This window comes from Dehalococcoidales bacterium (assembly GCA_028717385.1).
Taxonomy (GTDB): Bacteria; Chloroflexota; Dehalococcoidia; order Dehalococcoidales; family CSSed11-197; genus CSSed11-197.
Window position 1 is genome coordinate 1 of sequence record JAQUNW010000006.1, and the last position, 52596, is coordinate 52596.

Consider the following 52596-nt stretch of genomic DNA (forward strand, 5'->3'; position numbering starts at 1 on the left):
ATGGATTGTAAGGGTCCAGCACATATTGGACTTTTAAGGGTTAGCAATAAATTTATCCAGATAATAACGCAGGGGAGCCTTTTTGCCTGTTCCACCCGCATACCGCCGTATTCCTTGCGCCACCTGTAATATGTCTGTTCGACGATGCCTATCTTGCGACTGGCTTCGGCAACGCTTAGTCCCTGGCTGAGGAGAATCTCGGCTTCCCTGAGCTTGTTGATGATCTGTTCCGGAGTGTATCCCTTCTTTACCATGCTGCCCCCCCCAATGTATTTTTTGACCTGCTCCCCAAAAACTGGAGCAAAAGTAAGGAGATTTCTTCGGAATGCTAGAATACTGGGGAAGGGAGTATTAGCTTCATGAAAAGATCGAACTTTACCACGGAGCAGATCGTATTCGCTCTGAGACAAGCCGAAGCGGGGACACCGGTTGTTGAAGTCTGCCGCAAAATGGGTATTGTTGAGCAAACCTTCTACCGCTGGAAGAAAAAGTATATTGGCATGGGAGTTGCTGAAGTCAGACGATTGAAGATATTGGAGGAAGAAAACCGTAAGCTGAAGCAGCTTGTAGCCGATCTTTCCCTGGATAAACAGATGCTTCAGGATGTATTAAGAAAAAAAGCCTGAAGCCTGCTCAAACCCGGGAATGTGGTCAATGGCTACAGCTATGCTATGAAGTAAGTGGGCGGAGGGTCTGTAGAATCCTTAATCAGTCCGCTTCCTGTTCGATTATATTTTCTTGCTTGTTATTATATTTGTTATTACTCTTCGATGTTAATCATCCTTTCCAACAATTTATAATTTCTACAGACAGCGCCACTTGAAAAGTGCTATATTTATTGATCAGACACCTGAGTGCGTAGAGAAGGATGCAAAGCCATGGCTAATGACCCAGACCTGGTGGTAGAAACTAAAAGCCTCACCAAACGTTTTGGCAGGATTACTGCCGTTGACGAACTTAATATAGAAGTATACAGGGGTGAAGTTTTTGGCTTCCTCGGGCCTAACGGCTCGGGTAAAAGCACAACCATGGGCATGATACTCGGCCTGATTGCACCAACATCTGGTAAAGTATTTGTTTTTGGTATGGACGTTGCTCATAATCTCCCTAAAATCCTCCGCCAGACCGGAGCACTCACAGAAAGTACCAGTTTTTATCCCTATCTTTCCGGCTATGAAAACCTTCGTTACTTCGCCCGTATTACTGGAGGAATCAATAACAGCCGCATAGAGGAAGTGCTCGAGCTGGTAGACTTGACGAACCGCGCCTATGATCCATTTTCAAACTATTCCCTGGGAATGAAACAGCGCCTCGGCTTGGCATCCGCGCTACTTGGTAACCCAGAATTTATCATATTAGACGAACCCACCAATGGACTCGATCCAGCCGGCATGAAAGAAATCCGAGAGTTAATTATGCTATTGGGGAAGCAGGGAAAAACAGTTTTTCTTAATTCTCACCTTCTTCACGAAGTCCAACAGGTTTGTGACCGGGTGGCGATCATCAAGAAAGGCAGAGTAATCACCCAGGGTCCAGTAAAGGAACTGCTTAACCGAAAGCGTTTACTACAAATACAAGCAACCCAAACCGACAAGGCTTTCGACCTGCTATCCGGCCAGGAATGGTTAAAAAACATCTCCCGCAATGGCGAGAGAATATTGCTTGAGGTTGATCCTGAATCAGCATACAAGGTTAGTGCTTTCCTAGCAGACAAGGGGATTTACTTAATCGAAATGAAATACACAGAAAATACCCTTGAGGACCTGTTTTTAGAGCTAACCGGGGAGGCAGCAATATGACATCAATGATAGCAGGGGAAATAACCAAAACAGTTAAAAGGCGGATGACTTGGATTTTGGTAGCTGTAATGGTAGTTTATTTTACTATCATATTCTTTGCTATTTATGGTGTTGTTGACAGCCCTCCCCGCATGATGTCCCCAGATATTCTGGCTCAAATCAGCGCTTCGCTACAGTTTCCCGGCGCATTTGATACTATTTTTTCTACGGCACGCACTATCGGCACATTGCTGGTAATAGTGCTCACAGCTTCATCTATCGGCAGTGAATATAGCTGGGGTTCAATCCGCCAGGTGCTAACCAGGAAGGGCATCAGATACCAGTTTGTTGTATCCAAGCTGATTTCACTGGTGTTATTAACCCTGATTGGATTGTTAATAGCAGTATTGGTGGGATTTGTTCTTTCTTTTATTACAGATAGCCTGCTTGGTTCCGTTGAGTGGAGTTTTATTACACCAGGTTTTATTGGTGAGATTGCTGTTACGTTTGGCTGGACATTGTTAGGATTGCTACCGTATATTACCCTTGCTGCTTTCTTTTCTTTCCTGGGGCGCTCTGCCATTTCCGGGATAGCAGGTGCGCTGGGTATCTACGTTATCGAAACAGTACTGGTAACCATTTTTAACTCTTCTGGTGGCTGGCTAGCAAAGATCCCTCAATACCTGTTAGGCCCGAATATCGATGCTCTTGTGCCGTCAACGCTGTTTTCTCAAAGCCCCTTTTTTGTAAGCGGAGAATTACCGGGAACAACCCACGCAACCATAGCATTGGCAATATATTGCGTTGTTCTGGTTACCGCTTCCCTTGCGGTTTTCCAAAAACGAGATATTTTACTCGGGTAGCCGTAATGTAGCACGGTCATTAGCAAACATAAACACATCTTCTATGGTATTATGATGCCATGAGACACTGGATATATACACCAAAGCAATCAGGACCGCCGCCTGTAATTGCCTTTTTTATATCTGGCTCTGGAACTAATTACCAACAAATTGTAGCGGCAAATCCACACAACCGGTATGTGGTTTTTACTAACCGACCGGGTTGCGAAGGAGCTCGTAATGCCACCGCAGCTGGCCACACCGTGATCGAGCTTAGCCATCATGATTACCTTGAAGGCGCAAGGGAAAAATACGGTTTAAACAAAGTTCCTCGGAACTGCCCGGAAAGAACAGAGTACGAAAAACGGGTTTCCGGTTTACTAGAAGAGGCATGCGGGGGAGAGCCCGATTTGATTTGCCTTGCCGGATATGACCAATGGGTTACAGACTGGTTGGTAGAAAGGTACTACCCCAGAATTCTTAACGTTCACCCCGGTGATACAATCAAAGGTTATGACGGTTTACACTGGCTTCCGTCTGCCAAGGCAATTATTGCTGGAGATCCAGCTGTTAAGTCTACCCTATTTCTGGTGGATAAAGGCGAAGACACTGGACCAGTACTGCTCCAGTCCAAACCTCTGGGTATTAGAGCGACTCTCAAAAATCTTAAAAAAAGAGGCGAAGGCGGACTGGTAGACCAACTTGAAAGCCTGCAGGCTTTCATCCAGTCCAGTGGTATAACTTCTTACCGGGATTTTAGCGCCCTCGCCAGCGCAGAGCAAAAAAGCCAGATAAAACTTATTTGTCAGGCTGTCCAGAACGAACTCAAAGTACAAGGTGACTGGAAAATATATCCATTCGCTGTTCATGAACTGATTTCTAAAGGGCGGGTTGAAGTTGATGGCAGAGACATCTACGTTGATGGCATCAAACAACCTGAAACCGGATATAGTAACGACTGCTTTAAGCTGTAGACATCAGAAATCCTTGACGATTGATCTGGATTTAACCAGCCTTACCCAGCCGGAACAGATGAACTAATTTATTGTATAATTATACAAGTACTTTAGTAACGCTCAATTGATCTACTCCACTAATCGTTTGTATTATGAAAATAAAAGAATTTAAAGGTATAGCAATTTCTGCAGTGGCTCTGGCTATTGCTTTTGGAATAGCATTAGCGGGTGGTTTAGACGGATTAGGCAATCCCGTCTATGTTTTTCAGCTAATTGGAATCTCTCTTTTGGCGGTTTCTACAGGCTTTATTTTCCACGAGCTGGCACACCGGCTGGTTGCCAGAAAATTTGGTTATTATGCTGAATATGAAATGTGGCCAGCCGGGCTTTTTATTGCACTCGTTTCCTCATTGATGGGCTTTATTTTTGCCGCTCCCGGTGCAGTGGTCATACGACCGGGTAACATAATTATTGCTGACCATAAAACACAAATGGAAAACTTGGGGCTTATTTCGATTGCGGGGCCTGCAACTAACATAGCGATAGCAGTTTTGTTCTTAGTGCTGGATGCTATATACCCGACCCTTATTTTTTACCTGGGAGCATATATCAACACTTGGCTGGCCATTTTTAACCTGATTCCATTTGGACCGCTGGATGGCGCCAAGATTTTCAGGTGGAGTAAATTATACTGGGGAGTTGCTCTGGCAATTGCGGTATTGTTGTATATCCTGCAGAGGTTTGCTCTCTAGAACCCAAAAAAGCCTAAATACCAATTTAAAATATTCTGACCCCATAAAAGCGCAGCCATAGTTCCCAGGGAAAGAAAGGTCCAAAGTGAATTGCCTGCCTTCCTTTTTTTTCTTTTGGTAAGCAATGCGACGGAGGTGTTATGATTGACTTTTGTGCTGGCAACCGGTCCGAAAGCACATTAAAAAACTGCCAAACACCAGCCCCGTCAGGGTAAACACGACTGCCCAGTAAATAGCCATAATGGCCTAATTTACATAGTTTTACCCACCCCAAAATCAACTATAGGGTATAGGACTGGCTTATTTGCAATTATCTGTTGGTAACTTGCCACAACAAAAACATAAGTGCTTGTAACTGGCTGGTTATTAGCCCTTGTTGATGTACTTTTTGTAGACATTTCTTTCATTTTGTTCAAACCGGTGGGGTTTTTATTTGTCCCTCAATTTTACACACCCCCACCTATTAGTTTATAATGTATACTTTCTACTTGATAAACTATTAGAATCATATGCGAGTTCCAAAAAACAAACTGCTGGATAAGATCAGCGCTGATTTATTATCTGTTTCCCCCTTGATACACCGCGGACTCCGGAGAAAGCTTGTAATGACCACGCTTGCCAATGCTAATTTGCCAATTACTCCGCTGCATATAGAAATCATGCGCCTGCTCAGTGAAAGCGGCGAATTACCCATCACCAGAATAGGCGAGGCGCTGAACATCACCAAAGCACAGATGACCCACCTGATAAACCGGCTGAGTGAAATGGAGATAGTGGAACGGCGGGCGGGCGTGAGTGACAGAAGGATAGTAAACATCGCCCTTACACAAAAGGGCAAAGAGCTTATCCGCTCCCACGACTCAAAATTGCGAGCAGCCGCCAGGGAAACCCTCTCATGCCTGAGCCAGGAAGAGCTGGAAAACCTGGCCACAGCTCTTGAAAGCATACAAAAAATCCTTTCCAAAACACTCTAGAAAGAAGAAAAACGACTTATCTAAATGAACTCTACAAACGTATTTGATACCGATAAAATAGGCAGCCTGCTGCTAAAACTGACCGCACCGGCTTTTATGGGAATGGCAGTTACCACCCTTTATAATGTGGTAGATACTATATTTATAGGCCATTATGTCGGCCAACTGGCTATAGCCGGGCTCTCGATAGTATTCCCTATACAAATGTTTTCCATGGGAGTGGGGCAAATGATGGGTATGGGGGGTGCCTCTCTGATTTCCAGGCTTCTTGGCGGAGGAAAGGTCCAAGAGGCAGAAAAGGTACTGGGCAACGCCATCACCGCAACCATAGTATTTTCTGCCATCATCATGATTGTAGGACTAAGTAATATAGACTACTTTCTAACACTAATCGGTGCCTCGCCGGACGTGCTTCCATATGCCAGGGACTACCTCCAGATAATCCTGATAGGCATGTTCTTCCAGACATTTGCCATGACCATGAACTTCCTAATACGTTCGGAGGGGAATTCCCGTGTTCCCATGAAGGGAATGATGATCGGTGCAGTAGTAAACATAGCCCTGGATGCAGTATTTATCATTCCTCTGGATATGGGGGTGCAGGGAGCAGCTCTTGCAACTATTATTGCCCAATTTATTTCTGTGCTGTATTTTGGCTATTACTACCTAAGTGGCGCCAGTTATTTTAAAATCCTGGTTAAGAACCTGAAGATCAAATGGGGAGTTCTTTGGTCCATCATCACCATTGGCTTTGCCTCTCTTGCCCGCACGACCGCCAACAGTTTTACGGTTATTCTTATTAATATTGCATTGGGTACTTATGGTGGCGATTTAGCTATCTCTGCTTACGGTATTATAAACCGGATATCCATGTTTGCCCTTATGCCCGGCATAGTAATCGGTCAGGGAATGCAGCCAATTCTTGGCTACAATTATGGCGCAGGTCGCTATGACAGAGCTTTAAAAGTGATTAAGCTTTCTATAATTTCGGCAACTATTTTTGGAATAACTTCGTTTATGCTATTGTATTTTTTACCAGATTTGCTGATACGGATTTTCACCAGCGATGCCAGTGTGATTGACCTGGGAATCCACGCAGCTAAGAAGGTATTTTTTGTAATATATATTGTCGGGTTCATCATGGTGGGATCCACCAGCTTCCAGGCGCTGGGAAAAGTCTGGCAATCGATAGTCTCTTCCATGGCAAGATCGGTACTATTTTTAATACCGGCAATTCTTCTGCTGCCCCGGCTCTGGCAACTCGATGGTATATGGCTGGCCTTCCCAATAACCGATGTACTTACCTTTGTATTGACGATGGCTATGTTTATACCTCAGGTTATCAACCTGGTAAAAGCCAGGAAACTTGAAGTAACGGCGAATGTGCAATAGTAATGCAGCCACAAATGATTTTTGCCTTATTGACACTCCAAAACGCATAAAATAAAATAGGGCTGTCGGATTGATTTGGCAAACTACAGTGAAGGAAAAGCTGCAGAATATGAAAAAGCTTTTTACCAAGTTCTTCAAAGGTGAAAAACAGTTATCAATCAACGACCTTATTCTTGTTTTAGTAATTCTTGGTATAGTAGCAATTGTGGCTGTGCCAAATATGATAAGCCATATCAACAAGTCGGGAATCCAGGCGGAAGAAGCAGAACTGCATGAAGTTTTAGCCGCCGTTGCTGCCGCCCAATACGAAGGTAAGGGAATGGTAATAGAATATAAGGATCGGCAAATTATTGCTGATAGTGAAGCTGAGCTCAACGACCCTGCCAGATATATAACAAAAGACACGATATATAAATACTCAATTACCTGGGATTGTGAAGTAACACAAGGCGCCCTGGTCGAACCAGATTAATATCCTCTACGATACTGCAACGGTGTTATCCTTAGTTGACAGTCATTCAGAGCTGGCACCGCAAGTCAAAGCGTGTTCTCTTCAAACACTTTATGTTTTACACTCTTGACAGGTTTGTGTTATAATCCACCCGATTATAAATAAAAAAAGCGAGAAGTCTCAGGAGTAAAACTTGGATAGGAAAACCAAATCCACCATCATTGAAGAGTACAGGCTGCACGAAGGGGATACCGGCTCAGCCGAAGTCCAGGTAGCCATACTAACCGCACGCATCAAGCAACTTACCCGTCATATGACAGATAACAGGCATGATTTCCATACCAAGCGCAGGCTCTTCCAGCTTGTCGGTCAACGGCGCCGCTTACTCTCCTACCTCTACAAGGAAGATGCAGACCGTTACCAGCAGCTCATACAGCGTCTGGGACTGCGCAAATAAAAACCAGGAGAAATCATGACTCCCCAAACTTTTAAGACCACATTGAGTGGTAAAGAACTCATTGTTGAGATCGGGCGCGTCGCTGCGCAGGCAGAAGCTGCCGTAACTTTGCGTTGTGGCGATACAGTTGTACTCACCACCGTATGTGTGAGCCCGGAAGCACGCGAAGGGGTAGATTTTCTACCCCTTACTGTTAATTACGAGGAGCGCATGTATGCGGCTGGGAAAATTCCTGGCGGTTTCCTCAGGCGTGAGGGTCGCCCTACAGATGAAGCCACACTTGCCGGCCGTCTTACAGACCGGCCAATAAGGCCTCTTCTCCCCAAAGATTGGCGCCGGGAAATACAGATAATTTCCACAGTACTATCTACCGATCAGGAAAACGACCCAAAAATACTGTCCCTTATTGGCGCTTCAACAGTATTATCCCTCTCCCAGGTACCTTTTGATGGACCCGTTGGTGCAGTACATGTAGGTTATTTTAACGGAGAATATAAAATCAACCCTTCTTTACCCGAACTCCAGGAAGCAGAACTCGATCTTGTAATTGCCTCTACCAATAAAGCGGTTGCGATGATCGAAGCCGGGGCCAAGGAGGTTTCTGAAGATGTGTTTAACAAGGCTGTCAAACTGGGGCATGAAGCCAACCAGACGATAATTGCCCTGCAGGAAGAAATAACTGCCGTTTACGGTAAAACCAAGGTTAGCTCGCCAAAAATCGAGCCTTCACCAGAAGTTACTCAAGCAGTAGAAGCCATCCTTGGCAACAGGCTGTCATCTGCCCTGGAATTACCTCTCAAGGCTGACCGAATTGATGCCATCGAGGCACTAAAACAGGAAATCCTTGATAATCTGGGGGATGAATATCCAATTTCCAATATCATGACCGTCTTCGAAGCCAGTCTTAAGACAGTAGTACGATCATCCATACTGGATAAAGGCCAGCGGGTTTCCGGGCGCGGATTGAAAGAAATACGCCCCTTGAGTTGTGAGGTGAACCTGTTACCTCGTGTTCACGGTTCCGGGCTCTTTAATCGTGGTGAAACCCAGGTGTTGTCTATTGCCACTCTAGGCGCAATCCGCCAGGAACAAATGCTGGATGACATTGGCATAGTTGATACCAAACGCTTTATGCATCATTATAACTTCCCGCCATTTTCCACCGGTGAAGTCAAGCGAACCGGCTCACCTGGCCGTCGTGAAATAGGGCACGGAGCCCTGGTGGAAAGAGCTCTTACAGCTGTAATGCCACCGGATGCCGATTTCCCCTATACCATCAGAGTGGTATCTGAAGTTCTTAGTTCGAATGGTTCAACATCCATGGCCAGTACCTGCGCTTCTACCTTGGCTTTGATGGATGCCGGTGTCCCTATCAAAGCTCCAGTTGCCGGAATCAGCATTGGCCTGGTTACCGATGATAACGGCCGTTTTACTCTGCTTACCGATATCGAAGGCATGGAAGATCACCTTGGGGACATGGATTTTAAAGTTACCGGTACATCGCAGGGAATTACTGCCGTACAGATGGATATGAAAATCAAGGGTTTGAGCCTGGAAATTGTAGAAGGCGCCATGACTCAGGCAAAAGAAGCCCGCCTGGATATTTTGGAAGTTATGAAGCAAGCCCTCGCCGAATCAAGAAGCCAGGTTAGCCCTTATGCTCCCAGGATGCACAAAATAAAGATCAACCCCGAGAAGATCGGCACGGTCATCGGCCCTGGTGGAAAGATGATACGTAATATTATCGAGGTCAGCGGGGCTACTGTTGATATCGAAGATGATGGCTCAGTATTCGTTGGTGCAACCAGCGAAGAATCCGCCAACAAAGCTATCCAGATGATTACCGACCTGACTCGTGAAGTAGAAGTAGGCACAATCTACACCGGCAGAGTAACACGCCTGATGAACTTCGGTGCATTTGTTGAAGTACTCCCCGGTAAGGAAGGGCTGGTTCACATCAGCGAACTTGCCGATTACCGGGTCGATAAAGTTGAAGATATAGTCAAGCCGGGCGATGAGATTACGGTCAAAGTCACCGACATTGATTCTCAGGGCAGGATTAACCTTTCCCGCCGTATCCTTTTACCTGGTGCCCAGGACAAGCCGGATAGCCCGCCAAGACCCCAGGGCAACCGGTTTAAGAATCACCGCTCCTCCGATCGTCCCAACCGCCCCGGCGGATTCAAACGCTAGGGAGGAAAACCGTGAGGAAAATAAAAGTCATCGTCCATGGTGCTCGTGGCAGGATGGGGCAAACGGTCGTTGGCGCTGTACAGGCCGAGCAGGATATGGAGCTCGTATGCGGCATAGATACTTCACCGGGAAGTTTGAATGTTCCCACGGGTAACGGAGTTATTCCCGTATATGCCAACGCCACAGAAGCGATTGACAACCATCAGCCGGACGTAGTTGTAGATTTTTCCCTGGCTCACGCACTTCTTCCCCTTGCCAGGGAAGTATTATCTCACAAAGTACGCCTGGTTAGCGGAACCACTGGTATAGACAGCCAGGCTTTGGATGAAATAAAAACTCTGGCAAAAAAGTACAAAACCGGAGTCATTTATGCAGCCAATTTTGCCATTGCTTCGGTTATGATGATGCATCTTTCCCGAATCGCCTCTCCGTACTTCGACCATGCTGAAATTATCGAGTTGCACCATGAAAAAAAGGCCGATGCTCCCTCTGGCACTGCGCTGAGCACGGCAAAAGGCATGATTGATTCACGAGGCAAACCTTTTATAGCTCCAGACACCGCCCCGGGAGCACCCTCCCGCGGTCTTAACCAGAACGGAATTTCCATACACAGCGTGCGCCTTCCCGGCATTCTCGCCAGACAGGAAATAATCTTCGGTGCCCCAGGGCAAACCCTCACGATATCATCCGACACCGTAAGTAGAGATTGTTATATGCCTGGTGTTATAATGGCGATTCGCAGGGCTATGACCATTGAAGAAATGGTGACCGGCCTTGATATACTATTAGGTTTACAGGAGGCAGCGTGCAATACTCGGGAGATAAAAAATACAGGGTAGCAATCCTCGGTGCAACTGGCCTGGTAGGCCAACAATTTATCAATATTCTTCAGGAACGCAATTTCCCCGTTTCTGAATTGAAATTGCTTGCTTCAGACCGTTCCGCTGGTGGCAAAATAGACTTCAAGGGAGCGGATATTGTTGTCGAGGAAGCCAATGCTCATTCTTTTGAAAATATTGAAATAGCCTTTTTTTCCGCTGGCTCAGATGTCAGCCGCTACTATGCACCAATTGCTGCCAAGCAGGGGGCTGTGGTAATAGACAATAGTGCCGCTTTCCGCATGGATCCGCGTGTTCCTCTGGTGGTGCCTGAAATCAACCCAGAAGATATTGCAAAGCACAACGGCATAATTGCCAATCCAAACTGCTCCACCATTCAAATGGTAGTCGCCCTCTTTCCACTGCATAAAGTAAACCGGATCAAACGCATCATAGTATCCACCTATCAGTCTGTTTCCGGCACGGGCAAAGCAGCCTTAACCGAACTTGAAAACCAGTCCCGCCTGGTACTGGAGAATAAAGAGGTCATTCCTCATGTTTATCCGCACCAGATAGCATTTAGTATTTTGCCGGAAATCGATGTATTTCTGGATAACGACTATACCCGTGAAGAATGGAAAATGGTTGAAGAAACCCGAAAGATTATGCACGCTCCGGATATTGCAATTTCCGCTACTTGTGCCAGAGTTCCGGTTTTCTATAGCCATAGCGAATCTGTAAACGTTGAATTCAGTGAGCCCATTTCTCCAGATAGTGCACGCCGGATTCTTGCTGTGGCGCCGGGAGTAAAAATCCTGGACGAACCGACGGTCAGTCTTTACCCGCAACCGGTATCTGCAACCGGCACGGATGATGTATACGTCGGCCGGATTAGGCAAGATTTTTCTACCACTAACGGGCTCGTCATGTGGGTTGTGGCTGATAATATTCGTAAAGGCGCGGCTTTAAACGCCATACAAATTGCCGAAACCATGATAAAAAAAGAGTGGGTTCAGCGCGGTCAGGAGGATGAAGGAAGATGAAAGAAATGGGCAGACTTATTACTGCAATGATAACCCCAATGAAAGAAGATGGCTCGGTAGATTACGAGCAAGCTAAAGTTCTGGCTAACAAGCTGGTTGATTCCGGTTCAGATGGTGTAGTGGTCGTTGGCACAACCGGAGAATCCCCAACACTGGTCAGACCTGAAGAGTTAAGGCTTTTTGCCGAAGTTAAGGACGCAATCGGAGATCGCGCTTCGGTTATCGCTGGTACCGGCTCAAACGCCACCGCAGAAGCAATAGAAGCTACTATACAAGCTGAAGACATTGGAGTGGACGCGTGCCTCCTGGTAGTGCCCTATTATAATAAACCTTCCCAGGAAGGCCTTTATCAGCATTTCAAGGCAATTGCATCGGCAACAACATTACCCTGCATTCTTTATAATGTTCCTTCACGTACAGTGGCAAATCTTTCGGCGGAAACTACTATTCGACTAAGCCAGATTGATAACATCGTGGGAATCAAGGAAGCCAGCGGCAACTTCGAAGAAATTTCCAAAATCATAAGGTCAACAAAAGAAGATTTCAAGGTCTGGAGCGGCAACGACAGTGATACACTTCCCCTGCTTGCTATCGGGGCTTACGGTGTAATCAGCGTCGTCTCACACCTGGTGGGCAAACAAATCAAGGAAATGATCGAAAGCTTTTTAGAGCATGACATTAAAAAGGCAGCTGCTATCCACAATCGCCTGATGCCTCTCTTTAAGAATATGTTTATTACCGCCAACCCATGTCCGTTAAAATATGCATTGAACTATCTTGGATTTTATGTTGGCAAACCAAGACTCCCGCTAGTCGAGCCTGATGAAAAATCAGCCGCTATTATCCGCGAGGTATTAGCTAATTCGGTAGTTGATTTACCGATACCCTAAAATAGTGGGGAGACTTCTATAGTTTGCGCTCTTTCGGGGCCTATACATGCCAGATTCACCGGGCACCCTATCAGCTCGGATAGCCGGGTAATAAAGTTCCTGGCTTCCATGGGTAAATCCCCCCAGGTACGGACACCGGTGGTATCAACCTGCCAGCCAGGTAATTCTTCATAGACAGGCTTACATTTTTCCAATTCGCTGATGCTGGATGGGAAATAGTTGATTTCTTTATCTCCCAGGCGATAGGCAACACAGACTTTCAAGCTGGGAAAACCGTCAAATACATCCACCCTGGTAATTACAGCACCGGTAAAACCGTTTATGCGTGCACTGTAACGGGCGGCTACCCCATCGAACCATCCACACCTGCGAGGCCGCCCGGTGGTAGTACCGTATTCCTGAGCTTCTTCACGAATTCGTTCTCCCATTTCATCATGAAGCTCGGTAGGCAAAGGCCCGCTGCCTACACGAGTACAATACGCCTTATACACTCCCAGCACCCGGTCTATACGATTGGGTGCAACCCCACTGCCAAGACTGGCATTGCCAGAAAGAGGCGATGAAGAAGTCGCAAAGGGATACGTACCGAAGTCTGGATCAAGCATGGCACCCTGAGCCCCTTCCAGCAATACCGTTTCCTGTCTTTCAATACTTGCTGAAATCAGCTCAACTGTATCTTTAATAAATGGTTTCAGCTTATCAGCATAACCTGCATATTCCCGATACACTTCATCTGCATCCAGTGGGGGCGCGCCATAGATACGCTCCAGGATTACGTTCTTGTTTTCCAGCACGGTTTTTATACGGCGTTGCAAACTGCGTTTATCGAGCAGGTCGCCAACCCTGATACCCATCCTGGCAGTTTTGTCGGTAAAAGCAGGGCCAATCCCCCGCAATGTAGTACCTATGGCTTTCTTACCACGGGACTTCTCTTCAAGCTCATCCAGAAGCGTGTGGTAAGGCATTATGAGATGAGCTCTATCGCTAATAACCAAACGACTGGTATCAATGGCCTTTTCAGCAAGTTTTTCAAGTTCGGCAATCAGGGACCGTGGATTAACCACTACGCCATTACCAATAACACAGGTAACATTGGGGTAAAATATCCCGGAAGGAATGAGATGCAGCTTAAAATGCCCAAGTGGGTTAATTACGGTGTGTCCGGCATTATCCCCTCCGGCAAACCTTACAACCACGGACGATTTTTCCGCTAGCATATCCACGACTTTGCCTTTGCCTTCATCTCCCCATTGCGCTCCAATAATTGCTACTACTGGCATAACCTGCTCCTTGTAATTATAATCATTTTCATAAACACACACTCATCCCCGGGATTAGATGTGGCAGGGGATTTTATATAATCTTACCTGGTTTTTTGCCAGACCAAGATAAGCCGTTGTACCGTAGTTATTATACTAAAGAAGACTACTATTGCTAAAGCAATGATTATGTGATTTACGATTATACCCACACCGAGCACAATTACCCTTTCTGATCGGGTAAATACGCCATCCTTTAGCTCCAGACCAATTCCTTCTGCGCGGGAGCGTATATAACTGACCAGGAAAGAAAAAAGCATTGTCACTGCAACCAGGGTAACCCCCGGAACGCTGGCTTGCACGCCTAAATAATAAGCTAATGCAATTAATACCGCTCCCTCACTGGCGCGATCAAGGGTGGAATCAAGAACAGCTCCGAATTTGCTGACTTTGCCAGTATAACGCGCCAATGCCCCATCAAACATATCGCAAGCAGCTCCGGCAAGTATTACCAATCCACCGGCAATGTTGTAACCGGCACCGGTTAAACCGGCACCGGAGAGCACTACAATAAATCCAAACCAGGTCAGCATATCCGGGGTGATACCGGTTTTAGATGCCACCCTGACTACCGGCCCGGCGATAGCACCGGCCAGCTTTCTGCGGAAATTTTCCAGTCTGGGCTGGGCACTCAAAGACAACCAAGCCTCCTGTTAATTTTCGGTAGTAATATTACTGCTGTTCTATCATGACCGACAACGGGTAATAGTATCCTGATAAAACTGCAACACGCGGTTGGCGACTATTTTCCAGTCATAACGGGCAGCCGTAGCAATTCCGTGCTGTCCCATTTCCTGCCTTGTTGCTTCTTCGTCAATAAGCTTTTCCAGAGCTTCGGAAAGTATTCGTGCATTTTTAGGCGGCACCAGGATGCCTTCCTGGCCATCGGTCACTACGTGCCGGTATCCTTCGATATTAGTGGCTACCATAGGTTTTCCCAAGGCCATTGCTTCCAGCAATACAATACCAAAACTCTCCCTGCCGGTAGCCGGACTGCAATAGATATCGGCAGTCTGATAATACCTGGGCAATTCATCATAGGTTACACGCCCAACAAAAGCGACATCTTCGATGCCGCGCTTCCTTACCGTTCTTTCGTAACTGCGCCTGAGCACTTTCCCGGGACCAACCACGATCAGGCGAACGTTATCGTTCTTCTTCCGGATTATCTCAAATGCTTTTAACAGGTAATCCAGCCCCTTGCGTCTCTCCATGCGGCCTACAAACAAGATGTTTATCTTGCCATCTTTGAAACGCTCAATAGGGGGAACCTGAGGATTGAAATGTTCCAAGTCAATACCATTGGGAATGATAGTGTATTTACCGGGCACGTGTTTACGCGCGTATTCATATGCTGGTTTTGAAACAGCAATGTGTCCACTCAGCTTGCGGTTACGGCGACGCATTAAATAATAAAAAAGCGGCCAGCTGATATAGTATCCCGGTCTGCCGCCAAATGCGTGAAAAGTCCCTACGGTTATTGTATCAGAAAATCGAAGGGTCGCCGTACAAAGCATTGGAATAAATGGCTCATGCAAATGAATTATATCGAATTTTTCCCGAGCTAGCGCAGCCTTGATATCTTTGGAAAGCCGCAAAGAAAGACTGATACGAGCAATGGAACCACTCATTGGGACTGAACGTGGTTTGCCAATCTGTATAAAGCGGCCATCGACCTGCGGCGACACAGATGCCTCCGAGGCAGGTGCGATAATCCTTACATCATGCCCCATCTGGCAAAATTGCTTGTCCAGTGCAAGGATATGATTAACTACACCCCCCGGATGGGCAAAGTCATAAGGCGATACCAGAGCGATTTTCATTTGCCTGCTGACAGCCTTAACACCCTCTTTGGGGTGCAGTGTTAAGGCTTCTTTTCTTCAGCAACCGCTTTCTTTGCCGGTTCAGGGCAGGACTTTGTATCGGCAATATAGTCTTCTACCATATGGCGAGCAACGTCATCGGTGTATTGAACCGGAGGTGATTTCATAAAGTAGGCAGATGGGGCTTCAACTGCACCCTTTATACCACGGTCAAGCGCCAGCTTGGCACAACGTACGGCATCGATTACCACACCAGCAGAGTTGGGGCTATCCCAGACTTCCAGCTTGGTTTCAAGATTCAGCGGTACATCACCAAAAGTACGTCCCTCCATGCGAATGTGGCAGAATTTACGGTCTTCAAGCCACGGAACATAATCACTGGGGCCGACATGAACACAACTGGGATCCAGCTTGTAATCCAGCTGTGATGTTACTGCTCCAGTTTTGGAGATTTTTTTAGATTCAAGCCTTTCTCTTTCCAACATATTCATAAAATCGGTATTTCCACCGAAGTTAAGCTGATAGGTTCTTTCCAGGCGAACTCCGCGGTCAGCAAATAAACGGGTAAGAACACGATGGACTATCGTGGCACCAACCTGGGATTTGATGTCATCTCCAATGACTGGCAACCCTTTACTAGCAAAACGCTGCTGCCAGTATTTTTCCCTGGCTATAAAAACCGGAATACAATTGACTAAACCACAACCAGCTTCCAGTATTTGCTCTACATACCACTTGGTAGCCATTTCACTGCCAACCGGAAGATAGTTGATAACTACATCGGTTTTAGTATCTTTGAGGATTTTTACAATGTCTGCGGTAGGGCCAGGAGCCTTTTCGATTATTTGAGAAAGGTATTTACCCAAACCGTCATGGGTCATACCCCGTTCTACCTTGACGCCCAGTTGAGGGACATCACAGAATTTAATGGTGTTGTTGGGAGGTGCGATAATCGCCTTACTGAGATCTTTGCCGACTTTGTTTTTATCGACATCGAAAGCAGCTACAAAATTGATATCGCTAATATGATACCCGCCCAAGTTGACATGCATCAGACCTGGAACAAATTCAAATTCCTTGGCTTTCTTATAGAATTGAACCCCCTGTACCAGCGAGGATGCGCAGTTCCCTACACCGATAATCGCAACATTGATACTACCCACGTTTGACCCCTTTCTTTTTTATGTAAAGCTTAATTATTTACCTTGATCAACCTATGAAATATAGCTATTTAAAGGCCGAATGTCAAGGTTGACTTGCCCCGACAAATACTTTCCGGGGCTTATACCAGTCTGGCGCTTGTCCTGATACTAACAGCGCAGCCAGACTTCCGTTTTCGTCATATGCTCGCCATGTATTGCCAGTACCAGGCATGTCTTGCCGATAAATACTACCACCATTGGCAACAAGCCCAGCTTCTTCCTGCGTTAAATTGATAGCAGATAAATGACCCAGAACAGTATCCAGCGGCAGGAGATTTGACTTGATAAGATCTTCCCCATTCTGCTCATCAATATCGTCCAGGCATACAGAACTGGCGATGTCTAATGGACCATATTCGGTGCGCTCCAGCTTACTCAAATATCCTCGGCTTTTTAAAGCCAATCCGATATCGCGGGCAAGAGAACGTATATAAGTACCGCGACTGCAAGTAACATCAATTGTAAGAATGGGTAATTGAAAAGATATTATCTGCAATTTATAGATTGAAACGCTGCGGCTGGCAGGCTCGGGATTCAAGCCTTCTCTTGCCATTTGATACATTCTTCTCCCATCCAGTTTGAGAGCGGAAAAGACAGGGGGTATTTGCTGAATGACTCCAGTAAACATCCCAATTACTGATTCTGCTAGTTGCAACGTTATGTGGGTGGTTTCAGCGGTAGCGATAATATTGCCAGTAATATCAAGCGTATCGGTTTCGTTCCCCAGCGTAATTTGCGCACGATAGGTCTTGGCATGATCCAGGCAATATTCCGCAACTCGGGTGGCTTTTCCCAACATCACTGGCAGCACTCCGGTCGCAAAAGGATCAAGCGTGCCTGCGTGCCCAACTTTATCAACTCCGGCAATACGCCGAACTTTAGAAACCGCTTTAAAGGAAGTTATACCCGCTGGTTTATTAAGATTAAGGATGCCATCCACTAGCTAGAGCGATTCCTCGTGTTTGATTTCTTCAATCAATTCGAGCACTTGAGCACCCCTGGCTATTGAGTTATCCTCCTGGAACAGGATATCGGGAATGGTACGTATTCGTATGCGCTTCATAAGCTCGTTACGAATAAACCTCGAGGCAGATTCCAGCGCAGCCATGGTTTCCTTTTTGCTCTGTTCAGATCCATAAAAACTGACGTAAACTTTAGCAAAGCTCAGATCAGGAGCAGTATCTACCCGCAAGACAGATACAAAGTTATCCAACCTGGGATCCTTGAGTTCTCGCAGCAATAAATCTGAAATTTCCTGACGGATAAGACTGTTTATCCGTTCAATTCGCCGTGACACAGCTATACCTGCCTGGTTTTTTGCTTGCGGAATATCTCAATAATATCACCAACCTGGAAAGCGTCAAAATCCTTTAGGTTAACTCCACATTCATAACCTGCAGGAATACTGCGCACGTCATCTTTAAAGCGTTTTAAACCGGTAACCGCTGATTGGGCAACAACACTCCCACCGCGTTTGACTCTCGCCAGTGCGTCCCGGGTTACTGTTCCTTCCGTAACATAGACGCCAGCAACTTTACCCTTTTTTCCGCTAGGGAATACCGCTCTTACCTCACATACGCCTTCCACAACTTCCACAATTTGCGGTGCCAGCAAGCCCTTGAGGGCTTTTTCCACGTCTTCAATAAGTTCATAAATTATTCGATAAGCACGAATGTCAATACTTTCAGAGTCAGCTAGTTTTTGTGCCCCGGATTCTATTCCTGTGTTAAAAGCGATAATCAAACCTTTGCTGGCAACTGCCAGCATAACATCACTTTCAGTCACGTTTCCAATCCCTGCCCTGATAATAGTTACCCGGACTTTCTCGGTACTAAGTTTTTCAAGTGAATCTCGAACTGGTTCCAGACTACCTTGAACATCAACTTTAAGAACCACGGTCAGCTCTTTAACTTCGCCTTCCTCAATCTGATCGAAAACGTTGGACAGGTTAACTGTCTGGACTTCCTTCTCTTCCGTCTTGCGCTGAACAAATGCGCGAGCTTCCTGTTCAGAGTTGAAAGCTACTACCGGATCACCCACTTCAGGGATATCGTGCAGACCAAGCACGGCGACAGGGGTAGAAGGATTAGCCCGACGCATGCGCCGGCCACTACTGTCAAACATCGCCCTTACCCTACCCCAGGTAGCACCGGCAGCAATGTTATCTTCAAGCCTCAAAGAACCATCGTGCACCAGTACAGTTGCCATCGGTCCTCGATTTTTATCAAGACGTGCCTCTACGACTACGCCGCGTGCCAATAAATTAGCATCAGCCTTTAATTCTTCCATTTCTGAAACCAGCAAGATATTATCCAATAAATCGGAGATACCTTCACCGCTCATCGCAGAAGTATGCACACAGATAGTATCGCCACCCCATTCTTCACAGAGCAAACCAGCTTCGGCAAGCTGTTGCTTTACGTGGTCCGGATTAGAGCTGGGTTTATCTATCTTGTTGACCGCAACGATTATAGGAACACCTGCCGCCCGGGCGTGATCAATTGCTTCAAGCGTTTGCGGCATCACCCCATCATCAGCAGCCACCACCAGAACAGTGATGTCGGTGACCCTGGCGCCTCGAGCCCTCATAGCAGTAAAGGCTTCATGACCGGGAGTATCCAAAAAAGTAATTTTTTGCTCACCAACCTTGACCTGGTATGCACCAATATGCTGGGTTATCCCTCCGGCTTCGGTGCTCATAACATTAGCTTTACGTATTGCATCAAGCAGGCGTGTCTTGCCGTGATCAACATGCCCCATAATGGTCACTACAGGAGGTCTGGGTTTTAGATTGCCTGGCTCTCCGATAGTCTTCTGTTGGCGTTTAATCTCACTGATAATACTAGCCGCCTGGGTAGCAATCGGCTGCGGCTTGGTTTCAAAACCCAGTTCAGCACTTACCGCTGACGCGGTTTCATAATCTATCACCTGGTTTATATTAGCCATGATACCCCGGCGCATCAGTTCTTTTATAATGTCTACTGGGGTCAAACGCAGTAATTCCGCCAGATGGCGCACACTTAAAGCTCGAGGAAGTTCTAGCGGCGCACTCTGCTTCTTTGATTTACCATTTTCTGTCTCTTTAGCTAGTGCCAATTCTCAAATACTCCTCTCAAGCTTTTCTAAATACTCGCAGATGCCAGCTTTCTCTTCAGTCGTAATACTCCGATGCAGCGAATGAGGGAGTTTATCTTTTTTCAAAGCAGTTTCCCAGCATTCCAACACCGGGCATATATAAGCTCCGCGGCCTTTTTTCTTCCCGGTTTCATCAACCATAACCCCTTCCGGACTGGCGACAATTCGCACAAGCTCCCGTTTGGGAGCTACCCGCCGGCAAGCAACACAACAGCGCTGGGGAACATGTTTAGAAGTACTCATCCTCATCATCTGCATACAGTATATCCCGCTTTTGCTTATTCAAGCGTATACCGTCTTCCGCCTGTTCCTTTTTGGTGGTCTTTTTTTTCTTTTTCTTGGGCTCCGGTTTAGCCGGTGGCGGTATAAGAACATCTTCGGCAAATCTGAGAGCAGGCCCGGAATCTTTACGCGGCAGCGACCGGTCACCTGCTTCGATTGTTACCGGTATCAAATCAGGCTCGATTTCTTCAGATACCTCTTCGACGGGCGATTGTTCTGTAATTGTCTCAAGTTCCTGTTCGGTAGCAGCCAGAGCTGCCTCAGCTTCTTCTTCAGCTCGTCTGGCTTCGTATTCAGCCCTTTCCTCTTCAGCCTGGGAAAGGCTTTTGATATCTATTCTCCACCCGGTTAATTTTACTGCCAATCTAACATTCTGACCTTCTTTACCAATAGCAAGTGAAAGTTGTTTATCGGGGATGATTACTTCAGCAGCTTTTTCATTTCGGTTGATCCTGACTTCCGAAACATGAGCCGGACTCAACGCATTGGTAATAAATACAGCAGAATCGGGATTCCAGGCAATTACATCTATTTTTTCGCCATTTAGTTCGTTGACGATATTTTGTATACGAATTCCGCGCAAACCAACACAACAACCAACAGGATCCACGCCCTGCTGACGGGCAGCAACTGCAACTTTACTACGGTAACCTGCCTCGCGCGCAATTTCTTTAATTTCCACAGTACCATTGAATATCTCGGGTACTTCAAGCTCGAAAAGCCGCTTTAATAAACCGGGATGAGCACGAGAGGCTACCAGTTGAGGGCCGCGAGATGTTTCTGCGACTTCAACCAGGTATACTTTCAATCTTTGCCCTACCCGATAGCGTTCGTTTGGGGACTGATCCTGGGTAGAGAGCAGTGCTTCAGCCCTGCCCAAATCTACATAGGTATTGCGGGTGTCAACCCGGCGGACAGTACCAGTAATAATATCACCGACTTTATCTGCATACTCGGCATAAATAGCGCTGTGTTCAGCATCGTGAAGACGCTGCAGGATAACCTGCTTGGCGGTTTGAGCTGCTATTCGCCCCGCATTATTGGGGGTAGATTCTACCATGATTTCATCATCAAGAGCAGCCTTTTTATCCAGGCGCTTTGCATCAGTCAGGCTGATTTCCTGACGGGAATCAGTAACGTGGCTTACTACCTTTTTTTGCGCCCATACGGCAACCTCCCCGGAAGAGGGGTTGATCTTGACGACAATATTCTGGTTGGGAACGAAATTATTCTTGCGATAAGCTGATACAAGCGCGGATTCCACCGCTCCCAGTACCACCTCTTTTGAAAGATTTTTTTCTGCCGATAGCTGAGTTATGGCGAGCATGAAGTCACTCTTCATACCGTTCTATCCTTCCTCCAGATATAAAACTCCCTGACAACAAAAAAGTGGGCTTTTGGCGTCCCACTTGATAGAAGTATTCTCTTGTACCCTAAATATAGCACAGATGTCATAAAAAATGCAAGCTTCCAAGCTTTCCGCGTTGCTGGAACTGTATCTAGAAGTACGATGTCATACCCTAAAAAACCTGAAAACCTCTATCAGCCAAGCATAGCGCTCCATATGAGAACAAGCATATCATACCATATCACCATCTTCTGTGTTCCGTATTCACCAATTATTACTGCATCACTCACTACAAATATGACAACCTGTATTGGTTATTATTGATAATTTTACAGTGTAATTGACATGTTGCTGTTACAATGGTTACCATTTACCCAGACTTATCATGCTTGCCAGAGTATTTAGTTGTGCCCTGATCGGACTCGAAGGGGCGATTGTAGAAGTTGAAGCAGATATTTCCCCTGGTCTACCATCTTTCACGATTGTAGGCCTCCCCGACACTGCTGTACAGGAAGCCCGTGAAAGAGTCAGGGCGGCAATCCGTAATTCCGGTTTTTCCTTTCCTCCGCGTCGGATTACGGTTAACCTTGCTCCAGCCGACCTTAAGAAAGTCGGGCCTTCTTATGATCTGCCAATCGCAATTGCTATCTTGATTGGCTCCGGGCAATGCCAGGGTGACCTTTCAAATATGCTTCTCCTCGGCGAGCTTTCTCTTGACGGGAGTTTGCGCCACACTAACGGAATCCTGCCTATGGTTGCTTTTGCCAGAGAAAAGAAAATGGCTGCCGTAATCGTTCCTGAAAGCGATGTGGCTGAAGCCGCACTGGTAGAAGACATTAATATAGCCTGTTTTAAAAACCTGCGCCAACTCTCAGACGCAATATCTTCTCCTGAGCCGCTCTTTTTTTACCAACCGGAAAGTTCTGATTATATAGCCTCAAAGCCTGCAGACTGGGTGGATATGTCCACTATCAAAGGCCAGGAGCACGTTAAGAGAGCACTCGAAGTGGCAGCCGCTGGGTCACATAATATTGTGATGTCTGGCCCACCGGGAAGCGGAAAAACAATGCTTGCAAGAGCATTATCTTCTATCCTTCCTCCGATGACCCAAAACGAAGCTATCGAGGTAACCAAGATTTATTCTATTAGCGGATTACTCCCTCCAGACACCCCGCTAGTACTCAACCGGCCATTCCGGGCACCCCATTATACTATCTCCAGCGCTGGCATGGTTGGCGGAGGCTCATGGCCAAAACCCGGTGAAATCAGCTTAAGCCACCGCGGTGTACTGTTTCTGGACGAACTACCCGAATTCGGGTCTTCCAAATTGGAAATGCTCAGGCAACCTCTGGAAGACCGGACTGTAACTATCAGTCGTGTAAAAGGCAGTGTTTCCTTCCCGGCAAATTTCATGCTCGTAGGGGCGATGAATCCATGTCCGTGCGGTTATTATAATGATCCAATAAAAACCTGTTCTTGTTCGCCCTCTGCAATCGCCAGATATCAGCAAAGGCTCAGTGGCCCTTTTAATGACCGCGTTGATATTTTTGTAAATGCGCCATTTGTTGATTACGAGAAGCTAACCTCGGAAAGATGCGGTGAGAAGTCTGGAAGCATCGCAAACAGAGTGGCAGCCGCAAGAAACAGGCAGCTGGAACGATTTCAGGGGAATCTTGTGCTTTCCAACTCTGATATGCGCGCTGAAAACATCGCCGATTATTGCGTAACCGACGATACTGCGTGCAGCTTGTTAAGAGAAGGCATGCGTCAACTGCATCTGTCAGCTCGCGGATATCACCGCATATTAAAGCTTGCCAGAACTATTGCAGATTTGGAAGAAAGTCATTTAATCAAGGCTCATCACATAGCTGAAGCCATGCAGTATCGCCCCAGATGATAATCTGGGTCATATTCAAATGTTATAAAACACCACATCACAGTAAAAACAAACTGGGGAGTCTGACAATAGACTCCCCAGTTATTGAATTCTGTTGGTTCTTTTCAGAACACTAGCCAAAGGAGCAGCGCGATAATAAACATCGCAACGCCAACCGCCAGGGCTATGAATCCGCCGGCTTTCAGACCCCCGGCTTCGAACTGTGGCGGAAACCGGTTAATAAATTCCTTGGCATCCGGCCGCCGGGTAATATAATCAACGTATCGTTTTTCTTCCCGGTATCCCCAGATAACCAGGCCTAACCCAAAAAGGGTAAAAAAGGCTCCCAATACCGCCACTATTACCGGTGCTTCCATGGCTCACCCCTTATTTTCGAGCTGGTAGGTACCGTTTCAATATAACGTTTGCTGTCTATATAATCAACAATTACTTGATTTCTACGGTAGCACCAGCGGCTTCAAGTTTGGTTTTAGCAGCCTGGGCTTCATCCTTGCTGATGCCTTCTTTTACTGGCTTGGGTGCGCCTTCTACCAAGTCTTTGGACTCCTTCAGGCCAAGACTGGTAATTTCACGTACTGCACGAATGACGTTAATTTTGTTATCGCCGACGGCTTTAAGAATAACATCGAATTCTGTTTTCTCTTCCTCAGCAGGCGCTGCTTCACCAGCTCCACCAGCTGCGGGTGCAGCAACCGCTACCGGAGCAGCAGCACTAACACCGAATTCTGTTTCGAGGGCTTTCACCAAATCAGCCAGCTCAACAACAGTCATACCTTTGATGATTTCCATTACTTCTGTTTTTTTGTCAGACATTTATGCCTCCTCAAGTTGATTTATTCTTGCCTGTAATATATAAGCCAGACCCCTGATAGGCCCGGCAAGACAACTGACAAGCCCAGTAAGCGGCCACTGTATGCCGCCGACTACCTTAGCCAGTAGTATTTCGCGCGAAGGTAATTGCGCCAGTTCTTTAACATCATCTGCGCTAAGAAGGGAATCTCCAATGATTCCACCGACAATTGAAATGGGAATATCGCCGTTCTTGGCAAAATCTACAACCAATTTTGCTGCCACTACCGGATCGTCAAACCCAAAAGCAGCTGCAACTGGACCGTTGAAGATACTACGGTCAAAACTTTGGCCTGATTCATCCGCGGCGAAACGTGCAAGTGTGTTTTTTACAACCCTGTATTCGACTCCACCAGCTTTCAGTTTACGCCTGAGCGCAGTGATATCTGCAGTGGTCATACCAGAATAGTTGGTTAGCACTACAACCTGGCTCTTTTTAAAAGATTCGGCTACTTCTTTGACAACCTTTACTTTGTGTTCTCGTATTTTGGCCTTTCTTTGCATTAGCCCCTCCTTTTCCCTAAATTAAAAAAATCCCTGCGCTTTCCACAGGGATATTGCCTCGCAAGAGGTTACTCTTCAAGGCTTTCCTGGGCAGGCATATAATTAAGCCGTATGGCACCCGCTGTCTTGGGAAAGCAAATGTTTCTATTTGTTTCTTAACTGACCGAAATAGCCATTACCTCTTTAAGATCCAGCTTTATACCAGGCCCCATTGTAGTTGTCAAAAAAGCACTCTTTATGTATTGCCCTTTTGCGCCCGTGGGCTTGGCTTTCAATATAGCATCCATGATGCTGTAAAGATTCTCCTTAAGCCTTTCGGCCTCGAAACTAGCTTTACCCACCGGAACATGGATAATAGCAGTGCGGTCAAGCTTGAACTCAACTCGACCCTTACGAGCATCTTCGATAACCCTCGGGAGATCTTCGGCAGGTACAACTGTACCAGCCTTGGGATTTGGCATCAAGCCTCTCCTTCCCAGGATTTTACCCAACTTACCAACCTTGCCCATCATTTCCGGCGTGGCAATGGCTGTATCAAAATCAAGCCATCCTTCTTCAATCTTTTTAGCGAGATCTTCCCCGCCAACAAAATCAGCTCCGGCGTTCTCAGCGATTTTTACTGCTTCGCCTTGGGCAAATACCAACACCCGTACTGTTTTACCAAGTCCATGCGGTAACAACGCTACTCCTCTGACCTGCTGGGAACTATTACGTGGATCAAGCCCCATTCTAAGGTGAAGTTCAACAGTTTCGTCAAACTTAGCCTTGGGCATTTCCTTGATAAGTGCTATCGCGTCCACCAGGATATAACTTTCCTGGCGGTCTACGGATTGAAGCGCTTCCTGATATCTCTTGCTATGCTGTGTCATATTCTAATCTTCCACCTTGATACCCATATTACGGGCGGTACCGGCTATAATACGCTCGGCTCCTTCAACATCGTATGCATTCAAATCGGGGAGCTTGGTATTTGCAATCTCCCGCAGTTTTTCACGAGAAATCTTTATAGGGGCATCTCTGCCAGGAGCTCCAGCTCCCTTGTCCCTTCCAACAGCCTTTTTCAAAAGATCTGAGGCTGGCGGAGTTTTGGTGACAAAACTGAATGTTCGGTCAACATATACTGTTATCTCTACGGGTATTACAGAACCGGCGTATTTGGCGGTTCTCTCGTTGTACTCCTTGCAGAAACCCATAATGTTGACTCCATGTTGACCCAAGGCTGGGCCAATAGGAGGAGCCGGGTTGGCCTTACCGGCTTCAATCTGTAATTTAATTTTTGCTTTTACCTTCTTAGCCAATTGATTTTACCTCAATCTAAATTAAAGCTTTTCTACTTGCAATAAGTCCAACTGCACAGGAGTTTCGCGCCCGAAAAGTGATAGTAAGACTTTAACCTTACCCTTATCAGAGTCTACTTCATCAACCGTGCCGATAAAATCGATAAAGGGTCCATCCACCACACGCACGCTTTGTCCCTGCCGAAGACCCACTTTTACTCGCGGTGCTTCAGCCTCAACCTGTCGTTTAATCCACCCAACCTCAGACTCTGCTAGCGGGGTCGGCTTGTTTCCACTAGATACAAAACCGGTTACTGCCGGAGTATTGCGCACGATAGCCCAACTCAAGTCATTAAGCCGCATACGCACTAATATATACCCGGGCAGAATCTTCTTATTCACTGTACAACGTTGCCCGTTTTTGATCTCGACTTCTTCTTCTTTGGGAATAAGAACTTCTTCAATATCCCCATCGAGGTCCATGCTCCGCCTACGTTGCTCCAGGTTCTTGACCACTCGCTCTTCGTAACCGGAATAGGTATGCACAACATACCACTTCATATCATCGTTGGCGGTTTTTGGTTGTACTGCTCCTGCCATATTATCCACCAAGAAACAACTTATCAATCATAGCGCTAAAACCCCAGTCAATCAGGCCAAGAACAACTCCCATGAAAACCGCTACAATAAGCACCAGCCCGGTGAGATACAGAGTCTCTCGGCGGGTGAGCCAGGTGACTTTCTTGAGCTCGCCGATTATTTCACCGAATTTACGGAACCTTGAAGGTTTTTTTTCTACGGGTTTATTAGCCATAACGCTTTCCCGAAATGGGGCTATTTAACCTCACGATGCGGCCGACTTACCCGGCATCGCGGGCAGTATTTATTTAACTCAAGCCGTTGAGTGTCGTTACGCTTGTTTTTTTCAGTCGTGTAGTTGCGCTCTCTACACTCATTACAGGCAAGAGTGATTACCGTTCTTGCTTCGCCTTTTTTTGCCATATTATTCTATTATCTCGGTGATCGAGCCGGCACCAACAGTGCGGCCACCTTCCCGGATTGCAAACCTTAAACCTTTCTCCATCGCTACCGGATAGATTAGTTTAACTCTCATCTTGGTGTTATCACCAGGCATCACCATTTCGACGCCTTTTTCAAGCTCAATTTCGCCAGTCACGTCAGTAGTGCGGATATAGAACTGTGGTTTGTAACCATTAAAGAATGGAGTATGCCGCCCTCCCTCATCTTTGCCAAGAACATATACCTCTGCGTTAGCATAGGAACGCGGTTTAATGCTACCCGGAGCTGCGAGAACCTGCCCTCTTTCGATATCCTCACGATCTACGCCCCGAAGAAGGACACCAACTGCATCACCAGGCTCAGCTCGATCAAGCATTTTGTGGAACATTTCAACGCCGGTTACAACAACCTTGCGCGGCTCGTGATGAAGACCAACCAACTCGACTTCATCTCCAACTTTGACAACGCCGCGTTCTACACGACCGGTAGCTACTGTTCCGCGACCTTTGATGGAGAAAACATCTTCAACCGAAAGCAGGAAAGGCTGGTCGGTGGGCCGAGGAGGTACCTGAATATAGTTATCTACGGCATCCATCAGTTTAATGATGGAACCACACCAACGACATTCTTCTTTGCCGCAACCGCATTCAAGGGCTTTAAGAGCACTTACGCGAACAACAGGCAAATCATCACCAGTGTAATTGTATTTTGCCAGAAGATCTCTTACTTCCATTTCTACCAGTTCAAGAAGCTCTTCGTCTTCCATAAGATCGCATTTGTTTAAAGCAACAACGATAGCTGGTACTTCGACCTGACGAGCAAGCAACACATGTTCCCTGGTCTGAGGCATGGGGCCATCTGGAGCACTGACTACCAGGATAGCGCCATCCATCTGAGCAGCGCCGGTGATCATGTTTTTAACGAAGTCTGCGTGTCCGGGGCAGTCAATATGAGCATAGTGGCGATTTTTTGTTTCATACTCAATATGGGAAATAGCAATAGTAACGCCCCTGGCCTTTTCCTCAGGCGCATTATCGATAGTGAAAAAATCCCGGTAAATATTCTGGCCACCTATATGCTTGGCCAGTACCATAGTGATAGCCGAGGTTAACGTTGTTTTGCCATGGTCTACATGACCAATGGTTCCTACATTACAGTGTGGTTTAGTCCTGTCAAACTTCTGTTTTGCCATTTAAGCCCCCTTTATTCCTTTATACCTTCTTTAATTGTTTTATAATTAAAAGCCCACAATCAGATTCGAACTGATGACCCCGTTCTTACCAAGAACGTGCTCTACCTGCTGAGCTATGTGGGCAACCTGCTTATTATACACGCGCATATTGTTCTGTGTCCAGTAAAAAAATGGTGGAGGGAACAGGATTCGAACCTGTGTAGCCCTTCCAGGCGGCAGATTTACAGTCTGCTCCGATTGGCCGCTCCGGCATCCCTCCATTTGAACACTATAAAGTTGACAAAAAAAATAGGCCCAAGCCCGAGAGGGGACTCGAACCCGCTAACCTACCGATTACAAGTCGGTTGCGCTACCGTTGCGCCACTCGGGCACCATTTTGGCAGATTTGCCTACCAATGTCAACCAAACGCCCATTATAGAAAAATACGCTGCCTGAGTCAATTTATCAAGCTGCGCGCCCGGAAACGATACGTTTTATTTGAACTTCGAGTTTGTCTCTGTTATTATGAAAACAGATATTACTATTTATATATAGACTATGTTTACAGGAGAGAAAGCAGGATGTTAAAAGTAACCGAAAGGGCCGCGCTCGAACTCGAAAAGATGCTCCAGGAAAAAGCCGAAAGTAAAGACGATTGCCTCAGGCTGGTAACCGAAGATGGCGAGAGCTTCGCAATAGGAGTTGGCAAGGCAAAAGAAGGTGACCATTTTGTGAATTACAACGATAAACGCTTGCTAGTTGTGAGCGGTATTTTAGCTGCGCACCTTAACGATGCAACAGTAGGCGTAAAAGATACTCCCGGTGGACCTGAAATAGTGGTATTCAGGACCGCCGCCTAGCTTATCTACCAAATCGGTATTTGACCTTACAGTTGATGCTTACCTAAAAAAACAAGTAAAAAACCCGCTTAAAAAAGCGGGTTTTTTAATTCCAAAAGTTTCCATAGTACCAAAAAGCATTCATCATTCTAAGCCAAGCCCTTCTTTTAAACTGATAAAATTGAGGAGGTTATCCCTGGCTAGCATTCCCTGCAACTTACCTTCTGCAATTACTGGCAACTGGTTTACATTTTTTTCTGTTAATAGTTTAAATGCTTCTCCAAGGTCTTCCTCAGGACCGATAATATGTAGATCTTTCAGCGGTGTCATAACCTGCTCAACGCTGGTTTCGCTCCAGTTGTTACGTGAAAGGTTTTTAATATCCTTTAGAGTAATCACACCTTGTACGATTCCCGAACCGCCAATAGCAAAGCAGCGTCTCCCACTGGAGATGACATGTTCATTAACAAGCTGCTCTATGCTCATCTCCGGATCGATAAGCAAGCAATCATCAGCCATTACTTCCTTTACCTTATGGCCCTTCATCAATTGCCGGAGAGTCAGTTGTCGATAACTGGAAGCTGCAGCGCTCCGGATAAACCAGCCTATGATACTAATCCACAAACCGTTTAACAGCATTCCATAAAAAACCAGGGAAACGCCTCCAATAATAAACAGAAGTCCAACACCCTGGCCAATGTTCGAAGCAATGCGGGTAGACTTGTCAAGATTTCCAGTTTTCCACCAGATTAAAGCCCTTAAAACCCTCCCTCCATCCATTGGAAATCCGGGCGTCAAGTTAAACAACCCCAGCATTAAATTAATCCAGGCCAGCCAGAAAGAAACTGCAATAAAGACTTCGGCTTTCAGCGGAAGGGCAAGCCATAATACAGCAAATATCAATCCTATAATCACACTGGAAAGAGGGCCAGCCAGAGCAACCATAAATTCTTCTTTTGGTTTTCGTGGCTCCTCAGCTATTTCAGCAACACCACCAAGAATAAATAGTGTTATTGAAGATACCGGAATACCATACTTTTTAGCCATCAGGCTATGTGATAATTCGTGAAAGAGCACTGAGCTAAAAAATAACAGACTAGTGGCAAAACTAACCCCAATAGCAAGCCCGGTAGACCAGTTTGGATAATTGGCTGGAAAGTAGTTTGAGGCTAAAGCCCAGGTAACCAGGCCAAATATTATAAACCATGAAAGATGTAAACGAATTGATATTCCGAATACTTTTCCAATCAATATTCCCTGGCCCAATTCTACCCCTCCAATTTTGGTTTTTCGATAACCATAATACGCTGAGCAACACCTCTACCCAAAGCCAACCGGCAGCTCTTAACCTCAATAATAACTGGTCCGGTTGTTGCCGGACTCACCAGTTTTATTTCAGCCCCTGGTATTATGCCCATGTCGCCGAGGCGAGTTTTTAAACCATGCCCGGCTACGACTTCTACTATTTCCAGATTACTGTAAGCCGGAGCCAGAGCAAGCGGAAAACAATTACTTTTCAAATAATTGCCTTATCAATATTACTACAAGCCATCCTGAGATGCCTTGCATCTGTCTGAACATACAGCCAAATGTTCAGGATTTCTTTCTCCATGGTTTAAATAATAATTAAAACCTTCCAACCAATAAGGCCGTCCTTGAGGGCAGCTCGTAACATATTCAATAAATTTGTCTAGTCTTTCCATGCTAACAGAACTGAGATAATGCTCCATACGGCAAGCATCTTCAGAGGCAACGTCCTCTTTTATATCCAGGATGTCAATCAGAAAACGCTTCAAGGCTTGATGCCTCTTGTAGACATCACACGCGGTCTTCAAGCCTTTCCCGGTTAAATGGATCTCTCCATACTTTTCATGTGTCGCAAGACCGTTTTCGACAAGCCTGGTAATCGCCGAGGTCACACTCGGTTTCTTAACTCCCATTGCATGGCTAATTCTGGTAACGGTTACTTTTTCTCCATTCTCGGAAAGGAGCATAATTGCTTCAAGGTAGTCTTCAATACTGGCTGAATGGCGAATGCCCAAATTATCACCTCTTAGTTAGCCATATCTAACAATTATGGTTCAAACTCATAAATGTGTCAAGAGTTTTTCAACTACGAACCATTACAAGGTAAGGAGTAAATTAGCAATAAAGAAATATAGAACCACTCCAAATATATCCATCACTGTAGTGATAAATGGAGCAGAAACCAGCGCTGGATCAACCTTGAAAAAGCGGAAAATAAAAGGCAGGGATCCTCCTGTTAGTGTAGCCATAGTCGCGATCCCGATTAATGTAATGCTTACAACAACCGCCACCTCAATATTTCTCCCAAGTAAATATGCCCAGCCTAACACCAAAATTGCCAGCACCGCCCCCAGCATCAAACCAATTCCTATTTCTCTTAGAATGATAGAAGTTGCGCGGCGAGGGGTAATTTCTCCAGTAGCAAGTCCTCTTATGACAACGGTTGCCGATTGAGAACCAATATTGCCTCCAGTCCCGATAAGTAAAGGGATAAAAGCAGCCAATATCACAATTTCTCCCAGCAAACCTTCCTGCCCCGCAATGATAGAACCAGTAATAGTATTCACAATGAGAAGTAAAATTAGCCACACTACCCGGCTTTTTACTACGCTAAACAACCTGGATGCAAAGTAACCTTTTTCTGTACCGGTTACGGCTCCAAAGCGGTAAATATCTTCAGTTGCTTCTTCCTCCAGAATATCAACAACATCATCCCATGTTACAATGCCAACCAGGCGGTATTCAGTATCGACCACGGGCATAGCCAGCAAGTCGTAATCTTTAAGTTTTCGTGCAACTTCTTCCTGATCCGTATAAGTACAGACGGTTTTTGGATTTTCAGTCATGATTTTTGATAACGGTATTTCCGGATCTGTCAGTACCAGATCTTTTAAACTCACCGTACCGAGCAATTTTCTACCGCTGTCCATAACATAAGCTACATAGATAGTCTCTTTTGTTACCGCCAGTTTTCGAACACGCTCTAATGCATCGGCAACGCTCATGCGGAAATCCAGATCAATAAAATCAGGAGTCATTACCCTTCCGGCAGTATTTTCCTGATAACCAAGCAAGGTCAGCGTTGTTTGCCTTTCAGAATCAGATAAAAGTTTTAATAACCTTCTGGCAACCTTGGCAGGAACCTCATCAAGAAGCTCAGCTCTATCATCAGGCGGCATCGATTCAAAGAAATATCTTGCCCGGCTATCGGCAAATGCTTCCAGCAGTTTCAGTTGCTGGTTGGAATCCAGATGGTCAAACACCTGCATGGCAAGATCTTTTGGCAATAGGCGAAAACTCATCAAGGCACTACTGTCGTCGACCTCTTTCAGCAGGTCCGCAATATCAACGCTGTCAAGCTTGATCAGCTCTCCTCTGAGTATTTTAAAATTCTTACTCTCGAAAAGCTCTTTCAATAATGTGGAATTTAAGATTGGTTCTGACATAAACAATATAATCTTACCATAACAGCAATAGCCTTGATAGCAATGATAACCTTGTCTGTAACTGGTAAAAATCTTGACAACTACCTTACAGGCGCTTGCTCTGGCGCTTGATAATGTATGATAGAATTAACCAATAAATTTAGCTATAGGAGGAGTTTAAATGTATAAAAGTATCCTTATACCGCTTGATGGTTCTGCTCTTTCTGAAACCAGCCTGGCCCATGTATTGAACATGACAGAGTGCAACAATCCTCCTGCTGTTGTGTTATTACGCGCAAGAGAACCGATGGATAGCGGGGTCCGGCAACGCCTCAGCAACGATCTTGCCCGTCAACTGGACGAAGCCTACCAGGAGGAAATGAAGGAATACCTGGAAAAAGTTGCCGCTTTTCTCAAAGAAAAGGGAATAACCGCTAAAACTGTCGCGGCGACTGGTCCGGCGGCAGAAAGCATTCTCGATTATTCCCGAGAAAACGACATTGATATTATTGTCATGAGCAGCCATGGGCGCACCGGTATTGCCCGCTGGGCTTTTGGGAGTGTTACTGAGAAAGTGCTCAAGGAGTCTGCCATTCCAGTGCTGGTTATCCCTCACAAGGCAAAGTAAAGCTATTGTTTGTTGAGGCTACCAGTCTGGCTGGCTGCTTTTTCTTAAGGTCTGTACCAGACTCTCCAAAGGAATGGCAGCCAGGGTTGTTGGATTAACTGTGCCAGTAGCCGAAAGCTTGATCGCGATCTTTGCCGCTACCTCATCTGACGGGGCTTCAATAATATTTATAAAGTCATACTGGCCCAAAAGTGCATACTGAGTGACGATCTTGCCACCCAATAGCTCAATTTCTCTATCCAGCTCTTCTTTTATCCAGTCTGGGTTTTCATTGAAATTTTTTCGTCCTTTATCGGTAAGCACTACCAGTTGAAGATAACGTGCCATTGTAACCTCCTTGCCAAAATCTTCAAGCTAATTAAATCATATCAGGTTCTACAAAACAAGCAGCATGATTGTAAAATCAGGTATAATGATGCTAGGATATTTTAATCTTCGCTGAGGGGTTTATATGACCGACTGGCAACTTACCGCTACCACCATATATTGTAATGCCGTTCAAGATGAAGTTACCATCTTCGTTCACAGAGACGGCTCCCTCGGGTGTACTGGCTTTAACCAAAACCATCAAGAATCGAACCAAAAAATAGGTGTTAAACCCACCGATTCAGCCAACACCGTTATAAAAAAAGGGTGCATCGGTCTGGAATGTGAAAATACCACCGGTTACCGGGACAGAATTTTTTCAGAAGAGAATGGGCAGAATGGATAATTCAGCTATCTTGAACATAGATGATATTCATCTTACTTTCGGCGGCGTACAAGCACTTAAGGGAATAAGCGCCCAGATTAAGGAGAATGAAATTCTAGCTGTAATTGGCCCAAACGGCGCTGGTAAAACCTGTTTGCTTAACTGCATTAATGGTTTCTACAAACCCCAGAAAGGCCGAATTACCTTTAAAGGCCAAGACATTACCGGAATACGTCCTGACCTGGCAGCCAGAATGGGGCTGGCACGAACCTTCCAGAATATTGAGCTGTATGCTGGTCTTACCGCACTGGAAAATATAATGGCAGCCAGGCATGTGCACATGAAACAAAACATGCTTTCCTCCGCCATGTATTTTGGACCAGCTCACTCGGAAGAAATTGAACATCGCCGTATTGCCGAAGACATTATAGATTTCCTCGAAATTGAACCGATTCGCAAGAGTGTTGTTGGTTCTTTACCTTATGGTATGAGAAAAAGAGTCGAGCTGGGCAGAGCCCTGGCGCTCGAACCCAGCGTACTTCTGCTCGATGAACCTATGGCTGGCATGAACCTTGAAGAAAAAGAAGACATCGCGCGTTTCATTATTGATATTTTCGAAGGCCAGGGGCAAACTTACCCGAACACTCCGGTACTCAGAGACGGGGTAAAAAGCATTATACTCATCGAGCATGATATGGGAGTGGTGATGGATATTGCTGATCGTATAATCGTGCTTGATTTTGGTAAAAAAATTGCCGAGGGAATTCCTGAAGAAATTCGAGTTAATCCTGAAGTTGTTGCAGCTTATCTGGGCAAAGAAGCTTAAGCCTCAGTATATTATTGCCAGGTGCGGTTATCTTCTATTTTTTTATACCCCGGCTTAAAAACTGCATCCGCTACAATGCTGATTCCATCCAGCTTCAAGCGACATCTAGACTGGAAATTCCTGGCAATCTCATCACGAATATCCTTTTCATTTGTGCCCGGTTTTAAACTGACAATTATTTCCACCGAATCCCGTTGACCGCTGCGTCCTATTTTCATCTGGTAGTGAGTTACTTCTTCAAACGCTTTCATCACCCCATCAACTTCATAACCCACAACGAACATTCCTCGAATTTTTACCGCTTCCCCGATTCTACCTAGAATCCCGGTTAATTTAGGGGAACTCCGCCCGCAAGGACAGGGGTTAATGTCAATACTCGAAAGGTCTCCAGTCCCGAACCTGATCAGCCCCCATGCCTTATTATGCACCGGAGTAATTACTATCTCTCCGATCTCACCAGCCTTAACTGGCAAGCCATCAGCGGAGTTAATAATTTCAATCGCGTAATCATCCATCAGGTGATAACCTTCCTTGTGGCTGCACTCATAAGCTATCACTCCACCTGGTTCAGTCACCGCATAGCCCTGATAGGTATCAATACCATAGTCTTGTTCAAATACTTTCCGCACAGATGCAGCCAGGGGCTCGCCGGTAAACCACGCTTTTTGCAGGTTGTAGTCCTTTTTGAAATCATCCCCGTTTTCTTCAGCTTTCTTAATCAATACCATCAGAAATGACGGCGTTCCTAAAAAACCATTGACTTTAAGATGTTTCATGGCACGAAGTTGTATTTCTGTGTTGCCCGCCCCGGTAACCACTACTGTAGCTCCGCATTGTCTCAAACCTTCATGCATAAGCATACCTGCCGGCGAAAGGTGATACGTGAAGCTATTCAGAACTATATCACCCCGCCTGAATCCGGCAGCCCATAATGCCCGGCTAAACCACTGGATATCAGTAGTTTGTATTTCGTATACCGGACCCGGAGAAATGAATATACGTTCAATATCCTCCTCCGGAACAGCAATAAGACCGCCGTATGGAGGATTTTCTTCTTGCGCTCTGATAATATCCTCTTTACGGGTCACGGGTAAACGAGGCAGATCGGCAATAGTGTTAATATCACCAGCTTTAATTCCGGCTTTCTCAAACAATTCACGCGCAGCTGTAGAATAGTCATAAAGATGGCGCATCTGAAGCCTTAGTCGGCTATTCAGATAATTCTCCCTGGCTTCAGTTGACATGGTTTCCCATTCATCGTAATGCTCGTCTTGTCTTACAGCCATCTTTTCCGCCTTTTGTAGTGCTTTAATTCACGATAATTTTTTTTAGTACCGGTAGCCGAAAGCCCCATATAAAATTCTTTAACATCCTCGTTATTTTTAAGAAAATCGGCAGTGCCGTCAAGGACAATTCTGCCGTTTTCCAAAACATATCCATAATCGGCAATATTGAGGGCTACCCGTACGTTTTGCTCAACAATCAAAACAGAGGTTTTTTGCTCTTGGTTAAAACGCTTTATTATCTCGTAAATTTCTTCAACTAGCATCGGCGCCAAACCAAGTGAAGGTTCATCCAGCATCATCATCTGCGGAGCGGCCATCATCGCCCTGCCAATCACCACCATCTGCTGTTCGCCCCCTGAAAGATACCCCGCAGTATTTTTCCTCAGGTCTTTAAGGCGTGGAAAGTAATAGTAAACCATATCCAGATCTTTCCTGACTTCCCCCCGGTTACTGCGGTTGAAAGCACCAACCAACAAGTTTTCTTCAGCAGTAAGATGGCCGAATATACGGCGCCCTTCCAGAGCCTGCACAATACCAAGTCTACCAATATCTTCGGCGCTTTTTTCATCTATCCGGATATCATCCCAGTATATTGATCCGTCAGTTACCCGGCCTTCTTCTATATGCAAAAGCCCTGATACTGCCTTAAGGGTAGTACTTTTTCCAGCGCCATTACCCCCCAACAAAGTAACAATAGCTCCATCGGGCACGGTTAAGGAAATGCCGTGAATAACCCGAATAACGTTTAGATACGTGACTTCTATATTGTTAATCTTAAGCATGATATCGTTAACGAGAACTTATTTCTTCCCAAACCAATCGTATTTTTCATATTCAATTACTGGCGCCTCGATCCAATCCGTCACCGGATTGATGCTTCCTCCCTGGACCTGAAAAACCCTGAGAGACTTGGACATGCGATTATCCCCGGGAGTATAGCTAACAGGACCCTGAAGCCCCTCTACATCATAGTTATTTAACGCTTTAATTCCATAATCTTCATAGGCTTTCCACGCATTCGAATCACCTTTTGACAGTGTTTCATATCCAACCGATTCCACAGCAAGCTCGGCGGCTTTGGCCATAATCAGACTCTGGCACCAAGAGGCTATGTAGTCCATATTACCAAAATCGGCAGGATGATACTTCTGGCAATACTCCTTTACCTTTGCCATTCCAGACGCACCATCATCCCAGTTCACTGTAGGAAACAAGCCATAAACCCCCTCACAAACATTTGTACCCGCCAGGTCTACCAGAGCCTTGGTCATCCCGGCGTGACCGCAAGCAATTATCATATTTCCACCAGTCATACCCAATTCGTAAGCATTTTTAATAATCACCGAACTGGGCTTTGGAGTACTGGCAATGTAGAGTATGTCCGGATCGAGCGCCCTGATGGAATTCAGGCTGGTTGTTTCTGAAGTTGTGCTAGCAGTGTGTTCGAAAACCGGTTCCAGTAACTCGAACCTTAACTCTGCTGCCTTTGCTTTTGCTCCATCATAAGCACCATATCCGGTAGAGTTGTTTAGCAAATGCATTACAACCGTTGGTTTCCCCCGCCCGTCCCACAGGTTATCTTTATAATACTGCGCAAATACCACGAAATCATCACCGTAATCAGGCATCTGGCCATATATGTGTTGAGGTGGCCTATATATCACAGGGGCGCCATATACTGCCAATCCAGTAAAACCGCTCTGGTTGGCAACAGTCATTCCAGCCGTCATCATAGCGGACGAAGAACAACCGAAAGTGATGCACCGGCTATCCATAAACTTGTTAACGTTGTTTACCATGGTAGCCGCATTGTAACCATTGTCCATCCATACCAGTTCCACTTCGTAACCGCTCACTCCGCCCCATTCCTGGTTAATATACCGAATTGCATCTTTGTTTCCATGCTCCAAAACCTGCCCCTTCTCAGCAGCAGCTCCAGTGCTGGGAGTGGATAATCCAATTCTTATAGTTTCCTTCTGGCTCCCGCAGGCTGAAATGAGCAACGGTACACCTCCAATAAACAAAACAAGTGATGCCATGCTTGTTCCTTTGATGAACCCGCGTCTTGAAATATTAGCACTATGATATTTTCCCATTTCGTTTTCCTCCCCGTGTCTTACCAATTTTTACATTTTTGCCCTTTTACACTAATACGAAAAAGGCCAAAGACGATAGGAATTTTTAAATATCTGCCAGCGATGAGCCAGTCCTCTGGGTTCAATAATTAAAAACAACACAATAACTAACCCAAATAACATGGGGGTGATACCCGAAGCCCACCCGGAGGGGAACACGGTGATAGTCGACTCCAGGAACGGTACGAGTTCCAGTGACAGTAACCGTTCCAGCAAGCGGATGAAAACCACCCCAAATATTGGGCCTGCGGTGGTGCCCAGCCCGCCAATTATAATCATACCTACATATAATATAGATTCTTTAAAGCTAAAAAATTCCGGATTAAGGAATCCGTAATAGCAGTGCGCCAATAACGCTCCGCTAATTCCGGCGAAAAAACACCCGGTGAAAAAAGCAATAAGTTTGTAGCGAAACAGGTTTATACCCATCACCTGAGCTGCCAGGTCGTTATCCCTGATGGCTACAAAAGCCCTGCCCTGCCGGGTCCTTGCCAGGTTTTTTGCCACAAATATCGCAATGACACAAATTGCCATGATTAAGTAGTATTTGCTTAGTTGGCCGGTGAACTGGTATCCGAATATTTCTGCAGCCGGTACGTTGAGACCAATAAATCCCCCGGTTAAGCTTCCCCACTGGCTAATCACCCACATTATGATAAATTGAGCAGCGATGGTACTAATCGCCAGGTAAAATCCTTTCACACGTAAAGATGGAAGCCCAAAAAGCACACCGGTTAAGCCCGCCATTAATCCGCCTCCAAGCATACCAAAGAGAAACGGGACTTCGTATTGACCGGTAAGAATTGCTGAAGTATAAGCACCAACTGCTATAAATCCTGCGTGCCCAATTGAAAGTTGCCCGCAATAACCAGTAAGCAGGTTTAAACCCAGAGCAGCGATAATCGTAATGGCAATGATATTGAATATACTCAACCAGTAATTTGCCATAAAAAGGGGCACTACTATTAAAGCAACCAATAGCAATCCAAGCATAGCCCACTGCGTTTTAGTGCGGAATATTGCCATATCTTGAGCATATGTATAGTTTCTTATTCCTGCCGGTAAATGCACTTTAAATCCTCTCTATACGTGTTTCGCCAAATAGTCCATACGGTTTAATAAACATTACGATAATTATGATGATAAACGGAATAATTTCTTTTACTCCCGGCCAAGTTATAGCCGTGAGATATCCACCCGCCAGATTTTCCGCAAGTCCTATGATAGGTCCAGCGATTATTGCCCCAAGAAAGGAATCGAGTCCCCCTAATATCACTACCGAAAATGATTTCATGCCGGTTTCAACCAATCCGTAACTTATCCCCCCAATACTGGACATCAGTACTCCGCCAATAGCCGCCATGACGCAGGCAAACATCCACGAGCGGGAGAATATTTTGGTTACCGGTATTCCGCATGCCTGCACTGCCATCTGATCATCAGCAGTAGCTCTCATGGCAATACCCATACGACTATACTTAAAATATAACGATAAGGCTACAAATAACAGCAACGAGATGCCAGCCGCCCAAAGGTATTCCTGAGACACCACTGCAGTAACAATGCGTACCGGATCCTGAGGAAACAGCCTGGGCAGCACATCAACACCCCAAGGCCAGACAAAGGTACAAAGCCCCTCAATGAAATAAGCCATACCAAGCGTAACCGCAATCAGTGATAGGATTGGCTGAGCGATCAACGGTCTTAATATAAACCTTTCGATTATCCATCCGAGCAGAAGAGCGAAGCCTACAACAATGAACAAACCAAGCCATATTGGTAAGCCAGTTTGAGCCAGCATTCCGTAGGTAAACCAGGAAAACAACAGCACCAGTTGGCCTAACGCAAGATTGGCTACGCCGCTGGATTTCCATATAAGCACAAAACCCATTGCTATCAGAGAATACACCATGCCTACAGTTATGCCAGTGATTGTGTACTGAAGTAAATCAGCCATTAATCCCTCCTGGTTCATCTGCGGATCTTACCTTTATACTAGTTGTCACAACTCCCCGCCTGCCATCCCGATAAGTCACCGGGGCTTCAACTTTAACCTCACTGCCACCTTGATACATGGCTTCAATCAATTCCCGATAGCGCTCTTCCATATATTCCCTTCGCAGTTTACGTGTCCTGGTGAGCTCAGCTTCATCGGCATCGAATTCCTTGTGCATAAGAACGAATCTTTTTACGCGCGCTGGTGCTGGCAGATAGCTGTTGACTCGATTAAGATCGCGGCGGATGAGATCGGCTACTTCTTCACGCTGGGAAAGATCTACAAAAGTAGTGTATGCGATGTGGTGGTCTTCCGCCCATTTGCCTACCATCGCAAAATCCATGTTGATAATTGCCGTTACGTAGTCTCTTTCAACATCACCAACCACCATGGCATCTTTTATGTAAGGGCTGAAACGTAATCTTCCTTCTATATACTGTGGAGCGTATTTTGCGCCGGTTCTGAGCTCGCCCATATGTTCCAGGCGATCCAGAAACAGAATATGACCATTATCATTAATGTTTACTGCATCACCTGTACGACACCAGCCTTTGTAAAGTGCTTGCCGGGTTTTCTCCGGATTAGCATGGTAGCCACTAAACATACAGTCACTTCTCACCCAGAGCTCTCCGGAATCCATCAACCTGACTTCTACTCCCCTGGCTGGCCTTCCTACACTTTCAAAACGTATATCTCCCTCACTATGGGAAGAAATATATCCCGATTCGGTACTAGCATAATTCTGCCTGAGCGATACACCTATTGCATGAATAAACCGAAAAGTATCCAGACTTAAAACAGAACTGCCAGTCACAGCGAACCTCACCCGGGATAATCCTAGTTTATCTTTAAGGGGATGAAATAATAATAAATTGGCAATAGCGTATAGTACTTTCCATCTTGTCGGAGGCTTTTTACCTTCTAATGTGAAATCAGCCATCCGATACCCAACTGGCATACACAATTTATATACAAACCGCTTAAGCCAATGGGCATCCATCATTTTAATCTGGATTTCGCTAACCAGTCCTTCCCATTGGCGTGGTCCATATATAACAAAATGCGGACCAACCTCGCGTGTATCTTGTGCAATTGTATCCGGCTCCTCGGCAAAGTTCAGCCGCGCACCGGTTAAAAGATGCGGTATCGTTGAAAAATAACTATCGCCGACCCAAGCGGCAGGGAAGTTTGAAATAAGGTCATCTTTATCAGTAAGCGGATAACGACTGATGAAACTCTGAGCTGTACGGATCAAAGCCCGGTGGGTAAGAATAGCCCCTTTGGGAAGGCCGGTAGTACCTGAAGTATAGTAAATAAAAGCGGTGTCATCAGGTTGAAGCCTGACAACAAGATTATCAAATTCGTCTGGATTATTACGGTCTCGCTCTTTACCCAGGTCTAATACATCATTGAAATTAACAAGGGTAGGATCATCGTAGTTTTTTAAACCTTTTGGATCCCAATAAACGACTTTTCTGAGGGATGGTAATTCATGTTTAATCTGGAGAAACTTGTCAACCTGTTCTTGATCGTTGGCAATGGCAAAGCTTGCACCAGAATGTTCCATGATATACTTTAATTCAGAGGGAATCGAATCAACAAAAGTCCCTGTTGCAATCGCTCCTGCTGCCTGGACAGCAAATTCCCCCCAGAACCACTCAGGCTCATTATCCCCAATAATGCAAACTACGTCGCCAGGATTTAATCCCATTTGAATCAGTCCTAGCGAAAAATACTTTACACGCTTGTAATACTCCTGCCAACTGTACCGCTTCCAGATTCCAAACTGCTTCATGCACATGGCCGTACGGTCTGCCCGTTTCAAGCTGTTAGCTACTACAAGCCCTGGTATTGTTTCTGCTGTCAACTGTGACACTTTTCCTCCCGGATATAAAGAAACCTCCCTTGCCGGGGAGGTTAAATCTCTACCATATTCAGGTTAAGTTCTATAATACCTGCATAAAAGAAATACCCCCGGCGCACCTGGTGCGCCCGGTAAACGCGAAATTAAACTTAACCTGGTTTAAATAATTGTTATTTTCCATAACTGACTCATACAGAGAACGTGGAGAGATTACCACAAGAAGAATAATCCGTCAAATTATTTTATACTACTAATCCCTTTATCGCTTGCGATCCTCGATTTTTGTTACAGGCACCGTAGTACCAGTGGCCAGAGCTACCAATTCTCCCTGCGAGTTGGTAATCCTGATTTCAGAAACGCTTATGCGTTTGCCGCTCTTGATCACCCGGGATTCTGCAATCAGAACTTCACCTTCAGTGGCGGCTCGTAGAAAATGCATGTTAAACTGACTGGCTACGCTCGGATATTCTAGAGAGTTAGCCGCGTAACCAAATGCATGGTCAGCCAAAGCCATAATAATTCCCCCAAATGCATTGCCATGGAAGTTTTTATGCTCGGATTTTATCATCATAGATACCCTGGCATAGCCTGGCTCGAGCGTTTCAAGCCGCATCCCAAGATAGTCAACCGCCGGTTCCACACGGCTGGTTAGCAAGCGAATATTTTGTTCAGCATTATCACACTCACCCATTATCATCCTTCCTGAATAGCCTTTGTCAATCCCTTAACCGCGCCTTCCAATGTAACCTGATTGACACAAAAGGAAAGGCGCATGTATCCCTCACGTCCGAAACCACTACCCGGAACAGCCAGGACTCCATATTCCATCAATCGTTGAACAAAATTGATATCTTCTCCTCCGGGTACTCCTGGAAATAAATAAAAGGCTCCCTGAGGTTTGATTACATTATATCCAGCCTTTATCAATCCTTTATAGAGGTAGTCTCGCCTGTGCTGGTATTCAGCCACAGATACAGTCGCATTCATCAAGTTGGTTACCACATTTTGCATCAGTGCCGGGGCATTTACAAAGCCTAATACCCGGTTCGCATAAATAAAACCGGCAACAAGTTCGTCTTTGTCGTCAATCTCAGGATTGACAGCGATATAGCCAATTCGTTCACCGGGCAGGGAGAGATCTTTGGAAAATGAAGTTGCTATAATCGCTTGACGATAGTGATTAAGCGGAGAAGAAAACTGTATGCCATCGTAGATCAACCGTCGATAAGGTTCATCACTGATAAGGTAAATTGAGTGCCCCAACCGGTGGCTTTGTCGTTCAAGCACTGAGGCTAAACCACCCAGCAACTCTTCGTTATAAACAACACCCGTTGGATTATTGGGGGTATTAAGGATAATCGCCCTGGTCTTTCCAGAGATTGCCTGTTCTATCTTTTCCGGGATTGGTAAAAAATCATCCCCGGCTTCCACAATGCGGACTATTCCCCCATGATTATCGATATAGCTCAAATATTCCGGAAAGTACGGGCTGACAACTATTACTTCATCACCAGCATTGAGCATTGTCTTCAAGACAACGTTAAGACCAGCAGCAGCTCCACATGTCATCACAATATCGCTGCCTTTAAAACTTAATCCGAGTTCTTTTGAAATTGCTGTCGCCACCGCTGCCCGTGTAGCCGGATATCCGGCATTGGCCATATAACGATGCATACCAGGACGCGGATTATGAGTCTGGCGCATTAATTCCCGGAGGAATTCAACCGGTGGTTCATCTATCGGATTACCCAAGGATAAATCGAATACATTTTCTGGTCCCAGCCTGGCTTTTAGTTCTTCACCGGCTTCAAACATCCGGCGGATCCACGAACTGTGCCTCATCCCCTCCGCAGTTTTAGCCGATACGGCCATTTTTAACCTCCTCCCGCCCCAGTGAAAACGCTTTCAGGTTTATATTGAGGATTTTTGACGGAAGTTTTGCTTCGAGGGAAGCCCTCCAGATATCCACACTAAATGGTAAAAACACAGAAAGAGCCCCGAGGAGAAACACATTCAATGTCCTGGTATTGCCCAACTCCTCAACTTTTTTTATTCCGTCGATTAACAAAACCTCTCTGGTCTTTTGCTTGATGGCATTTAGAATTATGTCATCTTCAGGATACTTGGTTTCACCGCTGGTTACAGATAGAGGAGGAGAACCATACTGGTTTACCAATGCCCAGCCACCAGGTTTTAAGAAATGACAAGAGCGAGCTGCTTCTAATTTTTCCATGCCAAAAAGCACATCTGCTCCTCCCGCCGATATCAACGGGGAATTCACCACTTCGCCCATTCGTACATGACTGGTAACACTTCCGCCTCGCTGAGCCATTCCAATCGAATCCGTCTTTTTAACATCCCAATCCATACGTAATGCAGTTTCGGCTAATATATCGCTTGCCAGAATAATCCCCTGGCCTCCTATGCCGGTCATAAGAACACTAATATTTTGCATTTATTCTTTTACCGCCTTACCGAAAACGCCTATGGCGCCTACTGGACAAACTTGCTCACACAAACCGCAATTATCACCAGCACAGAGGTTCGGATCTATATACACCATATCGTTTTGATACTGAATCGCCGGACAGGCCAATTTAAAACAGGTGTTGCATCGGGTACACTTTTCTATATCTACAATGCGGCTTGCATCCGAATGTCGCCTTAGCGGAGCACACTCCCCGCGTACAATTAATACATATAGTTTTTCGCTTTCTATTGCTGTTTTAACTGCGTCGCGAAGTGCAGGGATATCAAAAGCATTTATTACAGCAACCTCTTCAACTCCCATCCCCTTTACCACGTTCTCCAGACTTACCGCCTGTACTTTTTCTCCGCTGGCAGCAATTCCAGTCGCCGGATGCCCCTGGTGCCCGGTCATTGCAGTTGTCATATTATCCAATATCACTATGGTGATGCTGCTGTGGTTGTATACCGCATCTGCCAGTGCAGTTAATCCGGAATGCATAAATGTAGAATCTCCGATAACCGCTACCAGCTTATCAGTTAAACCAGCTTTTTCCATTCCAAGAGCATGACCAATGCTAGCCCCCATACAGGCGCAAGTATCAAGGCCATTGAGTGGTGGATAGGCACCCAGGGTATAACAACCGATATCACCTGATATAACCAATCCGCCCTGTGCTTGGGAATTTGCTCCGGTGGCCATTTTTTTAATGCGTCTTGGATTTCTGGCAAGAGCATAAAACAAACCGCGATGAGGGCAACCGGGGCACAGAGATGGGGGGCGCGCTGGCAATTCGGTCTGGCAAGAAGTGGTGTCTTCACTCTGGATTTCGGTCAAAATTCCAGCCTTCTTTGCAGACGAAGCCACAATCTCTGGCGACAATTCGCCAATTATCGGGATGAAAGACTTCCCGCTTGCCGCTATCCCCATGGACTTAACAATGTCTTCAACAAACGGATCCAACTCTTCTATTACGATCAGTTTGTTCACTCCGGCAGAAAACCTGGTAATCAATTCTTTCGGAAGAGGATATGTCATACCCAATCTGAGTATGGGGGCAGCGGGGAATACTTCTCTTGCATATTGATAAGCGATACCGCATGTAATGATACCCAACGGTCCTTTGCCTTCGATTATCTTATTTAGCGGACTGGTTTCTACATACTCTTTGAGCTGTTGTATTCTCTTTTCAATGGCTACATGCCGTTTCCGTGCATATGCCGGCAGCATCACATATTTCTCGGGATTAGTAGCAAATTGAGCCGTTTCAATATTTTCCCGGCATGATCCCCTAATCTGTACCACGGATTTTGAATGCGAAACACGCGTGGTTGTTCTAAAAAGCACCGGGGTATCATACTGCTCGCTTATTTCAAAAGCCAGGAATATAAAATCGTAAGCTGACTGACTATCATAAGGTTCAATGACCGGGATTTTAGCCAGTCTCGCATAATGACGATTGTCCTGCTCATTTTGCGAGCTGTGCATCCCGGGATCATCAGCGCTAACAATCACCAATCCACCATTGACACCAGTAATCGACGCAGAAAGCAGAGAATCAGCTGCCACGTTCAATCCAACATGCTTCATACCGGCAAGACAACGCACGCCCGCATACGATGCTCCCATGGCAACTTCTACAGCTACTTTTTCGTTGGTGGACCATTCTCCGTAGACTCCGTCAAAATGAACGAGGTTTTCCAGTATTTCAGTACTTGGTGTACCTGGGTAGGCGGTTGCTACCTTTAAACCGGCATGATAGGCTCCCAGAGCAATGGCTTCATTACCAGAAAGAAGGATCTTGCTACCAGCTGGTAATTGTTGTAGATTATGCATTAGTCGTTACCCCTTAAATAAATAGGCATCAAATTAACATTATACCTTAAAAGAGTTAAAGGCCTAGTGATCAATAATAACCCTGTGAAAAGCTTCGGCCAACGGGTAATTCTGGCCTGAAGCCATCTCTTGAGCTCTTTGCCTTAACCATAGTTCAAGGTTTTTCTCATTATGAGAACCCAGCTGGGAAGAATGACATTTAAGTGCGTCTATTTTCCGGTTAAAAGAATCAGTTATATCAACATAATAATTAGGGTCTTCGCTGCCCCAAAAAAGCATTTCTTTTACCATATGCGATTCAAGATCCTCTTCAATCAACTCGGGAAAAGCTGGACGATTTCTCGCAAAAGGATACACTGCTTCAGCAACAACAAGCCCCGTAATTCGGTGATCCCTATGCAATAGATAGCGTCGGTAGGGATCAGTGGTAGCAACTGCAAGGGGTTTATATCGCCGGATTTGGCGAGTTATTGCCAGGCGTAATTCGTAGTTATCCTCAAGGCTTCCGTCAATAAAGCCTAAAAACTCCACTGTCTTGACTCCCAGGATTTTAGCAGCTGCCAATTGCTCCAACCGCCTGGCACTTTTTAATTTTTCAGGAGTCATTTGTTTATCTTCGCTACCCTTTTCGCCACCGGTAACTATTACGTAAACTACGGTTTTTCCTTCCATGTAATACTTTGCAACAGTGCCTGCCATGCCAAACTCAGCATCATCCGGATGAGGGGAAACAACGAGTAAATCAGTCACCTGTGAGGTCATCATACTGCTCCTGCCGTGTTAAAAGCTAAAGCTTCAAATTCATTGATTAATTCCTGGCTAACATTCACCCAGCTAAAACCGGCAACTGTCTCTCTGATTATACTTACCTCAACAGCAGTCCTTGGAGAGCGTTTTATCCAATCCCTGAATGTTCTTGCAAGCTCTTCAGTATTTAACTTTTTTAAAATATCTCCGCTTAAGCCAGGCTTGATAATATTTTTTAAATCCCCGACATCTCCCGCAATCACCGGGCACCCGCAAGCCAGCGCTTCTATAGCAACAAGACCAAAGCTTTCATAATATGAAGGAACAACCAACACACTTGAAGTTGAATAATAAGCACTAAGCTCTTCTTGCGGGACCGGACCGGTGAATATCAGTTTATCGGCAATACCTTCTTGTATTGCCTGTTGCTGCAGCTGGTTAACTCCATCATTACTGCCATCACCGCCAACAATCAAACAGATCCAGCCATCATCAGCCTTAATTAAAGATAACGCTTCAACGAGAAGACTGGTTCCTTTAAGAGGATCAATTCTTCCAACATATAAAATAATCCGCGTTGAACCATCTCGCAGACCGGGTACTGGCGAGGGACGAAAAATTGGTTTAAACATTTCCAAATTAACGCCACATGGTACAACCCGGATTTTATCGGCACTTGCTGAATATAAATGACAAAGATAATCTTTTTCCCGATCAGTGGAAGCAATTATCCGATCGCATACCTGTATAATCCTGTACTCTTCCTGCAAACGCAAATCAGGTTCAACCAATCCTTGCCCAATCTGATTTTTTACTTCTCCAAGCGTATGGAACATTACGATATGTGGAATTTTCCATCTATCTGAAAGTAATTGACCGCTGACACCAGATAACCAATAATGACTGAATATATAGCTATACTCACTATTATTCTCTTTAGCGAATCTATATACACCCTGATTAAAGGTATTAATATGGGAGTGCAAGGCAATTTTATCTACTACCTCTTGCGTTTCTCCGGCTTTGATATGCACAAGACGAACACCTTCTGCCAACAGCGTAACGTCGCAACTATGCGAATTGTGGCCACGTGTGAATATGTCAACGTGAAAACCTTTACTGGCAAACTGTAGCGCAACTTCCCGTATATAAACGCTCATACCTCCGGTGTCCCGGGCACCCAAATTGCCAAGCGGACAGCTATGAAGGCTGATTAATGCTATGTAGCGAGGAATGTTTGCCGAATATCTCATGGTTAACTTAATTCTATTTCAAGGCTGTAAAGATTGATACTTGTTCCCCCGAGCCAGCGCTTGTACTTCTCATCACCCTTTAAGAAATCCCATTTGCACCGCCCGATATTTATGGCTTTTTCTATTGCAAGAACTTTGCTCAAGAGTCCAACGCTAAGGTTGGCATGGCTAAAATTATAAGCATTATTATACAGGAAAATGGAATTATTACAGTCAAAAAGAAGCACCATGGCCACTCTCTCGCCATCAACTTCCAAACACCCGAACCGCAACACACCACTTGGACCAGCTTGCTCCCAAATCTTGTTAAAGAACTGCTGCATCAACGGTGTCATGAAACCGGCTTTTTCTATCTGATTCAAAAAGAACAATCTTAAAAAATCTTGCATATATTCCGGGCTATATGAATAGCGCGAATAGTTATCACCAGTGTAATAGAATTTCACCCTATTAGCTTCAAGCAGCCGCCGCATCTTGCGCCTTATTTCATGCCGATTCTTTTTGTCTAAAGTATCGAGATAAGCGCTAAAAGTCGAAGGAAGGGGCATCTCCAGGCTAACAGTTTCCTGTTTCACAGTTGCCCTGTGTTTAAGAGCGGAAGCTACTGGAGCCAACTCGGTAATAGCCAGGGAATCTGGCCTAAGGTGCCGCAAATGCAATCTCCTGATTTTTTCTTTTTTCACATCATCTAATAAAAGAGTAAAAAATTCTTCTTCTTTTCCGTTGATCGCTATGAAGTCCTGGTAATCACAAATATCAGTCGAACCCAGAAATGTTGCCGTATCGCCAGATATCTTTAAGGGAGCTATCGCGACCGGCTTTGTATCTTGTATACCAACTTTGATATAAGAAGAATAATCTCCGCCAAAAACCTCCCACCACGAGAGAATCCATTCTGGAGTTAAGAATGGATTCGAAATACCTGTTTCTGCTTGCACCATTTTAGCCATCGAACAAAGGCCTGTAATATCTACGTTGGATATTATCATTGTATTTTTTCCTGAATATTTCGGTTAACAGTTACATTTTGTACTTGATTCAATACTTTAAAGATACAATTTATCCGGTTTCTGCGCAAATAAATCTCTTGTATTTAACATTTGACAAATTGCACTTTAAAAAGATAAACTTGCCTTATAACTCCGAGCTAGGCTTTCCTAAACTTTTTTCGGGCAAGGGGGCCAGCCGCAGGGCGAGCAAAAAGTCCGAAGGGTGCAACCGGAAACAGTTGCGCCTACCTCTTTCAGGAAAGGAGATTATTAAGAGGAAAAATTTTGCTCCGAATAAACCTGCTAGGGGTATTTGTTAACGATAAAGAATACCAGTATCAATTACATGGGTATGATTACGCATACAGGCAATACAGCTTGTATGCTTTTTTATTTTTATAGAGTTTTAAACAAAGGGGGTAGAGTTTATGGAAATTAGCCGAAGGAGTTTTCTTAAAGCCTCCGGCGCAACCTTGGGCGGATTGTTTCTATTTAATGGTGTTGATAATAACGCCGTCATGGCCAGATCTCTTAAGAAAGTTCCTCTTAAGAAGAAGGTCAAAGAGTCAACAACAATCTGCTGTTACTGCAGCGTGGGCTGTGGTCAGATAGTATCCGTCTACGAGGATGGTATTATCAAAATAGAAGGTGACCCGGATCATCCCATCAATGAAGGGGCACTTTGTCCCAAAGGCCTGGCGATGTCACAAATTCACCAGGTAGATGGCAAACCAAATCCGTACAGGTTAACCAAACCTTTGTACAGAGCCCCAAACTCAACCGAATGGGAAGAAAAATCATGGGAATGGATGCTGGATACCATTGCTGCCAGGGTTAAGGCTACACGGGATGCCACCTGGGTCGAGTCAGCAAAACGTACAGAAGGGCTGGCTTCTTTTGGCGGTGGGGAGCTAGACAACGAAGAGGTCTACATGCTTACCAAGATGAACCGCGCGCTTGGCGTGGTGTATCTTGAACATTGTGCACGCATATGACACTCCTCTACTGTAGCGGCTCTGGCAGAGTCGTATGGAAGAGGGGCAATGACCAATCATTATATCGACCTCAAAAACTCCGATTGTATAATGATAATCGGCTCCAATGCAGCTGAGAACCACCCCATTTCATTCCGGTGGATTACAAAAGCCAAGGAAAAGGGGGCAAAACTGATCAGCGTTGATCCACGCTTTACCCGCACTTCTTCCAAGGCAGATATTTACGCCCCGATGCGCTCAGGGACTGACATAGCTTTTATCGGTGGAATGATAAACTATGTCATCAACGACATTGAACAAAATCCGGGCAACTACAACATGGAATATATAACCCAGTACACCAACGCATCGTACATTTTAAATCCGAGTTATAAATTTAATGATGGCTTGTTCGGCGAAATAGAACAAAAAACATACAATGGTTCATACACCGCTGCTTCGAAGGCAACCTGGAAATATGGTGGCGGCAACACTCCCGAAGCAGACCTGACCCTTAAAGATCCCAATTGTGTTTTCCAGATGCTGAAAAAGCACTACTCGCGTTACGATGCAGACACTGTATGCCGCATTACCGGTACACCCAAAGAGGATTTCCTCAAGGTTTGCCAGGCATTTGCAGAAACTGGAAAAAAAGATAAAGCTGGTACAATCTGCTATGCAATGGGAGCTACACAGCACACCTATGGCGTACAGAACATACGCGGTTATTCCTTGTTGCAAACACTACTCGGAAACATGGGAGTTGCCGGTGGCGGCATCAATGCTCTTCGCGGCACTTCCAACGTACAGGGTTCAACCGATATGGCAGCGCTGGAGCATATTCTTCCAGGTTATATCGATATGCCAATTGAGGGCGATAATGATATCGACTCGTTCTTAAGGCGTGTTGGCAAGCATCCGGCAGCTACCATTACTCCTCCCACAGGTCTGGCCGGGGATACCAGCGCTAACTGGTGGCAAAATACCAGGAAATACCTTGTGAGCCTGTTAAAAGCCTGGTACGGAGATGCCGCAACACCGGAAAATGAATTCGGTTTCAACTTGCTTCCCAAAAGAAATCCGGCAGTCAACTACACTCATATTGGCTTGATTGAAGCTATTAGCCGCGATGTTATAAAAGGTCTTTGGATCTGGGGACAGAATCCTGCAGCCGGTGGCCCAAATGCCAATGGCGCCCGGGAAGCTTTTGCTAAACTTGACTGGATGGTTTCAGTTGATATTTGGGAAAACGAAACCGCGATCTTCTGGAAGAGGCCTGGGGTAGATCCAACCACTATTAAGACTGAAGTGTTTATGCTGCCTGCAGCCTGCTCATATGAAAAAGAAGGCAGCATCGCCAACTCCGGCCGCTGGGCACAATGGCGCTATAAAGCAGTTGAGCCAAATGGTGAAGCTATAGCTGATCTTGAAATTATGGCTGAGTTGATGACAAAAATCAGAAGTCTTTATGCAGCCGATTCTAACGCACCCGGCCGAGAAGGTGTTCTTAACGTAACCTGGGACTACGATGCCCATGTTACTGCTGATCAAATCGCCAGGGAAATCAATGGCTATGATTTAACCACTGGCAAGCTAATGGCTAGTTTTGCCAACCTTAAAGACGATGGAACTACTAGTTCGGGTAACTGGCTATATTGCAATAGTTATACTGAAGATGGAAATAAACTGCAAAAACGTGACCCGGTTGATGCTCACCCGCAGAAAATCGGGCTGTTCTCCAATTGGGCATGGTGTTGGCCGGTTAACCGCCGCATCATCTACAACCGCGCAGCCGTTGACCTGAACGGGAATCCTTACGATAGCGAACACCCGGTAATCTCCTGGGATGCCCAAGGTGCCAAGTGGGTCGGAGACGTTCCTGACGGAGCTTGGGCTCCTATCAACGTAGCCGACACCGGCGCAAAGACTCTTCCGTTTATAATGAAACCCGAAGGTGTTGCCAGGCTGTGGGGTTTCGGGAACGCCGAAGGTCCGCTTCCTGAGGTTTATGAACCATGGGAGTCACCACTGGATAGAAATATTATGTCCGGTCAGAAAATTAATCCCTGTGCCTTTATCGGCAAATGGATGAACGAACAGGGAACACCCGATAAATATCCTTATGTGGACACAACCTATCGTTGTACAGAGCACTGGCAGACCGGCATCATGACCAGAAGCCTGCCCTGGCTCGTAGAGCTCATGCCTGACATGTATGCTGAAATGGACGAAGTTCTCG

56 protein-coding genes, 3 tRNA genes, 1 pseudogene, 1 riboswitch and 1 other annotated feature are annotated in these 52596 nt (G+C 45.6%); of the genes and pseudogenes, 20 read left to right on the forward strand and 40 right to left on the reverse strand.

Going from position 1 to position 52596, the window contains the following annotated elements; genetic code table 11:
• The coding region (locus tag PHX29_02655) for a transposase (protein MDD5604802.1) at positions 1-254 on the reverse strand (254 nt) is incomplete at its 3' end.
• Between the two features lie 105 nt (positions 255-359).
• Between PHX29_02655 and PHX29_02660 the strand changes: the two are divergent.
• The 13 genes and pseudogenes from PHX29_02660 to dapA all read left to right on the forward strand — a co-directional run bounded on the left by PHX29_02660 (position 360) and on the right by dapA (position 12546).
• Positions 360-715 (forward strand): annotated as a pseudogene (locus PHX29_02660) (transposase).
• A gap of 163 nt (positions 716-878) precedes the next feature.
• Positions 879-1799: an ABC transporter ATP-binding protein gene (locus tag PHX29_02665; protein MDD5604803.1), complete on the forward strand. Its 921-nt coding sequence runs from the start codon at positions 879-881 to the stop codon at positions 1797-1799.
• Positions 1796-2641, forward strand: coding sequence for an ABC transporter permease subunit (locus PHX29_02670; protein MDD5604804.1), 846 nt, complete (start codon positions 1796-1798; stop codon positions 2639-2641). Before PHX29_02665 ends, PHX29_02670 begins: the two co-directional genes overlap by 4 nt.
• A 59-nt stretch (positions 2642-2700) precedes the next feature.
• On the forward strand, positions 2701-3594 hold the full coding sequence (locus PHX29_02675; protein ID MDD5604805.1) for a formyltransferase family protein: 894 nt from the start codon (positions 2701-2703) through the stop codon (positions 3592-3594).
• Positions 3595-3728: 134 nt separating this feature from the next.
• Positions 3729-4328, forward strand: coding sequence for a hypothetical protein (locus PHX29_02680; protein MDD5604806.1), 600 nt, complete (start codon positions 3729-3731; stop codon positions 4326-4328).
• Between the two features lie 509 nt (positions 4329-4837).
• Complete coding sequence (locus PHX29_02685; GenBank protein MDD5604807.1) at positions 4838-5302, forward strand: MarR family transcriptional regulator; 465 nt, start codon at positions 4838-4840, stop codon at positions 5300-5302.
• 24 nt (positions 5303-5326) lie between these two features.
• Positions 5327-6694, forward strand: coding sequence for an MATE family efflux transporter (locus tag PHX29_02690; GenBank protein MDD5604808.1), 1368 nt, complete (start codon positions 5327-5329; stop codon positions 6692-6694).
• 109 nt (positions 6695-6803) lie between these two features.
• Entirely contained in the window at positions 6804-7166 is a 363-nt protein-coding gene (locus tag PHX29_02695) for a type II secretion system protein (GenBank protein MDD5604809.1), read from the forward strand.
• A 172-nt stretch (positions 7167-7338) separates the two neighbouring features.
• Entirely contained in the window at positions 7339-7602 is a 264-nt protein-coding gene (gene rpsO / locus PHX29_02700; protein ID MDD5604810.1) for a 30S ribosomal protein S15, read from the forward strand.
• Between the two features lie 15 nt (positions 7603-7617).
• A complete protein-coding gene (locus PHX29_02705; GenBank protein MDD5604811.1) occupies positions 7618-9795 on the forward strand; it encodes a polyribonucleotide nucleotidyltransferase in 2178 nt (725 codons plus the stop codon).
• 11 nt (positions 9796-9806) lie between these two features.
• Positions 9807-10634 carry a 4-hydroxy-tetrahydrodipicolinate reductase gene (dapB, locus tag PHX29_02710; protein ID MDD5604812.1) on the forward strand — a complete coding sequence of 276 codons (828 nt, stop codon included), beginning with the start codon at positions 9807-9809 and terminating at the stop codon, positions 10632-10634.
• On the forward strand, positions 10601-11656 hold the full coding sequence (locus tag PHX29_02715; GenBank protein MDD5604813.1) for an aspartate-semialdehyde dehydrogenase: 1056 nt from the start codon (positions 10601-10603) through the stop codon (positions 11654-11656). The genes dapB and PHX29_02715 overlap by 34 nt, the downstream gene beginning before the upstream one ends.
• Entirely contained in the window at positions 11653-12546 is an 894-nt protein-coding gene (dapA, locus tag PHX29_02720) for a 4-hydroxy-tetrahydrodipicolinate synthase (GenBank protein MDD5604814.1), read from the forward strand. The genes PHX29_02715 and dapA overlap by 4 nt, the downstream gene beginning before the upstream one ends.
• Here dapA and PHX29_02725 read toward each other — a convergent pair.
• From PHX29_02725 to nusA, 9 genes are all read right to left on the reverse strand, one after another.
• Positions 12543-13826, reverse strand: coding sequence for an adenylosuccinate synthase (locus tag PHX29_02725; protein ID MDD5604815.1), 1284 nt, complete (start codon positions 13824-13826; stop codon positions 12543-12545). The two genes, dapA and PHX29_02725, sit on opposite strands and share 4 nt — an antisense overlap.
• Before the next feature lie 83 nt (positions 13827-13909).
• Positions 13910-14506, reverse strand: a complete 597-nt coding sequence (locus PHX29_02730) for a CDP-alcohol phosphatidyltransferase family protein (GenBank protein ID MDD5604816.1) — start codon at positions 14504-14506, stop codon at positions 13910-13912.
• A 45-nt stretch (positions 14507-14551) separates the two neighbouring features.
• Positions 14552-15688, reverse strand: a complete 1137-nt coding sequence (locus tag PHX29_02735) for a glycosyltransferase family 4 protein (protein MDD5604817.1) — start codon at positions 15686-15688, stop codon at positions 14552-14554.
• Positions 15689-15729: 41 nt separating this feature from the next.
• Complete coding sequence (locus PHX29_02740; GenBank protein MDD5604818.1) at positions 15730-16851, reverse strand: inositol-3-phosphate synthase; 1122 nt, start codon at positions 16849-16851, stop codon at positions 15730-15732.
• 82 nt (positions 16852-16933) lie between these two features.
• Positions 16934-17830, reverse strand: a complete 897-nt coding sequence (gene truB / locus PHX29_02745; GenBank protein MDD5604819.1) for a tRNA pseudouridine(55) synthase TruB — start codon at positions 17828-17830, stop codon at positions 16934-16936.
• 3 nt (positions 17831-17833) lie between these two features.
• On the reverse strand, positions 17834-18187 hold the full coding sequence (gene rbfA, locus PHX29_02750; protein ID MDD5604820.1) for a 30S ribosome-binding factor RbfA: 354 nt from the start codon (positions 18185-18187) through the stop codon (positions 17834-17836).
• A 2-nt stretch (positions 18188-18189) separates the two neighbouring features.
• Positions 18190-19986 (reverse strand): translation initiation factor IF-2, encoded by a 1797-nt coding sequence (gene infB / locus PHX29_02755; protein MDD5604821.1) that lies wholly within the window; start codon positions 19984-19986, stop codon positions 18190-18192.
• A 3-nt stretch (positions 19987-19989) separates the two neighbouring features.
• On the reverse strand, positions 19990-20268 hold the full coding sequence (locus PHX29_02760) for a YlxR family protein (GenBank protein ID MDD5604822.1): 279 nt from the start codon (positions 20266-20268) through the stop codon (positions 19990-19992).
• Positions 20255-21649 carry a transcription termination factor NusA gene (nusA, locus tag PHX29_02765; protein MDD5604823.1) on the reverse strand — a complete coding sequence of 465 codons (1395 nt, stop codon included), beginning with the start codon at positions 21647-21649 and terminating at the stop codon, positions 20255-20257. Before nusA ends, PHX29_02760 begins: the two co-directional genes overlap by 14 nt.
• Positions 21650-22040: 391 nt before the next feature.
• Here nusA and PHX29_02770 point away from each other — a divergent pair, with 391 nt between their 5' ends.
• Positions 22041-23552, forward strand: a complete 1512-nt coding sequence (locus tag PHX29_02770) for a YifB family Mg chelatase-like AAA ATPase (protein ID MDD5604824.1) — start codon at positions 22041-22043, stop codon at positions 23550-23552.
• Positions 23553-23656: 104 nt separating this feature from the next.
• Here PHX29_02770 and PHX29_02775 read toward each other — a convergent pair whose 3' ends face one another.
• From PHX29_02775 to PHX29_02830, 12 genes are all read right to left on the reverse strand, one after another.
• A complete protein-coding gene (locus PHX29_02775) occupies positions 23657-23908 on the reverse strand; it encodes a hypothetical protein (GenBank protein ID MDD5604825.1) in 252 nt (83 codons plus the stop codon).
• A gap of 70 nt (positions 23909-23978) precedes the next feature.
• On the reverse strand, positions 23979-24365 hold the full coding sequence (gene rplL / locus PHX29_02780) for a 50S ribosomal protein L7/L12 (GenBank protein ID MDD5604826.1): 387 nt from the start codon (positions 24363-24365) through the stop codon (positions 23979-23981).
• On the reverse strand, positions 24366-24905 hold the full coding sequence (gene rplJ, locus PHX29_02785) for a 50S ribosomal protein L10 (protein ID MDD5604827.1): 540 nt from the start codon (positions 24903-24905) through the stop codon (positions 24366-24368).
• 15 nt (positions 24906-24920) lie between these two features.
• Positions 24921-25054: a sequence feature (ribosomal protein L10 leader region), on the reverse strand.
• Between the two features lie 6 nt (positions 25055-25060).
• Positions 25061-25774, reverse strand: coding sequence for a 50S ribosomal protein L1 (gene rplA, locus PHX29_02790; GenBank protein ID MDD5604828.1), 714 nt, complete (start codon positions 25772-25774; stop codon positions 25061-25063).
• A gap of 3 nt (positions 25775-25777) precedes the next feature.
• The gene (gene rplK / locus PHX29_02795; GenBank protein MDD5604829.1) at positions 25778-26203 is read right to left on the reverse strand and encodes a 50S ribosomal protein L11; all 426 of its coding nucleotides are present in this window, start codon (positions 26201-26203) and stop codon (positions 25778-25780) included.
• 21 nt (positions 26204-26224) lie between these two features.
• Positions 26225-26782, reverse strand: coding sequence for a transcription termination/antitermination protein NusG (nusG, locus tag PHX29_02800; protein ID MDD5604830.1), 558 nt, complete (start codon positions 26780-26782; stop codon positions 26225-26227).
• A gap of 1 nt (position 26783) precedes the next feature.
• Positions 26784-26996, reverse strand: a complete 213-nt coding sequence (secE, locus tag PHX29_02805) for a preprotein translocase subunit SecE (GenBank protein ID MDD5604831.1) — start codon at positions 26994-26996, stop codon at positions 26784-26786.
• Between the two features lie 20 nt (positions 26997-27016).
• The gene (rpmG, locus tag PHX29_02810; GenBank protein ID MDD5604832.1) at positions 27017-27184 is read right to left on the reverse strand and encodes a 50S ribosomal protein L33; all 168 of its coding nucleotides are present in this window, start codon (positions 27182-27184) and stop codon (positions 27017-27019) included.
• A gap of 1 nt (position 27185) precedes the next feature.
• Entirely contained in the window at positions 27186-28394 is a 1209-nt protein-coding gene (gene tuf, locus PHX29_02815) for an elongation factor Tu (GenBank protein MDD5604833.1), read from the reverse strand.
• Between the two features lie 50 nt (positions 28395-28444).
• Positions 28445-28517: transfer RNA gene (locus PHX29_02820), tRNA-Thr, on the reverse strand.
• Between the two features lie 48 nt (positions 28518-28565).
• A tRNA-Tyr gene (locus tag PHX29_02825) sits at positions 28566-28653 on the reverse strand.
• A gap of 38 nt (positions 28654-28691) precedes the next feature.
• Positions 28692-28764, reverse strand: a tRNA-Thr gene (locus tag PHX29_02830).
• Positions 28765-28955: 191 nt separating this feature from the next.
• Between PHX29_02830 and PHX29_02835 the strand changes: the two genes are divergently transcribed.
• Positions 28956-29234: a hypothetical protein gene (locus tag PHX29_02835; protein ID MDD5604834.1), complete on the forward strand. Its 279-nt coding sequence runs from the start codon at positions 28956-28958 to the stop codon at positions 29232-29234.
• A 123-nt stretch (positions 29235-29357) separates the two neighbouring features.
• On the opposite strand, the gene PHX29_02840 is transcribed toward PHX29_02835, so the two are convergent.
• From PHX29_02840 to mgtE, 4 genes are all read right to left on the reverse strand, one after another.
• A complete protein-coding gene (locus PHX29_02840) occupies positions 29358-30479 on the reverse strand; it encodes a site-2 protease family protein (protein MDD5604835.1) in 1122 nt (373 codons plus the stop codon).
• A 2-nt stretch (positions 30480-30481) separates the two neighbouring features.
• Positions 30482-30733, reverse strand: coding sequence for a FeoA family protein (locus PHX29_02845; protein MDD5604836.1), 252 nt, complete (start codon positions 30731-30733; stop codon positions 30482-30484).
• A gap of 21 nt (positions 30734-30754) precedes the next feature.
• On the reverse strand, positions 30755-31255 hold the full coding sequence (locus tag PHX29_02850; protein MDD5604837.1) for a metal-dependent transcriptional regulator: 501 nt from the start codon (positions 31253-31255) through the stop codon (positions 30755-30757).
• 81 nt (positions 31256-31336) lie between these two features.
• Entirely contained in the window at positions 31337-32686 is a 1350-nt protein-coding gene (mgtE, locus tag PHX29_02855; protein ID MDD5604838.1) for a magnesium transporter, read from the reverse strand.
• Positions 32687-32846: 160 nt separating this feature from the next.
• Between mgtE and PHX29_02860 the strand changes: the two genes are divergently transcribed.
• The gene (locus PHX29_02860; GenBank protein MDD5604839.1) at positions 32847-33293 is read left to right on the forward strand and encodes a universal stress protein; all 447 of its coding nucleotides are present in this window, start codon (positions 32847-32849) and stop codon (positions 33291-33293) included.
• 18 nt (positions 33294-33311) lie between these two features.
• On the opposite strand, the gene PHX29_02865 is transcribed toward PHX29_02860, so the two are convergent.
• Positions 33312-33620 carry a GYD domain-containing protein gene (locus tag PHX29_02865; GenBank protein MDD5604840.1) on the reverse strand — a complete coding sequence of 103 codons (309 nt, stop codon included), beginning with the start codon at positions 33618-33620 and terminating at the stop codon, positions 33312-33314.
• Between the two features lie 124 nt (positions 33621-33744).
• Between PHX29_02865 and PHX29_02870 the strand changes: the two genes are divergently transcribed.
• The gene (locus PHX29_02870; GenBank protein MDD5604841.1) at positions 33745-34005 is read left to right on the forward strand and encodes a hypothetical protein; all 261 of its coding nucleotides are present in this window, start codon (positions 33745-33747) and stop codon (positions 34003-34005) included.
• Positions 33998-34810, forward strand: coding sequence for an ABC transporter ATP-binding protein (locus PHX29_02875; GenBank protein MDD5604842.1), 813 nt, complete (start codon positions 33998-34000; stop codon positions 34808-34810). The genes PHX29_02870 and PHX29_02875 overlap by 8 nt, the downstream gene beginning before the upstream one ends.
• Before the next feature lie 11 nt (positions 34811-34821).
• Here PHX29_02875 and PHX29_02880 read toward each other — a convergent pair whose 3' ends face one another.
• The 13 genes from PHX29_02880 to PHX29_02940 form a co-directional block, all read right to left on the reverse strand.
• A complete protein-coding gene (locus PHX29_02880; protein MDD5604843.1) occupies positions 34822-36096 on the reverse strand; it encodes an AMP-binding protein in 1275 nt (424 codons plus the stop codon).
• On the reverse strand, positions 36087-36878 hold the full coding sequence (locus PHX29_02885; protein ID MDD5604844.1) for an ABC transporter ATP-binding protein: 792 nt from the start codon (positions 36876-36878) through the stop codon (positions 36087-36089). Before PHX29_02885 ends, PHX29_02880 begins: the two co-directional genes overlap by 10 nt.
• Before the next feature lie 18 nt (positions 36879-36896).
• Positions 36897-38192, reverse strand: coding sequence for an ABC transporter substrate-binding protein (locus PHX29_02890; GenBank protein ID MDD5604845.1), 1296 nt, complete (start codon positions 38190-38192; stop codon positions 36897-36899).
• Between the two features lie 51 nt (positions 38193-38243).
• Positions 38244-39302 carry a branched-chain amino acid ABC transporter permease gene (locus PHX29_02895; protein MDD5604846.1) on the reverse strand — a complete coding sequence of 353 codons (1059 nt, stop codon included), beginning with the start codon at positions 39300-39302 and terminating at the stop codon, positions 38244-38246.
• A gap of 1 nt (position 39303) precedes the next feature.
• Positions 39304-40188 (reverse strand): branched-chain amino acid ABC transporter permease, encoded by an 885-nt coding sequence (locus PHX29_02900; protein ID MDD5604847.1) that lies wholly within the window; start codon positions 40186-40188, stop codon positions 39304-39306.
• Positions 40181-42103: an AMP-binding protein gene (locus PHX29_02905; GenBank protein ID MDD5604848.1), complete on the reverse strand. Its 1923-nt coding sequence runs from the start codon at positions 42101-42103 to the stop codon at positions 40181-40183. Before PHX29_02905 ends, PHX29_02900 begins: the two co-directional genes overlap by 8 nt.
• A gap of 247 nt (positions 42104-42350) precedes the next feature.
• Positions 42351-42782 carry a PaaI family thioesterase gene (locus tag PHX29_02910; GenBank protein ID MDD5604849.1) on the reverse strand — a complete coding sequence of 144 codons (432 nt, stop codon included), beginning with the start codon at positions 42780-42782 and terminating at the stop codon, positions 42351-42353.
• A gap of 2 nt (positions 42783-42784) precedes the next feature.
• On the reverse strand, positions 42785-43963 hold the full coding sequence (locus PHX29_02915; protein MDD5604850.1) for a pyridoxal phosphate-dependent aminotransferase: 1179 nt from the start codon (positions 43961-43963) through the stop codon (positions 42785-42787).
• Positions 43947-44546 (reverse strand): indolepyruvate oxidoreductase subunit beta, encoded by a 600-nt coding sequence (locus PHX29_02920; protein MDD5604851.1) that lies wholly within the window; start codon positions 44544-44546, stop codon positions 43947-43949. The genes PHX29_02915 and PHX29_02920 overlap by 17 nt, the downstream gene beginning before the upstream one ends.
• Complete coding sequence (iorA, locus tag PHX29_02925) at positions 44547-46394, reverse strand: indolepyruvate ferredoxin oxidoreductase subunit alpha (protein MDD5604852.1); 1848 nt, start codon at positions 46392-46394, stop codon at positions 44547-44549.
• 63 nt (positions 46395-46457) lie between these two features.
• Positions 46458-47159 carry a PIG-L family deacetylase gene (locus PHX29_02930; GenBank protein ID MDD5604853.1) on the reverse strand — a complete coding sequence of 234 codons (702 nt, stop codon included), beginning with the start codon at positions 47157-47159 and terminating at the stop codon, positions 46458-46460.
• Positions 47156-48301, reverse strand: coding sequence for a glycosyltransferase (locus PHX29_02935; protein ID MDD5604854.1), 1146 nt, complete (start codon positions 48299-48301; stop codon positions 47156-47158). The genes PHX29_02930 and PHX29_02935 overlap by 4 nt, the downstream gene beginning before the upstream one ends.
• Positions 48302-48396: 95 nt before the next feature.
• Positions 48397-49383, reverse strand: a complete 987-nt coding sequence (locus PHX29_02940) for a GNAT family N-acetyltransferase (protein MDD5604855.1) — start codon at positions 49381-49383, stop codon at positions 48397-48399.
• A gap of 139 nt (positions 49384-49522) precedes the next feature.
• Positions 49523-49665, forward strand: a riboswitch (molybdenum cofactor riboswitch).
• Positions 49666-49811: 146 nt separating this feature from the next.
• On the opposite strand from PHX29_02940, the gene PHX29_02945 reads away from it, so the two are divergent.
• Both PHX29_02945 and fdnG read left to right on the forward strand, forming a co-directional pair.
• Positions 49812-50378, forward strand: a complete 567-nt coding sequence (locus tag PHX29_02945; protein MDD5604856.1) for a twin-arginine translocation signal domain-containing protein — start codon at positions 49812-49814, stop codon at positions 50376-50378.
• A gap of 48 nt (positions 50379-50426) precedes the next feature.
• Positions 50427-52596 (forward strand): formate dehydrogenase-N subunit alpha (gene fdnG / locus PHX29_02950; protein MDD5604857.1); only part of this gene is annotated, 2170 nt, incomplete at its 3' end.

Coding starts and splice junctions, on each gene's coding strand:
- secE (MDD5604831.1), bottom strand. CDS start 26,996: ATGGCTAATAAACCCGTAGAAAAAAAACCTTCAAGGTTCCGTAAATTC.
- rpmG (MDD5604832.1), bottom strand. CDS start 27,184: ATGGCAAAAAAAGGCGAAGCAAGAACGGTAATCACTCTTGCCTGTAAT.
- nusA (MDD5604823.1), bottom strand. CDS start 21,649: ATGAAGAGTGACTTCATGCTCGCCATAACTCAGCTATCGGCAGAAAAA.
- PHX29_02900 (MDD5604847.1), bottom strand. CDS start 40,188: ATGGCTGATTTACTTCAGTACACAATCACTGGCATAACTGTAGGCATG.
- PHX29_02760 (MDD5604822.1), bottom strand. CDS start 20,268: ATGAGTACTTCTAAACATGTTCCCCAGCGCTGTTGTGTTGCTTGCCGG.
- PHX29_02680 (MDD5604806.1), top strand. CDS start 3,729: ATGAAAATAAAAGAATTTAAAGGTATAGCAATTTCTGCAGTGGCTCTG.
- PHX29_02860 (MDD5604839.1), top strand. CDS start 32,847: ATGTATAAAAGTATCCTTATACCGCTTGATGGTTCTGCTCTTTCTGAA.
- PHX29_02865 (MDD5604840.1), bottom strand. CDS start 33,620: ATGGCACGTTATCTTCAACTGGTAGTGCTTACCGATAAAGGACGAAAA.
- PHX29_02945 (MDD5604856.1), top strand. CDS start 49,812: ATGGAAATTAGCCGAAGGAGTTTTCTTAAAGCCTCCGGCGCAACCTTG.
- PHX29_02890 (MDD5604845.1), bottom strand. CDS start 38,192: ATGGGAAAATATCATAGTGCTAATATTTCAAGACGCGGGTTCATCAAA.
- PHX29_02875 (MDD5604842.1), top strand. CDS start 33,998: ATGGATAATTCAGCTATCTTGAACATAGATGATATTCATCTTACTTTC.
- PHX29_02725 (MDD5604815.1), bottom strand. CDS start 13,826: ATGCCAGTAGTAGCAATTATTGGAGCGCAATGGGGAGATGAAGGCAAA.
- PHX29_02910 (MDD5604849.1), bottom strand. CDS start 42,782: ATGGGTGAGTGTGATAATGCTGAACAAAATATTCGCTTGCTAACCAGC.
- PHX29_02695 (MDD5604809.1), top strand. CDS start 6,804: ATGAAAAAGCTTTTTACCAAGTTCTTCAAAGGTGAAAAACAGTTATCA.
- rplA (MDD5604828.1), bottom strand. CDS start 25,774: ATGACACAGCATAGCAAGAGATATCAGGAAGCGCTTCAATCCGTAGAC.
- PHX29_02705 (MDD5604811.1), top strand. CDS start 7,618: ATGACTCCCCAAACTTTTAAGACCACATTGAGTGGTAAAGAACTCATT.
- PHX29_02685 (MDD5604807.1), top strand. CDS start 4,838: ATGCGAGTTCCAAAAAACAAACTGCTGGATAAGATCAGCGCTGATTTA.
- PHX29_02920 (MDD5604851.1), bottom strand. CDS start 44,546: ATGCAAAATATTAGTGTTCTTATGACCGGCATAGGAGGCCAGGGGATT.
- iorA (MDD5604852.1), bottom strand. CDS start 46,394: ATGCATAATCTACAACAATTACCAGCTGGTAGCAAGATCCTTCTTTCT.
- PHX29_02775 (MDD5604825.1), bottom strand. CDS start 23,908: ATGGAAGCACCGGTAATAGTGGCGGTATTGGGAGCCTTTTTTACCCTT.
- PHX29_02935 (MDD5604854.1), bottom strand. CDS start 48,301: ATGAGCGTTTATATACGGGAAGTTGCGCTACAGTTTGCCAGTAAAGGT.
- PHX29_02870 (MDD5604841.1), top strand. CDS start 33,745: ATGACCGACTGGCAACTTACCGCTACCACCATATATTGTAATGCCGTT.
- PHX29_02940 (MDD5604855.1), bottom strand. CDS start 49,383: ATGATAATATCCAACGTAGATATTACAGGCCTTTGTTCGATGGCTAAA.
- PHX29_02735 (MDD5604817.1), bottom strand. CDS start 15,688: ATGAAAATCGCTCTGGTATCGCCTTATGACTTTGCCCATCCGGGGGGT.
- nusG (MDD5604830.1), bottom strand. CDS start 26,782: ATGGCAGGAGCAGTACAACCAAAAACCGCCAACGATGATATGAAGTGG.
- PHX29_02835 (MDD5604834.1), top strand. CDS start 28,956: ATGTTAAAAGTAACCGAAAGGGCCGCGCTCGAACTCGAAAAGATGCTC.
- PHX29_02670 (MDD5604804.1), top strand. CDS start 1,796: ATGACATCAATGATAGCAGGGGAAATAACCAAAACAGTTAAAAGGCGG.
- mgtE (MDD5604838.1), bottom strand. CDS start 32,686: ATGTCAGAACCAATCTTAAATTCCACATTATTGAAAGAGCTTTTCGAG.
- rplJ (MDD5604827.1), bottom strand. CDS start 24,905: ATGCAAAGAAAGGCCAAAATACGAGAACACAAAGTAAAGGTTGTCAAA.
- PHX29_02770 (MDD5604824.1), top strand. CDS start 22,041: ATGCTTGCCAGAGTATTTAGTTGTGCCCTGATCGGACTCGAAGGGGCG.
- rplL (MDD5604826.1), bottom strand. CDS start 24,365: ATGTCTGACAAAAAAACAGAAGTAATGGAAATCATCAAAGGTATGACT.
- PHX29_02880 (MDD5604843.1), bottom strand. CDS start 36,096: ATGGCTGTAAGACAAGACGAGCATTACGATGAATGGGAAACCATGTCA.
- PHX29_02915 (MDD5604850.1), bottom strand. CDS start 43,963: ATGGCCGTATCGGCTAAAACTGCGGAGGGGATGAGGCACAGTTCGTGG.
- PHX29_02690 (MDD5604808.1), top strand. CDS start 5,327: ATGAACTCTACAAACGTATTTGATACCGATAAAATAGGCAGCCTGCTG.
- PHX29_02930 (MDD5604853.1), bottom strand. CDS start 47,159: ATGATGACCTCACAGGTGACTGATTTACTCGTTGTTTCCCCTCATCCG.
- PHX29_02675 (MDD5604805.1), top strand. CDS start 2,701: ATGAGACACTGGATATATACACCAAAGCAATCAGGACCGCCGCCTGTA.
- PHX29_02665 (MDD5604803.1), top strand. CDS start 879: ATGGCTAATGACCCAGACCTGGTGGTAGAAACTAAAAGCCTCACCAAA.
- tuf (MDD5604833.1), bottom strand. CDS start 28,394: ATGGCAAAACAGAAGTTTGACAGGACTAAACCACACTGTAATGTAGGA.
- PHX29_02885 (MDD5604844.1), bottom strand. CDS start 36,878: ATGCTTAAGATTAACAATATAGAAGTCACGTATCTAAACGTTATTCGG.
- dapA (MDD5604814.1), top strand. CDS start 11,653: ATGAAAGAAATGGGCAGACTTATTACTGCAATGATAACCCCAATGAAA.